The 57,671-nt window shown below is 38.9% G+C and carries 37 protein-coding genes and 3 pseudogenes; 16 read left to right on the top strand and 24 right to left on the bottom strand.

Annotation, left to right across the window (positions count from 1 at the left end; genetic code table 11):
• Nucleotides 1-244: 244 nt before the first annotated feature.
• Entirely contained in the window at nt 245-424 is a 180-nt protein-coding gene (rpmF, locus tag ACFIMG_RS07180; RefSeq protein WP_005774555.1) for a 50S ribosomal protein L32, read from the bottom strand.
• 424 nt (nt 425-848) lie between these two features.
• Between rpmF and ACFIMG_RS07175 the strand changes: the two genes are divergently transcribed.
• Nucleotides 849-1,751 carry a polyprenyl synthetase family protein gene (locus ACFIMG_RS07175; protein ID WP_375678368.1) on the top strand — a complete coding sequence of 301 codons (903 nt, stop codon included), beginning with the start codon at nt 849-851 and terminating at the stop codon, nt 1,749-1,751.
• 1,676 nt (nt 1,752-3,427) lie between these two features.
• Here ACFIMG_RS07175 and ACFIMG_RS07170 read toward each other — a convergent pair.
• The 3 genes from ACFIMG_RS07170 to ispG form a co-directional block, all read right to left on the bottom strand.
• Nucleotides 3,428-4,027 (bottom strand): hypothetical protein, encoded by a 600-nt coding sequence (locus ACFIMG_RS07170; RefSeq protein WP_375678367.1) that lies wholly within the window; start codon nt 4,025-4,027, stop codon nt 3,428-3,430.
• A 799-nt stretch (nt 4,028-4,826) separates the two neighbouring features.
• Nucleotides 4,827-5,978: an MFS transporter gene (locus tag ACFIMG_RS07165; RefSeq protein WP_375678366.1), complete on the bottom strand. Its 1,152-nt coding sequence runs from the start codon at nt 5,976-5,978 to the stop codon at nt 4,827-4,829.
• Nucleotides 5,979-6,482: 504 nt separating this feature from the next.
• Nucleotides 6,483-7,724 carry a flavodoxin-dependent (E)-4-hydroxy-3-methylbut-2-enyl-diphosphate synthase gene (gene ispG / locus ACFIMG_RS07160; RefSeq protein WP_375678365.1) on the bottom strand — a complete coding sequence of 414 codons (1,242 nt, stop codon included), beginning with the start codon at nt 7,722-7,724 and terminating at the stop codon, nt 6,483-6,485.
• An 849-nt stretch (nt 7,725-8,573) separates the two neighbouring features.
• On the opposite strand from ispG, the gene ACFIMG_RS07155 reads away from it, so the two are divergent.
• Nucleotides 8,574-8,858, top strand: a complete 285-nt coding sequence (locus ACFIMG_RS07155; protein ID WP_375611728.1) for a hypothetical protein — start codon at nt 8,574-8,576, stop codon at nt 8,856-8,858.
• 469 nt (nt 8,859-9,327) lie between these two features.
• Here ACFIMG_RS07155 and ACFIMG_RS07150 read toward each other — a convergent pair whose 3' ends face one another.
• The 8 genes from ACFIMG_RS07150 to ACFIMG_RS07115 all read right to left on the bottom strand — a co-directional run bounded on the left by ACFIMG_RS07150 (nt 9,328) and on the right by ACFIMG_RS07115 (nt 20,463).
• Nucleotides 9,328-10,335, bottom strand: a complete 1,008-nt coding sequence (locus ACFIMG_RS07150) for an HlyD family secretion protein (protein ID WP_375611727.1) — start codon at nt 10,333-10,335, stop codon at nt 9,328-9,330.
• Between the two features lie 32 nt (nt 10,336-10,367).
• Nucleotides 10,368-11,996, bottom strand: coding sequence for an MFS transporter (locus ACFIMG_RS07145; RefSeq protein WP_375613177.1), 1,629 nt, complete (start codon nt 11,994-11,996; stop codon nt 10,368-10,370).
• A 23-nt stretch (nt 11,997-12,019) separates the two neighbouring features.
• Nucleotides 12,020-12,436, bottom strand: a complete 417-nt coding sequence (atpC, locus tag ACFIMG_RS07140) for an ATP synthase F1 subunit epsilon (RefSeq protein ID WP_375678364.1) — start codon at nt 12,434-12,436, stop codon at nt 12,020-12,022.
• Between the two features lie 109 nt (nt 12,437-12,545).
• Nucleotides 12,546-14,171, bottom strand: a complete 1,626-nt coding sequence (gene atpD / locus ACFIMG_RS07135) for a F0F1 ATP synthase subunit beta (RefSeq protein ID WP_375613176.1) — start codon at nt 14,169-14,171, stop codon at nt 12,546-12,548.
• Nucleotides 14,172-14,190: 19 nt separating this feature from the next.
• Entirely contained in the window at nt 14,191-15,102 is a 912-nt protein-coding gene (locus ACFIMG_RS07130; RefSeq protein ID WP_375628700.1) for a F0F1 ATP synthase subunit gamma, read from the bottom strand.
• A gap of 20 nt (nt 15,103-15,122) precedes the next feature.
• Nucleotides 15,123-16,658, bottom strand: coding sequence for a F0F1 ATP synthase subunit alpha (atpA, locus tag ACFIMG_RS07125; RefSeq protein ID WP_273790513.1), 1,536 nt, complete (start codon nt 16,656-16,658; stop codon nt 15,123-15,125).
• Nucleotides 16,658-17,239, bottom strand: a complete 582-nt coding sequence (gene atpH, locus ACFIMG_RS07120; protein WP_375678363.1) for an ATP synthase F1 subunit delta — start codon at nt 17,237-17,239, stop codon at nt 16,658-16,660. Before atpH ends, atpA begins: the two co-directional genes overlap by 1 nt.
• 1,028 nt (nt 17,240-18,267) lie before the next feature.
• Nucleotides 18,268-20,463, bottom strand: coding sequence for a primosomal protein N' (locus ACFIMG_RS07115; RefSeq protein ID WP_375678362.1), 2,196 nt, complete (start codon nt 20,461-20,463; stop codon nt 18,268-18,270).
• Between the two features lie 1,148 nt (nt 20,464-21,611).
• Between ACFIMG_RS07115 and fsa the strand changes: the two genes are divergently transcribed.
• Complete coding sequence (gene fsa, locus ACFIMG_RS07110) at nt 21,612-22,265, top strand: fructose-6-phosphate aldolase (RefSeq protein ID WP_375678361.1); 654 nt, start codon at nt 21,612-21,614, stop codon at nt 22,263-22,265.
• Here the strand turns inward: fsa and lptE are convergent.
• Together lptE and leuS are read right to left on the bottom strand one after the other, a co-directional pair.
• The gene (gene lptE / locus ACFIMG_RS07105; RefSeq protein ID WP_375678360.1) at nt 22,262-22,870 is read right to left on the bottom strand and encodes an LPS assembly lipoprotein LptE; all 609 of its coding nucleotides are present in this window, start codon (nt 22,868-22,870) and stop codon (nt 22,262-22,264) included. The genes fsa and lptE overlap by 4 nt on opposite strands.
• A complete protein-coding gene (leuS, locus tag ACFIMG_RS07100; RefSeq protein WP_375678381.1) occupies nt 22,857-25,499 on the bottom strand; it encodes a leucine--tRNA ligase in 2,643 nt (880 codons plus the stop codon). The genes lptE and leuS overlap by 14 nt, the downstream gene beginning before the upstream one ends.
• 165 nt (nt 25,500-25,664) lie before the next feature.
• On the opposite strand from leuS, the gene ACFIMG_RS07095 reads away from it, so the two are divergent.
• From ACFIMG_RS07095 to ACFIMG_RS07075, 5 genes are all read left to right on the top strand, one after another.
• The gene (locus ACFIMG_RS07095; RefSeq protein WP_375628711.1) at nt 25,665-26,354 is read left to right on the top strand and encodes a YggS family pyridoxal phosphate-dependent enzyme; all 690 of its coding nucleotides are present in this window, start codon (nt 25,665-25,667) and stop codon (nt 26,352-26,354) included.
• Nucleotides 26,355-28,075: 1,721 nt separating this feature from the next.
• Nucleotides 28,076-30,019 carry an acetate--CoA ligase gene (acs, locus tag ACFIMG_RS07090; RefSeq protein ID WP_375678359.1) on the top strand — a complete coding sequence of 648 codons (1,944 nt, stop codon included), beginning with the start codon at nt 28,076-28,078 and terminating at the stop codon, nt 30,017-30,019.
• A gap of 532 nt (nt 30,020-30,551) precedes the next feature.
• Nucleotides 30,552-31,211 (top strand): cell division ATP-binding protein FtsE, encoded by a 660-nt coding sequence (gene ftsE, locus ACFIMG_RS07085; RefSeq protein WP_273723097.1) that lies wholly within the window; start codon nt 30,552-30,554, stop codon nt 31,209-31,211.
• Nucleotides 31,204-32,157 (top strand): cell division protein FtsX, encoded by a 954-nt coding sequence (locus tag ACFIMG_RS07080; protein WP_375628714.1) that lies wholly within the window; start codon nt 31,204-31,206, stop codon nt 32,155-32,157. The genes ftsE and ACFIMG_RS07080 overlap by 8 nt, the downstream gene beginning before the upstream one ends.
• Before the next feature lie 4 nt (nt 32,158-32,161).
• Complete coding sequence (locus tag ACFIMG_RS07075; RefSeq protein ID WP_375678357.1) at nt 32,162-32,830, top strand: YdcF family protein; 669 nt, start codon at nt 32,162-32,164, stop codon at nt 32,828-32,830.
• A gap of 60 nt (nt 32,831-32,890) precedes the next feature.
• Here ACFIMG_RS07075 and ACFIMG_RS07070 read toward each other — a convergent pair whose 3' ends face one another.
• Both ACFIMG_RS07070 and ACFIMG_RS07065 read right to left on the bottom strand, forming a co-directional pair.
• Nucleotides 32,891-33,094, bottom strand: coding sequence for a hypothetical protein (locus ACFIMG_RS07070; RefSeq protein ID WP_375679899.1), 204 nt, complete (start codon nt 33,092-33,094; stop codon nt 32,891-32,893).
• Nucleotides 33,095-34,171: 1,077 nt separating this feature from the next.
• Nucleotides 34,172-39,127 carry a DEAD/DEAH box helicase gene (locus tag ACFIMG_RS07065; protein ID WP_375678355.1) on the bottom strand — a complete coding sequence of 1,652 codons (4,956 nt, stop codon included), beginning with the start codon at nt 39,125-39,127 and terminating at the stop codon, nt 34,172-34,174.
• A gap of 730 nt (nt 39,128-39,857) precedes the next feature.
• Here ACFIMG_RS07065 and ACFIMG_RS07060 point away from each other — a divergent pair.
• Nucleotides 39,858-40,044, top strand: a pseudogene (locus tag ACFIMG_RS07060) (integrase); the annotation flags it as partial.
• Between the two features lie 1,177 nt (nt 40,045-41,221).
• Here ACFIMG_RS07060 and ACFIMG_RS07055 read toward each other — a convergent pair.
• The 7 genes and pseudogenes from ACFIMG_RS07055 to ACFIMG_RS07025 all read right to left on the bottom strand — a co-directional run bounded on the left by ACFIMG_RS07055 (nt 41,222) and on the right by ACFIMG_RS07025 (nt 50,983).
• The gene (locus tag ACFIMG_RS07055; RefSeq protein WP_375678354.1) at nt 41,222-43,210 is read right to left on the bottom strand and encodes a MacB family efflux pump subunit; all 1,989 of its coding nucleotides are present in this window, start codon (nt 43,208-43,210) and stop codon (nt 41,222-41,224) included.
• A 3-nt stretch (nt 43,211-43,213) separates the two neighbouring features.
• Nucleotides 43,214-44,440 (bottom strand): efflux RND transporter periplasmic adaptor subunit, encoded by a 1,227-nt coding sequence (locus tag ACFIMG_RS07050; RefSeq protein WP_375678353.1) that lies wholly within the window; start codon nt 44,438-44,440, stop codon nt 43,214-43,216.
• Nucleotides 44,437-45,918, bottom strand: coding sequence for an efflux transporter outer membrane subunit (locus ACFIMG_RS07045; RefSeq protein WP_375613163.1), 1,482 nt, complete (start codon nt 45,916-45,918; stop codon nt 44,437-44,439). Before ACFIMG_RS07045 ends, ACFIMG_RS07050 begins: the two co-directional genes overlap by 4 nt.
• A gap of 61 nt (nt 45,919-45,979) precedes the next feature.
• Nucleotides 45,980-46,795, bottom strand: a complete 816-nt coding sequence (locus tag ACFIMG_RS07040; RefSeq protein ID WP_375628723.1) for an exodeoxyribonuclease III — start codon at nt 46,793-46,795, stop codon at nt 45,980-45,982.
• Between the two features lie 33 nt (nt 46,796-46,828).
• Nucleotides 46,829-47,437, bottom strand: a complete 609-nt coding sequence (locus ACFIMG_RS07035) for an outer membrane lipoprotein carrier protein LolA (protein WP_375617820.1) — start codon at nt 47,435-47,437, stop codon at nt 46,829-46,831.
• Between the two features lie 122 nt (nt 47,438-47,559).
• Nucleotides 47,560-47,823: pseudogene (locus tag ACFIMG_RS07030) on the bottom strand (DNA translocase FtsK); the annotation flags it as partial.
• Between the two features lie 718 nt (nt 47,824-48,541).
• Complete coding sequence (locus ACFIMG_RS07025) at nt 48,542-50,983, bottom strand: DNA translocase FtsK 4TM domain-containing protein (protein ID WP_375678351.1); 2,442 nt, start codon at nt 50,981-50,983, stop codon at nt 48,542-48,544.
• 743 nt (nt 50,984-51,726) lie between these two features.
• Here ACFIMG_RS07025 and ACFIMG_RS07020 point away from each other — a divergent pair.
• Complete coding sequence (locus ACFIMG_RS07020) at nt 51,727-53,004, top strand: ubiquinone biosynthesis hydroxylase (protein WP_375678350.1); 1,278 nt, start codon at nt 51,727-51,729, stop codon at nt 53,002-53,004.
• 1,582 nt (nt 53,005-54,586) lie between these two features.
• On the opposite strand, the gene ACFIMG_RS07015 is transcribed toward ACFIMG_RS07020, so the two are convergent.
• The gene (locus ACFIMG_RS07015) at nt 54,587-54,874 is read right to left on the bottom strand and encodes an H-NS family nucleoid-associated regulatory protein (RefSeq protein WP_015857007.1); all 288 of its coding nucleotides are present in this window, start codon (nt 54,872-54,874) and stop codon (nt 54,587-54,589) included.
• 128 nt (nt 54,875-55,002) lie between these two features.
• On the opposite strand from ACFIMG_RS07015, the gene ACFIMG_RS07010 reads away from it, so the two are divergent.
• From ACFIMG_RS07010 to ACFIMG_RS06985, 6 genes and pseudogenes are all read left to right on the top strand, one after another.
• Entirely contained in the window at nt 55,003-55,617 is a 615-nt protein-coding gene (locus ACFIMG_RS07010) for a hypothetical protein (RefSeq protein ID WP_375678349.1), read from the top strand.
• A complete protein-coding gene (locus ACFIMG_RS07005; RefSeq protein ID WP_375678348.1) occupies nt 55,617-56,246 on the top strand; it encodes a TrwN protein in 630 nt (209 codons plus the stop codon). Before ACFIMG_RS07010 ends, ACFIMG_RS07005 begins: the two co-directional genes overlap by 1 nt.
• 117 nt (nt 56,247-56,363) lie before the next feature.
• Nucleotides 56,364-56,663: a KorA family transcriptional regulator gene (korA, locus tag ACFIMG_RS07000; RefSeq protein ID WP_375613158.1), complete on the top strand. Its 300-nt coding sequence runs from the start codon at nt 56,364-56,366 to the stop codon at nt 56,661-56,663.
• A complete protein-coding gene (gene trwL, locus ACFIMG_RS06995) occupies nt 56,626-56,949 on the top strand; it encodes a VirB2 family type IV secretion system major pilin TrwL (protein WP_375678347.1) in 324 nt (107 codons plus the stop codon). The genes korA and trwL overlap by 38 nt, the downstream gene beginning before the upstream one ends.
• A gap of 82 nt (nt 56,950-57,031) precedes the next feature.
• A pseudogene (locus ACFIMG_RS06990) lies at nt 57,032-57,384 on the top strand (TrbC/VirB2 family protein).
• Between the two features lie 78 nt (nt 57,385-57,462).
• Nucleotides 57,463-57,671: TrbC/VirB2 family protein (locus tag ACFIMG_RS06985; RefSeq protein ID WP_375678339.1), on the top strand; the 209-nt coding region annotated here is incomplete at its 3' end.

Below are 57,671 nucleotides of genomic sequence, written 5' to 3'. Positions count from 1 at the left end.
GCAAAAAACGCATCTTACCCAATGCATTCACTAATGAATCAAGAGAAGCTTACTACTTGAAAAGAGATAAAATGCTAAAGTTTAATCCCTAAAACGGAACACCCGCGACATATTCCCTTTCCCACATCAATAGAAGGCGACGCAAGGGAATCTCAATACTCATCTTAAAGCGAAAATGCACGCCCCAAACGTGCATTCACTAATGAATCAAAGGAAGCTTACTACTGGAAAAGAAATAAAACGCTCAGTCTTTAACCACTAAAACGGAACGTCCGCGATACATTCCCGTTTTCAAATCAATGTGATGAGGACGACGTAATTCACCAGAATTTTTATCTTCGATATAAGTCGGCGCCTTCAGAGCATCAGCCGAACGGCGCATGCCCCTCTTCGCTGGAGAGGTTTTTCGTTTAGGTACAGCCATAAAAAGACACTCCAAATCCATTAAAACAGAAAAAGCAATGTCAAAAATGACAATGCTTCATTTAAAACACCATAAAATTTGAGGATATTATACACTGATAAAAAAGAAGAGGCAATGTCAAAATGATCCTCCTCTTACTAAAAATGACCTTCTTGTTATCAAAAATGGTGTCACAATAATCAAATGAATATCAAAAACATTGCAAAATTTGACAATTTTATACACCAATGAAAGCTTTTTTATAAGACCTTCATTCAATTTTTATTTGGTTTAAAAAGGGATTTGCGCATACAGTAGAGATACAGATAAAAAGAGAAGTTGATTTTTAATAAAAAACGACGCCAATTTATGAAAACAAGAAAAAGCGACAACCTTTCTCTTTAAACTTCATAATTTCATTTTTGTAAAAACAAAGGAAGCAAGAATGCACGAATTTACCACCCTTCTTGCAAAATATGGAAACACCGTTGAAAAGCGGCTTGATACGCTGTTAAGTGATCAAATCCAAAATGGTGAAATTTCACGCCCTAAAAACTTAATCAAAGCCATGCGCTATGGTGTGCTGAACGGTGGAAAACGCTTGCGTCCTTTTCTTGTGATTCAAAGTGCTGCACTTTTTGATATCCCCATAGAACATTCTCTTGATGTTGCATGTGCCTTAGAATGTATCCATTGTTATTCGCTCATTCATGATGATCTTCCCGCTATGGATAACGATATACTCCGGCGTGGAAAACCCACCGTCCATATAGCATTTGACGAAGCAACAGCAATTCTAGCAGGCAATGCTCTCTTAACATTTGCCTTTGAAATCATTGCCCATAAAGCTAGTACTTTATCTACAGATATTAGAATCAAGCTGATCACGTCTCTTGCACAATCGGCAGGACTTGGCGGTATGTTAGGTGGACAAATGCTGGACCTTGAAGCTGAAAAAAGACCGCAAGGAAGTACTGACATCATCACTCTACAACACATGAAAACAGCAGCCCTGATAAGTTTTGCTTGCCAAGCAGGCGCCATCATTGGCAATGCGTCCAAAGAATTAACCGAAAAGCTTACTGATTTTGGTACATATCTTGGTTTAGCCTTTCAATTAACCGATGACCTTCTTGACGTCACCGCCAACACGCAAACCCTAGGAAAAACGGCAGGGAAAGATGAAACGGCACAAAAAGCCACTTTTGTTCACCTTTATGGCATTGAAGAAACCCAAAAAAAGCGAGATACACTCATCAGTAAAGCAGAAGCATTCTTACATCCTTTTGGCGCTAAAGCTCTCCCCCTCCAACAAGCTGCACACTTTAGTGCAATACGCAAAAATTAAACTTCATCCGCCCTATTGCACATAGTGTAAACCATCATCTTTGTTAAATGCATAATAGACTTTTCAAAGAAACATTACCATTAATCCCCATTATAATCCTTATCATGAAATGGATGCGACAAATCTTGAGAGGAATTTCATTAAAACAAGCGCCGTGAATTTATAACACAAGTGCATTCTGGATATCCTATTTTGCATGAAAAATGCCTTCCATTAAAGACTAAAAGAAACAAAATGTAAAACAATGCGTAATCACCATGTTTTAAAAGATATTACAGTGGGTAGTGGGTGCTTTAAAGCCGAATAAAAAACAACCGGAAAGAGGAAAACTCGTTTTCTCCTTTATGTCTTTAATCTTCTAACGATAAGGCAAAAATAAACAGAATAAGTATACAACAAGGCATTTTATAAACCCGCAAAAAACAATAAAAGAAGTACGATGCCCTCAATAGAGAGTCGTAATTTTTATGCCTTTCCACGCTATCTTGTTGTAAAAGATCAAATATGGTCACATTCTGTAAATTCACTCGTGTATTGCTTGCTCTCTAAAAACACTTTTACAAAAGTGCTCGTTGTTTAGTTTAAGCATTATTTTTTTGAAGCTCGTATTTAAAATATCAGAAAAAATGAACATAATGGCTATTTTGATTTTTATGCCACCCTCAAAGAACAAAGTCTTTTAATACAATCTGCTCTGTAAACAGTCTAGTGTCCTACCGAGTAGGTTTCTCTCGCTTTCCACACATGCGATTCACTTAAACTAAAGACGCGATAAGCAAGACTTAAGAATATTCACCATGTACTTCTTAAAATACTTAATGTATCAAACAAGATACCTTCACCACCCCTCAAATGACAGTATGTTACGGCATAACAGGATAAATAAAACCACTAATTTCAATAGAACGAAAGACCAAAGCAGTATTATTACTGATCTCTCTTTTCTTAAGCTGGAAAGATATAACACATTGATTTATAATGATAATTCGCGGTTATTCAACTTGAATAAGAACCCTGAATACCGTAAGATTCTTTCATTTCAAATCTGTGTATATTGAATCAATAAAAATCACTTGCTTGCACCTCAAAAACAGAGAGAGCCGCGTAGGGCAAAACATCAAAGAAAAGACTAAAAAAATGCCTCTTATGAACCGTCTTAAAAGCCAAGGGCTGTCGCAACATTAGGGGCTAGCAAAGTGAATGATTGTGTCGGCATGCTCCTTCAAAAGCAGAAACATTTTTATTTACAAAAGTGTGTAAAACTTCAATTTAATAATAATCATGATCACTGTACAACTTTAATTCATCACGCCCTTTATCTCGTTTATTCAATTATCACATAAAAAGAGAATTGATAAGATTAAACAGAGAATGATCTTTGCAACAGAAAGATAAAAAAGTCCTTATTATTATATATAATAGCGCAATCTAATTTGTGATAAGTCGTTTTTTCAATCCAAGTGCAAATTTCCTCCTTTAAGTGCAATTTTCTTATTAAGATGAAAAGCATCATTGTAAGTGAACCTATGCCCGTTGTAAAAGCTGGAAAATATGTCCACCTTTTGATGACCATAATAAAAAAATATGCAACATGGATAAGAAAATGCCGCAATTATCAAGAGTATTATAGCCATTGAATATCCTTCGAGAGAATTTTTCTCATTATCCATTCAATGTCATTTGTAAATTCTTCTTGGTTTCATCATGTCATATATCGTGTTTAGCTCTATGCAAAAACGCGCTATCTGTTTAACATTTTCATCATCACCGGTCCTCATACTCGACACGAGATCAATCATTTGTGTTTCGAAACTCATGCCATTTTCACTTGAAGAATTAAGAAACTTTTTCGCGTAATCAATCATGGGGTCGGTAGAATTCATAGACATATTATAGGCCCAAATAAAATCGCTTTCTCTCCAGTTATAGTCATTACGCAAACTGCTTATGACATTGAGTAACATATCTGCTGATATCCATTCATTATAATCACCACGCAATAAATTAACAAAACGTCCACATAAAACAATCAGTATGTGACGATGCCGTATAATGTCAAACTTTGGTACGATATTCTGATAGCCATGGCTGTATACAAATTTTTTTGCTTGTTCATGCTTTTGAAAATGTTCAAAAGCGCCGTAATTTTCACTGATATATTTTTCGTAAAGTCTATCGTACTGTTCTAGACTATCCACGCGCGTACATCCCACCAATACAAATACAGAAAAAAGAGTTATCAATGTTACAACACGCGTTATGGATAACGATTTCATTGCTTTACCTTTTAATGACCATAATTTGTACGGCTTAACAGATTCCTATCAAATATATTAATATATGCTGTTTTCTTGTGGCTTATTTGTAGCAAATTGTACTCAACAATATTTCTGTACTTGGTTTTATTCCCTCTCAAAGAGGGGGGATGTCATTCAAAGTTTCCATAGATAAGTTTATTATCTGGATCAGAAATTTTCTAACATCAGAAAATACAGAGCTAACGCCACAATCAAAGAGAAAATACTCAAAAATGAGAATGTACAACGTAAAAAATTATCTCAACAAGATAATTGATATTTTAAAGAAAACAGCAATAAAACGCGTTAAATATATCAACAATAAAATCAGTCATGAGGAAAGCCTATTTGAACAGGCTATAAATTGTCCGACTGCTTAAATTAGCTCTAATGAGATAAAGTGTTACCAGTAAGGAACCAATGAAAATGAGAAAACTGCTCCATCACCATTCCTTAATAAGTATATAATCCGGCACAATCATGTTCTTTATCAGCATCCAATCTTGTCAGCAACCCTTTGTGTAATATTCATGAGCAGCATTTTTATTTCTTTTGTAATGATTGTTATGCCATTTTAATGATTATTATGCCAAGCCCACTTATAACGTACAAGCAGATGACTTTGATTGCTTCAACATACATAGATTTTAAATAAGAATAACTGAGACTATTCAGTCTTTCTCATTCAACATGCAAAAACAACGATGCGCCTTAATAAATCAAAGCCTTGCCCCACTATGAAATCCTATAAAACACGTATCGTAATAAGTTAATATTCTCACTGAACTTTTTTGAGAGTTCCTTCTAAAAAAAATACTGCTAACAAGTAAATCAATAAATAAATAGCAAAAATATAAACGAGTGAGAAAAAGCCAAATATATTGACCATATACGCACTCATGTAAAAAAATACCAATAAGCTAAATCTCCCAACAGTTGACAAGAAAGATTCATATGTAGCCCTGAAATAATCACTAATACTATCATGCAAAACAACTTCTACACGAAGATATGTATACTTAATGAGATAAAAAATCATACAGACTAAAATGACAGCCATTTCTTTTCTTGGTTCAAAGAAAGCAACGGTAAAAATCAGTGAAGCCGAAAGAAACAACAGTAAAATAAAATTCACTCTTTCACTTAGTTTTGTAAAGAGAAGACTAGCCAAGAGCTGAGAGAACAATATAAGTGAAAATGTCACACCAAGATCAAAATAAGTGACATTAATATTATGATCTTTAAATATCCACTGCCAATACTGCGAGAATATATTGAAAAAGATCAATGAAAAATAAAAGCATAAAGAGATATAAGGAACTTTAATAAAAATAGATAACATCTCCTTAGCTTCACAAATGAGAGAATTCGCTTTATTTGGTTTTTTCTCCCCCTTCAAGTCATCAAGAAAAAACAAACCAAATAGTGTTGTCATCAACATTAAAAACGCCGCGATATACCATATATATTGGCTAGAATAATCAGCAAAATATGCCCCGATTAAACTGAATATAAACATGCCGATGTAATTATATTGAGAGCTGGAACCAAGCACTTTTTTAGTCGATGTCAATTTTTCTTTTGCATATTGAACAAGTAAAGCATTATAGGCTCCAGCAATTAATGTCAGCGATAAGGCATTAAAAGTTTCTGCCAAAAGAAAACCATAAAAGCTTGTAGAAAATCCCATGAGAAAGAGCCATGTAGCAGCAAAAGCCGCTGCCAAAACGATCGATATTTTATAACTTTTTCGATCAGCAAAATATCCCAGAGGAATATCGGTAACCATCATAATAAAAGCCTGAAACGACTTAATGATCCCAATATCAATAAGCGTTAAGCCTTTTTCAAGCATATAAAAGACAATAAAGGCGCCGGTTAAAATCCTTATACCGTTAAATAAAAAGCCAAACGCTAATATACTTGTCATGCACTCCCCCCAATAACGCCAAAAAAGGCACCCGTATACATCATTTTATATCAATATAAAAGCTTACATTTTACGACAAATAGGACTATAATCGCTATAAGGATTTCTAATCCTATCAATTTGATACCCCAAAAAATGCTGGGAAAATGCCTGAAAAATCAATAAACAATGTTCTTTCTATAATTTGATATTTGAAGAATCCGTTAAATATTTTACTGTCTCAAGAGCAGCCAAAAACCAGCAACAACATTTACGGATCTATTTAAAGTATTCATATCGTTTTGCTTAATAGTCTTAACACACTCAAACTCATTAATATCCTTCATAAGCTTCTGATTCTAAAACAGGCATATCATCTGGTTTTACCTAAAATAATAAGCAACCAACAACAGTATTGACCATAGCTAAAGCAGCAGCATACAACAGCACCATCTTCACATTGAAGACAGCTTGTTTTAAAAAAACGACACACCCTTTTTACTTCAACCTTATGCGATTTTTACCTCAACCTTGCCCAAAGCGTGTATGAATATAATCACTCAAAAGCGCTTCAAATTCTTCAGCAATGTGATCACCCCGCAAAGTTTTTACCTTTTGTCCCTCAATAAAAACAGGTGCCGCAGGACTTTCCCCCACTCCAGGCAAAGAGATTCCAATATCCGCATGCTTTGACTCCCCCGGTCCATTGACGATACATCCCATCACAGCAACCTTCAAGCTTTCAACGCCAGGGTATTTTTCACGCCAAACAGGCATATTTTTGTATAAATCTGCTTCAATTTTTTGTGCCAATTGTTGAAAGACCGTTGAGGTTGTGCGCCCACAACCAGGACAAGCCGCAACAACAGGCAAAAATTGCCGAAACCCCATCACTTGCAAAAGTTCTTGCCCCACCTTTACTTCTCGTGTCCGATCACCACCAGGTTTTGGTGTTAAGGAAATTCGTATCGTATCACCAATCCCTTGCTGTAATAAAATACCCAAAGCCACCGAAGAAGCAACAATGCCCTTTGTTCCCATCCCAGCTTCCGTTAATCCCAAATGAAGAGCATAATCACAACGCACCGCCAAGGTGGTATAAACAGCAATAAGATCTTGGACATCACTCACTTTAGCAGAAAGAATAATTTTATCACGTCCCAATCCCATCTCTTCAGCCCAAAGAGCCGATTGCAGAGCAGACTGCACAACAGTTTCCCGCATCACTTCAGCAACCGATAAAGGATTTTCTTGCTGTGCATTTTCATTCATAAGCCGTGTTAACAACGCATTATCAAGAGAGCCCCAATTCACGCCAATGCGAATAGGTTTATGATACCGACAAGCAATCTCAATAATTTCTGCAAATTGACGATCTTTTTTTGCGCCAAAACCAACATTTCCAGGATTGATGCGATATTTTGTAAGCGCCTCAGCACACGCAGGATGCTCAGATAAAAGCTTATGTCCAATATAATGAAAATCCCCAACCAATGGTACAAAAAATCCTAACCTCTCCAATCGCTCCCGTATTTTTGGTACAGCCGCCGCCGCTTCATCGCGATCAACAGTAATCCGAACCAATTGTGAACCAGCTTGCCAAAGAGCAGCTACTTGAGAAACAGTTGCATCAACATCAGCGGTATCTGTATTAGTCATTGACTGTACAACTATCGGGCTCTGCCCCCCAATAATCACATCACCAACAGCAACACCAACAGATCGACGACGCTCAAGTGGTTTAGATAAAAAATAGGTCGTACTCATCAAGTCCTCAAATTTTTAAAACCTGCGCTATCAATCATTATTTACATTGACTTCCTCCGCGCTTCAAAGGACGAAAATTACACCGCCCACCAATCTTAACAGATTGCTCTCAAAAGGTTCTACCTACTAACACTGATGCAATACAATTCATAGGTGGATTCATTCTATAGACGCACCGGATAAGTTCTACTACTTCTGTTCAAGTTTATACTTCTACACTTGGTTGCTTCAAAAAGAAACTGAAACAAAACAGAGACAATACTGTATTTTTAAGTTGCATGCCGATACCTTAATCAACGTCACCACAAAACAGTGTTTACAACACAACAGATAACGCCTAACAAAGCGCAATTTTTAAAAATGCATGAAAGACATCGCCAAATTAATCCAACATATTGATTTATAATAATCTATTTTTTACAAATTTGAATAGCAACCCCAAATATCGTAAGATTTCCTCATTTTAAATCTTCTTAATTGAATCAATCAATACCACTCCCTACAGCCACAAGAGAATAGGTAGATAAAAATTCCTTATAAACTATTTCAAGTGCCAAAAGCTATCCCAACACTTTAAACAAACAAAAAAATGAAGACATCGCACACCATCTTTATGAATGAATCTTACACCATTTTGTAAAAATTTTTACCTTACATCCTTAACAAACACCATCACGAAATGAACTCAAGCACATTAAGAAATGCCTCATTAAACCCAAACTCTTAACTCTCATCTCACCCACGCGCGGCATTATCAATGCAACCTTTCAATTTTCAAGCCGTTATAGCAAAACCCCAAACACCATCCCAACTGTCACACAACAATTTAACACATGAAGGAGTCAATAAATGTGTCTATTTTCACCCCATAGAAAAAATGCTAAAATTAAAAAACGTATAGCACAATTAAAAAGAGAGCTGGTCCCCGTAAATCATTGGAGTTTTCAAAATGATAGCTTTGAAAATATTTCTGAGCTGTTTAACACATGGAAACAAAAAGGCCGTCACGCACTTTATCACCTCAACGAACATGCTACAGAATTAAAGAAAAAAGCGAAAGAAAATCCTAAAAAAACCCTCGCATTAGCAGCAGGAGTCGTTTTAGTAAGCTTCTTACTGATCCGTAAAAATTAATAACACAACCAATAACCTTCCCTTTTAATGCCCGCCTCAAAACGGGCATTTTTATGGTTTACAAAATATAAACTTTACGTCTTTCTCCTAACTTTACGCCCTCACCCAAAAGGATAAGTTTCCCATCCGACCCAGTCTATAATCCAATTTTTTATCTGGCTTCCCCCTACCCCCATCTTCCAAACATGCGGTGACACCACACCTCAAAGGACAGTGTTGTGCAAAACCACAAGCAAAGCTTCCAATACTCCACCCCCCCTACTGAGTTAGTTCAAAAGAAATGGAAGTGAGTAAAGATGCATGCGCTTTAATATTCTAAGGAACATTATTTTACATCATGACATAAAAGTATAAGAAGCCTAAGAGCTTTAAAACATGTAGTATAGCAAACCAAACGAAATCTTCCAATGTAAACAACCACTTGCTATAAGTAAATGACGCAAAAATTAAACTGAAAAAACCCAAAATTTCATCCTCCAGAATCGACTCGCTGCGAAGTATCTACATAGGTAACCACGGACATGCCAGGAATGAGTTTTTCAATCCCTTCCTGCCCAGGATCTAAAGCAATCCGTACTGAAATACGTTGCGCAATTTTGATAAAATTACCAATTGTCGTATCCGTTTTTAACAATGAAAATTCTGAGCCTGTAGCAGGTGCAAAACGAACCACACGCCCTGTTAACTTTTTGTTGTTCAATGCATCAACAGAAAAAACAACCGGTTGTCCCACACGCATCTGAGAAAGTTGCGTTTCCTTATAATTAGCAATAATCCAAATATCATCAGAAATAACAGAGACCAATTGTGTCCCTGGCATAACATATTGCCCTACCCGCGCTCCAACTAATCCAATATAGCCTGTTCGAGGAGATAAAATCTTTGTGTGATCGAGATTAAGTTTTGCCAACTCAACACTCACCTTCGCTCCCGCAATTTCTGACTGTAAACTTTGCCGTTCAAGATCCAATTGTTTTTGCAATTGGCGTTTTGTTTCGAGAGCTGTCAAGAGTTGTGAAAGAGGACGAGAAACAGAACTTGCCGCATCACCAAAACCTAACTTTTTACTATCTGGAACAACATTGGAAAATGCTCGTGAACGCGCCAATTCCACCTCTGCTGTATTAATTTCGCCCTGCAAAAGCTGTGCTTGTAATTCAATACTTGCCAGTTTTGCATTTTTTGAATCGAGAACAGCCTGTGCCCGTGCAAGCTGCTGCCGAAAAAGAGAATCATCGAGCTCAAAAAGCAGCATTCCCTTTTCAACGCGTTGATAATCTTGCACATAAATCCGTGCGATTACCCCAGAGATCTGTGAACTAACCAGAGTAACATTGCCCTTAATAGAAGCATTATCCGTTATTTGAATGTTACTCACAAAAGGAGGAAGTCTCCAAGCCCACAAAATCAGCAAAACACCCGTAATGCCCGATAGGAATGCAACAATCGTAGCTTTTGACCGTAATTTTTTTATCATTTTTTTTGCACCCCTCTTTTTATGACATTACTCTACTTTTCTAATGCACGCAAAGAGCATGACTTAACAATCATTGTGGCAAGAAAAATAACGAATACAACCATTGAAATATAAAAATAAAGCCGAAAAACGTCATCATAAGCAAAAATATTTGCTGTTAACTTAAATTTCTCTATCAACATAGAAGTACCCTGCTCACTTCTCAAGCCATTGGGAACAGAAACACCATAAGAAGGCGAAAATAAAGTATTCATCTCACCAGAAATAAGCGGATCAGTAATAATAATATTTTGTGTTAAGGACTCAAAGTTCTTATGGGCAAAATAAAACTGAAGGCTGCCAAAAAAAGCCGACCCCATCAATCCCCCTGTCACTTGCGTTAGCAAAAAAACAGCAATAAAACTTAAAACGTAACGCGGTCCTCGCTCACCAGCGATCACAAACCCTTTGAAAAGAGCAGGAGGCAAAAAAAGTGCATAACTAAAACTCACCAACCCTTGGCTCAACATCATATCTTGTGGGCGCGTTAAATGGTTTACATGACTATCTAAATAAGCTCCTAACGCCAAACAACCCAAAGACAACAAATAAAAATAATCCTCACGCCCCGCCCGTAAAAAAAAGACACAAACAGCCCCCCCTAACAGAATCCCTAATGTCACCGCAAGATACATGGGCGCCATCTCACGATTGAGCAAACCAAAAAGATTAAAAAACCCTACGGGCAAATTTGACCGCTCCAATAAAAAAACATGAAAAATAAATAAAATAAAAACAGATTGGACCATTTCTTTACTGAAAATCCAACGGAGATCAATCAACGGTTTTTCTCTATTAAGCTCAATAATAATAGCAATAGCCAACGAGAAAATAGCAAGTGCGAGCCCCCAACCAATCCATGGTGCTTCATACCACCAATACAATATGCCAACAGACATGATCACAGCATTTAATCCAAGACCAAGAGCAATCAAACCATAGCTTATCCAATCTAATTTTTGAATAACCTTACTACGCACAACAGGAGTAAGAGGCAAAGTATAGATACAGACCAAGCTGATAAGAACCAACCCCATTTCCAGAGCGGAAAGACTGGAAAAACCACCATTTTCCAGCAAATCAGGAGAAATCAAACGTGATAAAGGTGCCGCTAAAGCCGCATTCATATAATTCAAACTAAGACCAACAGTAAACTTCTTTGCTGGAGCAAAAGCCTCCATCATATAAAGCAGCGCAAGCGAAGCCAAAGGAGCAGCAGCAATCCCAGCAAAAAAGCGAATAATCAATGCAGAACGCAAATCCGTAACAAAGAGCTGCAACACGCAAACCAAAACAAAGCCAAGAATTGATAATTCAGCAAAAGCGCGCAGCCCAAATTGATAGCGGATTTTGATCAACATAATCGCTACACTCACATTTGGCGCCATATAAGCCGCTACCAGCCATGTCGTCTCGGCCAAAGTTGCATGAAAATCACCCGTAAGATGGACAATGTTAGACTGAACAATATTAGCCCCTAAACCATAAGCCCATTGCAAAATAAGAGAAGCAAAAATATAAACAAAGCACTTTGGCAAAGGTCCCGCAAAGACACGACCAGGATGAGGAAAAGGTTTTGCACTCCTTTTAGCAGACACAACCGTACTCTTTTTTCCGCTCATGTCATCTTTTCCTGTATACTCTGCTACGCTTCTATCAACACAGCACCATCAGCTGACAACTGCTGGAAAAAAGCCTCTATTTTATGATTGTCCTCATCACTTGTCCCTCCTTCTAACGTCGCTTGAATCTGCAAAATCTGCTGTTCTAATACATCAAAAGAAAGATTCTCTACAGCCACAACGTGCTCTACCAATAAAGAGCAGCCTGAAAAGGTAATATTTGCAACACCCCCGCATACAACAAATAATTTTTCACCCACAGAGGTGCGAACACGAACACTGCCCAACACAATACTTGCCACCAATGGCGCATGATGCGCCATAACTGTCAAATAACCTGAGGCTGAAGGAAGAACAACAGACACTACCTGCTCTGAAAACACAATTTTTTCAGGCGATACAAGCTCAAATAAAAAACGCTCTTCTCTATTGTTTTCCACAAAAGTCTCCACAATACCCGATATAAGGACTCTCCGTTTTCTCCAACGACTCGTCCTTTGTTAACGAAAAATACCCATGACAGTTTTCTCTTGAATAAGAAGCTTCCTACTAAGAAGCCTCTGCCATGAGACGCTTTCCTTTTTCAAGTGCTTCATCAATCGAACCAACCATATAAAAAGCAGCTTCTGGTAAATCATCGTAATCGCCAGCACAAAGCCCCTTAAAGCCTTTGATTGTCTCTTCCAAAGGAACGAGTTTCCCCGGCGAACCAGTAAAGGCTTCCGCAACATGGAAAGGTTGCGAAAGGAAACGTTCAATTTTACGTGCCCGCCCCACCAGCAATTTGTCATCTTCAGAAAGTTCATCCATTCCAAGAATAGCAATAATATCCTGAAGCGCTCTATAACGTTGTAAAATGGTTTGCACTTGACAAGCAACAGTGTAATGCTCTTCCCCCACAATCAATGGATCCAACATACGCGAGAAAGAATCAAGCGGATCAACCGCTGGATAAATCCCCTTTTCCGCAATAGAGCGCGAAAGAACAGTTGTTGCATCCAAATGAGCAAAAGACGCTGCCGGCGCCGGATCCGTCAAGTCATCTGCCGGAACATAAATTGCCTGAACGGAAGTAATAGAGCCTGTTTTTGTACTGGTAATACGTTCTTGCAACGCCCCCATATCCGTTGCCAAAGTCGGCTGATACCCAACAGCAGAAGGAATACGCCCTAAAAGAGCAGATACCTCAGCTCCTGCTTGCGTGAAACGGAAAATATTATCCACAAAGAAGAGAACATCTTGTCCTTCATCACGGAAACTTTCTGCAATTGTCAATCCTGAAAGAGCCACACGCGCACGCGCTCCTGGTGGTTCATTCATTTGCCCGTAAACAAGGGCACACTTTGACCCTTCCGTTGAACCATTATTCTCTTTTGGATTCACATTCACGCGGCTTTCGATCATTTCATAATAAAGATCATTTCCTTCACGTGTACGTTCTCCCACACCAGCAAATACAGAATAGCCACCATGTGCCTTTGCAATATTGTTTATAAGCTCCATAATGAGAACGGTTTTTCCAACACCAGCACCACCAAACAAGCCAATTTTACCCCCTTTAGAATAAGGGGCTAACAAATCCACGACTTTAATACCGGTTACGAGAATTTCCGAAACAGTCGATTGTTCAACATATTCAGGTGCCTCTTGGTGAATAGAACGTGTTTTGGTTGAAGCGATTGGTCCCACATTATCCACCGGTTCCCCAATCACATTCATAATACGTCCCAACGTTGCTTCTCCTACAGGAACGCTAATTTGTGTGCCTGTATCCACAACCTTTTGGCCCCGCATCAAACCATCAGTCGTATCCATAGCAATCGTACGTACGGTATTTTCACCCAAATGCTGCGCAACTTCTAATACCAAGCGATTGCCTAAATTCTCTGTTTCCAAAGCGTTGAGAATTTTTGGCAATTCACCTTCAAATTGCACATCAACGACAGCACCAATAATCTGCTTGATTTCACCAACAGCGCCTTTTGCATGCTCTTCTTTTTTTGCGGATGTATCTTTTTTTACAGGTGTATCTTTAGCTGCATCACGCGCAGGTACAGAGGAAGCCTTTACATCCACTTGAGATTTCGAAGCGGCTTTTTTCACGCTGGAACGAGCAGCTGGTTTCTTTTTTTCACCTTTTTCTGTTCCTTTGCTTGAGGTTACTGCTTTTACCATCAATCCTTACCTTCTCCATTTAAAGCGCCTCAGCGCCCGCAATAATTTCGATCAATTCTGTCGTAATCTGTGCTTGACGTTGACGATTATAAGCCACCGTCAATTTACTAATCATTTCACCCGCATTGCGCGATGCATTATCCATAGCTGTCATCTTGGCGCCCATTTCACCAGCAACATTTTCTAGCAAAGCCCGAAAGATTTGCACCGAAAGATTACGTGGTACAAGGGCCTCTAAAAGAGACGCAGCATCAGGTTCATATTCATAAACAATCGATTGTGAACCTTTGTTATGATCGGTTTGCTCCACAATATCTATTGCCCCAACAGCTGCTTTTGGAGCAACCATTGGAATCAAATCCAAAGCTGTTGGACGCTGATTAATTACGGAAACAAATTCAGAATAAAACAGCGTACAAACATCGAAAGCGCCTTCATTGAATAAATCAACAATCCGTTGACTAATCATCACTGCTTCTGCAAAACCAATTCGCTTTACAGCATGCAAATCGATATGATCAATTATCAAGCCTTTGTAATCACGCGATAAAATATCCGCGCCTTTTTTACCCACAGTGATAATTTTTACTATTTTATCAGCCGCCAACAATGCCTTAATCTGTTCACGTGCACGACGAGCAATTTGCACGTTAAAAGCACCACACAAACCGCGCTCAGCAGTACACACCACCAAAAGATGTACATCATCGCGCCCCGTACCACGCATAAGAGTAGGCGCATCAACACCATCTACATCAGCAGCAACACTGGTCAAAATATCAGCCATTCTCTTCGCATAAGGGCGTGCAGACTGCGCTGCCTCTTGAGCACGATGCAACCTTGCCGCTGCAACCATTTGCATAGCTTTGGTAATCTTTTGTGTTGCTTTAACCGAAGCGATACGGTCTCTAAGATCTTTTAGTGAAGCCATTCAAGCATTCCATCAATTCATCACGAGAAATTTTTCGCATAAGTATCAAGAACAGTTATCAACTTATCTTTCAGCTCATCTGTTATTTGCTTTTGCTCAGCAATTGCCTTTAAGAGATCTTGATAATCACTACGCAAAAGCACTAAAAGCCCCTGCTCAAACCGCGCAACATCAGAAACCGCCAAAGCATCAAGATAGCCATTCACACCCGCGAAAATAACCACCACCTGTTCTTCTGTTTTGAGCGGAGAAAATTGCGGCTGCTTCAACAGCTCTGTCAAACGCGCACCCCGATTTAACAGACGCTGGGTTGACGCATCCAAATCAGAGCCAAACTGCGCAAAAGCTGCCATTTCACGATATTGCGCCAATTCACCTTTAATCGAGCCAGCAACTTGCTTCATTGCCTTAATTTGTGCAGCAGAACCAACACGCGATACAGAAAGACCAACATTTACAGCAGGACGAATTCCTTGATAAAACAAATTAGTCTCTAGAAAAATTTGCCCATCAGTAATCGAAATCACATTTGTAGGAATATAGGCAGAAACATCATTTGCTTGCGTTTCAATAACCGGCAAAGCTGTCAACGACCCAGATCCATTTTCCGCATTCAACTTCGCAGCCCGCTCTAAAAGACGCGAATGCAGATAGAAAACATCTCCCGGATAAGCTTCACGACCTGGAGGACGACGCAATAAAAGAGACATTTGACGATACGCCACCGCCTGTTTTGATAAGTCATCATAACCAATCAAAGCATGTTGCCCATTATCACGGAAATACTCACCCATAGCACACCCAGCAAGAGGTGCAATAAATTGCAGTGGTGCTGGATCAGAAGCAGTCGCTGCAACAATAATAGAATATTCCAGCGCTCCACGTTCTTCTAAAACTTTAACGAACTGTGCCACCGTCGAACGCTTTTGACCGATAGCCACATAAATACAATAAACTTTATCTTGCTCTCGTCCAGCCCCTTTTTCATGAAAAGGTTTTTGGTTTAAAAATGTATCGAGCAAAATTGCTGTTTTTCCTGTTTGGCGATCACCAATCACCAATTCACGCTGCCCCCGTCCAATAGGGATGAGTGCGTCAATCGCTTTCAAGCCGGTCGACATCGGTTCATGGACAGACTGACGCGGAATAATTCCAGGAGCCTTAACATCGACACGACGACGCTCTGTTGCTTTAATGGGCCCCTTACCATCGATAGGGTTTCCCAACGCATCAACCACACGCCCAAGCAAAGCGGGACCCACAGGAACATCGACGATAGCGCCTAGCCGCTTTACACAATCACCTTCACGAATATCACGATCTGAGCCAAAAATGACCACACCAACATTATCAACTTCCAAATTGAGTGCCATACCACGCACACCATTTGGAAAGGCGACCATTTCCCCTGCTTGGACATTATCCAAACCATAAACGCGAGCAATACCATCCCCTACAGAGAGAACCCAACCAATTTCTGAAACCTCAGCCTTTTGGTCAAAGTTTTTGATTTGCTCTTTTAGAATTTTTGAAATTTCAGATGGTCTAATATCCATCAGCTGACCTCTTTTTTCAATGCAAGCTTAAGTGAAGACAATTTTGTGAGAAGAGACGTATCAATTTGAGACGACCCCACACGAACGATTAATCCACCAAGAATTGTTGGATCCACAATGATGTGCAGCAAGACTTTTCCTCCAACAACACCTTCCAAAGCCTCACACAACTCTTGTCTTTGTTGAGAATTTAAGGGGCACGCAGAAACAATTTGCGCAGTAACCTGCCTACGAGCGCGTGCAACACAATGCTGAAAAGCACGTAAAATACCAAATACGGCACTAAGCCTACGGTTTATTGCAATAACGCGTAAAAAATTACCAATGACCTGCCCTGCGTTTTTATCAGCAAATTTGATGTTTGCACAAACAGATTGCATCACCTTAATTTGCTCTTTAACTGAAAAGAATGGACTAAGCACAAAGCGTTTTAAATCCTTATGCTCCAAAACAAGCAAAAGATCCTCTACTGCCTTTTCAACCTTTTCAACGTTTCCGGCTTCTTGAACGCAATCAAAAAGCGCTTGCGCATAGCGTTGATCTACCAACGGCAGCGGTATGAGAGAAAATGAATCCGACACGAAATACCGCCTCTTTCCCTTGAGCGACTCTCTGATAGTTATCAGATGAAATGAAACAGACATTCTCAATCTTAAGAATCTTTATTCTTAAAACCTAGAACAAAAACCACTTGGTTTCTAGCATAGACATAGCCGACTCGCAACACCACAAATCGCTGCTTTTTAAAAATTTTAATAAAATATTCAAAATATTTTTGAAAAGCATTTTTTTTAGATATACAGGATGGCATCACAGTTTTTTATGCCTCTTTTTGACATTCTCTGAGCGATTTTTGCACTCTCTTTGATTTTTCTTCAAATGCCCTTGCCACCATAACAAAACACTTCTTCTCTAAAAAACACTCCCTTTATCACCACAAGACCTTTAATGAGATGCAGCTGCGATTGAAAAAGTCTATTATTTCAAACTGATAAGAAAGAAAAAAACAATGAATATCCTCCTAAAAATTAAAGAAAACATTGCTCTTTTTTCTTCAAATACCCACTCCTTTTAAAAAATTTCACCAAGTAATATTTTCTTGTAAGCACACTCTTTAAATATACAAAACTTTGATTTATAATGATAATATATCATTTTTCATCCGGATAAGCTTCAAATATCGACAAATTCTCTCTTTTCAAATTTTTTTATCAAAATCACGCCCTTCATTAAGCCCGCGTAGCTTCACTTTATATGGCACTATATTGCACTGATTTTAGAAGAAGCATAGATCAATATCAATTTGAACTCGAATAGAATTGGGTATTTTGGGTGTATAGCTAAGCATTTTCAGCCCTTATAAAAAGAATCCGCCTATCAAAAGAATACTGTCCATCATACAAAAAAGAAGTAAAAGCCGAAATGATAGCGCCCTTGAAAGAAGAGAAGCGCTTCTGCTGGTTCTATCACAAAGATATTTTTTCCCGTGGCTCTACTTAATGCAATGGACATGTATCATATTTTGCTGCTTGGATGCTTGTTCTGAATAATATAAGAGTTCAAGTAAAGCACCTTAAGCAAAGAGATCTTCACTTATGCGATACTGGTTTTAGAAAAAACTTTGCGGATCAATATCAATTTGAACCCGAACGGAACTGGGCATTTTAGGTGTACCGCTAAGCATTGCACGTATAAACCCTTGTATATCAAAAGAACGCTGTCCTTGCAGCAAAAGCCGAAAACGATAACGCCCCCGAACCAAAGCCAAAGGCGCTTCTGCTGGTCCCATAACCGAGATATTTTTTTCCCGTGGCGCTGCCTGACGCAATGCGCGCGCATAATGTTCTGCTGCTTGGCGCTGTTGTGCAGACACGATCAAAGAGGCAAGCCGCCCATAGGGGGGCAAATGATAATGCTGACGTGCTGCAATCTCACGTGTGTAAAAATCTTCTGGCTGGCATGCAAGTAAGGCTTTGATGACCGGATGATCTGGTTGATAAGTTTGCAATAATCCTAAACTTTTCAATCCCACACGCCCTGCTCTTCCGGTAACTTGAGAAAGTAGCTGATAGGTACGTTCACTTGCGCGTAAATCGCCATTGGCAAGACCAAGATCAGCATCAATAACACCAACCAGAGAGAGCTTGGGAAAATGATGTCCTTTAGCGACCAGCTGTGTTCCAATAATAATGTCCACATCGCCATTGGCAATGGCTTGTAATTCGCTTCGCAACTGCCCAATCCCTCCTTTGAGATCTGTTGAAAGGATCAATGATCGCGCTTGAGGAAAAAGCATTTGTGTTTCTTCGGCAATCCTTTCCACACCTGGTCCGCAAGCCACAAGATGATCTAAGGTTCCGCATTCAGGACAGGCTTCAGGAAGTGGTTCATGATATCCACAATGATGACATTTCAGTTGCCCTTGCGCACGATGTTCGACCAACCAACTTGAACAATCGGTACAATGAAAACGATGTCCGCAAATTCGGCATAAAGTCAAAGGTGCATAACCACGACGATTAAGAAAAAGAAGAGCTTGTTCGCCCTTATCAAGCGTTTGTTTTAAAGCCCTTTCAAGAGCACAGGAAATAAAGCGCCCCTTTTGCACCCCCCCTTGGCGCATATCAACCACCCGCAACTGTGGAAGTGCAACTTCTTTAAAACGGGAAGGTAAATGCACCTTTTGATAACGCCCTTTTAAAACATTGGCTTGGCTTTCAATCGACGGTGTGGCTGAAGATAAAATAACAGGAAAACGCTCAAAAGAGCCTCGTGCAACAGCCATATCACGCGCATGATAAAAAATGCGCTCTTCTTGTTTATAAGCGCTATCATGTTCTTCATCGACAACAATCAAGCCAAGCTTAGGAAAGGGAAGAAAAAGCGCCGAACGAGCCCCAGCCACAACACGCACCCGCCCTTCTGCGACTTGCCGCCAGACGCGTTCTCTACGACGTGGCGTCAAATCAGAATGCCATTCTGCTGCAGCAGCGCCAAAGCGCGCATAAAAACGATCTAAAAACTGCTGAGTTAAAGCAATTTCCGGCAACAAAATTAAAACCTGCTTGCCTCCTTTGAAGGCTTGAGCAACCGCTTCAAAATAAACCTCTGTCTTTCCAGACCCAGTCACACCATCAAGCAAAAAAACTTGAAACTGAGAAGATAAAACACCTTCCCGCAACATTGTTGCTGCTTCATTTTGCGCTCCCTGCAACTGAGGGGGACAAAAATCAGGATCAGGCATGCCCACAAGATCAGGAGCAGGAACCTTAACATCTTCAAAAATTCCTAGCGCTTTTAAACCTTCAACAACAGAAGCCGAAGTTCCAGCCGCATGTGCCAGACCAGAACGTGTCCATATCTTCTCACTGCGCACCAATTCCAAAACCCGTGACCGCGCTGGTGTGAGACGTTCTACATTTCCACCACAATATCGCAAACCCAGCATCTGCGCTTCCGGCTCTAAAGCAGCCGGTACAGACAAAACCAATCGTGCAACAAGACCAAAAGGCGCCATTGTATAGCGACTAACAAAACGCAAAAATGTGATCATTTCTGCCTTTAATGGGGGACAATCAAAAACATGAAGCAGAGAGCGTAATTTTTCACGCGCCACCGAAGCAGACTTTTGCCCATCGGCTGTCTGCTCTCCAACATCCACAACAAAACCGCAAAGCTCACGCCCCATCACCGGAACCCGAACAAAGGAACCAACGTTCACCTCCATAAAAGATGGAACTTTATAACTATAAGCATGAGCAACAGGAAGAGGAACCAATACGGATACAATCTTTTCCTCTATCATGTTTGAATTCATCTTTTAAACCAATCTACGACCTATTGAGCACCAACAAGTCTAAACCTTAATCTTTAAACACTCTTATAAAATTCATTGCAGGATTCAATCCCCCCGATCACAACACTTTTCTAACAAAAATTCTTTTTAACACGCATTCCATCACCAAAGTGCCAATAAAAGGACCAATCTCATCGTCTATAACAAAAAACTCTATAGCAAAAAAAAACAGCACCATTCTTCTGTGCAAATAAAGCGCATCACTATTAAGCATTCAACATGATATCGTAAGTGCGTCCTTTAACAAAGCGATCCCATAGTATGACTTTTTTCCAATGCACACTTTTATTTTTTTACCGCCTCATATCTCAATTTATCTTCAACAAACTGATTTATAAAGATATAATCATTATTCTACCTATTGTAATAAAAACCCTCAATACGATAATTTTTTTCATTTCAAACCCATTGAGGAACATTTGTAAATCCTTATTGATGAAAAAGTATCCATGATTTTAATTATAGGGAGAATAATATTGCAAATGGAGCCGTTACAATATTCACCTTGGCTTTGTGCCAAAACGTGAAAACACGTGTATACATCTTTCAGCTTGATTGAGAATCAAGCAACAATACAAGCAGCACAAAAGCGTATTTTTGAAGAATGGGGAAAACAGAATAAATCAATGTAATTGACCATAAAAAAACCCTTCATGCGTAAAATTTTACAGGCGTTCTTCAACAGTGTTTTACGACAAAATAAATCCATCCGCTTTCATCAAAAACAAAGTTAAACATACCCCCTAAAAAAGGAAGGTATCTTATGATGCACTCTCAAATATCAAGAGCAATGGCAAATAGGAAATAAACAAAGTGTTTGATAATGCTAGCTTATTTCCATAAATATAAAAACACCGCTACGCAAAGATTCCAATACGCAAAAATGTTGGTACGCAATGAATTCTATGCCTTATCACGAGTAACACTATAAAATGGGTGTGGAAACGATAAATCATATTTCTTTACCGAAAACGGGTACATGATTAACACCATAGCATTCTTGTTCTTTACACAGATATTAATTCTTTCTCTTGCTTTTGCAGTCAACAATAGCGCATAACAAAAAATAGGATAAAGCTAAAAAAAAGAGGTTAGAGATGAAATTTTTTGTGGATAGCGCCAATATTGAAGAAATTCAAGAGTTACAGAATTTAAGCCTTGTTGATGGTGTTACCACCAATCCCTCTCTTATCCTAAAATCAGGACGCAATATTCTTGATGTTACAAAAGAAATTTGTGCTCTCGTTAGCGGACCTGTTTCTGCTGAAGTTGCAGCAACGGAATTTGAAAGCATCATGAAAGAAGCAACTGTTTTAGCAAAGATTGCCGACAATATTTGTATCAAGCTTCCTTTAACACTCGATGGATTAAAAGCCTGTAAAGCCCTCACAGCAGCAGGACTAAAAACAAATCTCACACTTTGTTTTTCTGCCAATCAAGCCTTATTAGCCGCCAAAGCAGGCGCAACATTCGTTTCACCTTTTATTGGTAGACTTGATGATTGTGGAAATGATGGAAGTGAACTGCTTCATGAAATTCGCACAATTTATGATAACTATAACTTTGAAACACAAATCTTGGCCGCTTCAATCCGCACCGTTAATCATGTCAAAGAAGCAGCACTCAGTGGTGCTGACATTGCAACAGTTCCACCAGCAATCTTAAAAGCACTGGTCAAACACCCTCTCACCGACAAAGGGTTGCAAATATTCCTCGACGACTGGAAAAAAACAGGACAAAATATTGCTTAATATCTAGAATTTTTATTGGAAAGATCTTTTGAAAGTAACAAAAAGATCTGTTCAGCCAACTCTTCCGCAACACGTTTTTTTGCATCTTCTTCTGCTTGCAGCGTTGCATATTCTTGACGAAGTCGCTCAAAAGATGCATTCATCATTGCTGTTCCTTTTGCAACAAGAGTATTTTTCATATCCTGCAAAGTGTAAGAAGCTCTGCTCATAACAGTTCCAACAGAAGGTCGTCCCTTTCTCTTTTTCTCGAAATCAACCTCTATCTGCATAGATTCTCTTGTAAAGACGGATATCTGTAATGCCAATTGATAAGCAGGTAGAGAAGGTTTAGCACCATTTCCATACAAAAGAAAAAGCAGATGGTTGCGCACCATTTGACCAAAACGATCCGAAGGTTCTTCCACAACAATAGAAGCAAGCTTTTGCGCTAATCCCAAAGAAGCTTGTCCAGAAGGGTATCCAGAAGAAGGATTCCCATAAGAAGCAGAATCCATTGTCATTGCACTCTGCAACTCTTGACGGTAAAGCGGTTCAACTTTGCATCCACACAACAGTGTGAATACACCAGCTAAAATGACAAGAATAGAACTTCTAAAGAACGACATTCACAATCCTTTTTGGAACAACAATGATTTTTTTCACGGGCTTTTCAATCAGCTGCGCCTTTACAAAATCTAACGCCAAAACCGCTTCTTTAATCATCACCTCATCAGCAGTTGCTGCAACGCTCACCTCACCGCGTTTTTTACCATTAATTTGTACTGGCAAAGTATAGCATTCCGCAACGGTTAACGTACGATCATAAACAGGCCAAGAAAGCGCAGATATTAAACTTTTTCCCCCTAAAGCAGCATGACATTCTTCTGCTAAATGGGGCATCATTGGTGCAATCATAGCAAGAAAAAAATCCATAGCTTGACGTAAAGAAGCTTTCATTTCATCGTCAACACTTTCTATCCTATTTAACAACGGCGCCATAATATTCAAGAATTCATAAAGGCGTGCAATAGCCCGATTAAAAGCGAATTTTTCCAAATCATCTTCTACAGCGCAAAGCGTGCGATGTGCGACCTTTGAGAGTTCCAAAGCCGCCCCCTGATGCCCTGCACAAGGCGCCACATCCTTTAAAATAGAAGCACTCACAGCCACATGGCGCCAAACACGCTGTACAAAGCGATGTGCACCTTCAACACCAGATTCTGTCCAAATGACATCTCGCTCGGGAGGAGAATCTGACAACACAAACCAACGCACAGTATCAGCGCCATAAGATGCAATAATATCATCAGGATCAACGACATTCTTTTTTGATTTTGACATTTTCTCAATCAAACCAATCGTCACTTCACTTTGATCGGTTAATTTATAAGCACACCGCTTTCCATCTTTTTCAACAATCGAAATTTCTGCTGGAGAAACCCACCCTTGATCATCTCGATAGGTTTCATGCACCACCATCCCTTGGGTAAAAAGCCCCTTAAAAGGCTCATCTACCGTCACATGACCGACCAATTTCATGGCACGCATAAAAAAGCGTGCATAAAGAAGATGCAAAATGGCATGCTCAATTCCACCAATATATTGTTGCACAGGCAACCATTCAGCGGTTGCTTGTTTGTCAACCGGTTCTGATGCAAAAGGAGCCGTAAAGCGTGCATAATACCAAGAAGAGTCAACAAATGTGTCCATGGTATCGGTTTCGCGTTTGGCAAGTTGACCACAGGAAGGACAAGTAACATTTTGCCATGTTTCATGTCGTGCAAGAGGATTTCCTGGTTGATCAAAAGTAACATCATCAGGCAACACAACCGGTAAATTGGCACGTGGAACAGGAACAACCCCACAAGTTGTACAATGGATCATCGGAATAGGACACCCCCAATAACGTTGACGTGAAATCCCCCAATCACGCAAACGAAATTGCACTGTTTTCTTCCCTTGCGGTTGCCCATTGAGCATTTGTTTTTCAAGCTTTTTAGCAGCTTCTTCAAAAGCTTGTCGGGGTGTCAAACCATCCAAAAAACTGGAATTGATCATCACCCCATCACCCGTATAAGGTGTTTCAGTAATAACAAAATCTTCTGCTTGCTCTCCTTTTGGTAAAACCACCGGTTTTATTGGAAGATCATATTTACGCGCAAAATCGAAATCTCTCTGATCATGAGCTGGACAACCAAAAACAACCCCTGTTCCATAGTCCATAAGCACAAAATTCGCGATATAAACGGGAATATGTACTGTTGAATCGAAAGGATGAACAGCCAAAAGGGGCGTGAAAAACCCTTGTTTTTCAGCTGTTTCAAGTGCTGCCGTTGTCGTTCCACCACACCGACAATTTTCAATAAAAGCACTCAACGCTTTGTCTTTTTTTGCCAAAGCTTGTGCAATAGGATGATCAACAGACAGAGCCAAAAAGGAGGCACCAAACAGTGTATCAGGACGCGTTGAATAACAAACAACCTCATCAAATTTCTCACAAACATCACCAGCATCACCCGCCGACTTTAAAGCCCAACGAATCAGCAAACCTTGTGATTTTCCAATCCAATTTTTTTGCATGGTGCGAACTTTTTCCGGCCATTGGTTCAGCTCTTCAAGCCCTGCCAAGAGATCTTCACTAAAGTCGCTAATTTTGAAAAACCACTGCGTCAACTCACGTTGTTCCACCAACGCACCAGAACGCCATCCCCGCCCATCAACAACCTGTTCATTGGCCAAAACAGTATGATCAACAGGGTCCCAATTCACCTTAGCCACTTTACGTGCTACCAACCCCTTTTGATAGAAATCAAGGAACAACATTTGTTGTCGGTGGTAATATTCCTCATCACAAGTCGCAAATTCCCGAGTCCAATCTATCGAGAGCCCTAATTGCTTTAATTGCCCACGCATCACCGCAATATTTTGATAGGTCCAAGTTTTAGGGTGCACTTTATTTTGCATAGCGGCATTTTCAGCCGGCATCCCAAAAGCATCCCACCCCATGGGATGAAGCACATTAAACCCCTTGGCGCGTTTATAGCGTGCAACCACATCCCCCATGGCATAATTGCGCACATGCCCCATGTGAATACGGCCAGAAGGATAAGGAAACATTTCTAAAACATAATATTTTTCACGAGCATCTTCTTGAAGAGTCTGAAAAATTTTCTTTTCATCCCAAATTTCTTGCCATTTTTTTTCTCTCGCACGTGGATTATAGCGTTCGCCTATCTTATAATGCTCAATTGTCATTCCCATTATACTCTTTTAATAAAACAGAACCAAAAACTTGTTTTATTATGCTTGACCATGGATTAACCTCATCGTCAACATTTTCGTGAAATATTTCCCTAAGTATTTTATAAAACTTTAAAAAAAACGACCAACTCTTGAACAAAAAAGGTAAAGCACAAAAACATGAATACACAAACGCCCCTCGATGCCCCTTCCATTGAAGCATGGCAAAACCTTCGAAAAGACATTGCTGAAACATGTCAAGAGTTACAACGCCCTGTAGAAGAAATTGAACTTATCGCTGTTTCAAAAACTGTTTCTGCCGCTGATATACGCCCCATTTTACAAGCAGGCCAATCTTTGTTTGCAGAAAACCGCGTACAAGAAGCAGCACAAAAATGGCCTGCTTTACGTCAACAATTTGAAAATATTAAACTCCATCTCATCGGTCCCCTACAATCAAATAAAACGGCAGAGGCAGTAAAACTTTTTGATGTCATCCAAACGGTTGACCGTGAAAAAATAGCCAAAAGCTTAGCTGAAGAAATGGAAAAGCAAAAAAGGCATCTCCCCTGCTACGTTCAGGTTAACATTGGATTAGAACCGCAAAAAAGTGGTGTTGCACCGCAAGAAGTGATCCCTTTTGTTTCTCAATGCAAAAACAACTATGGACTCGATATCATCGGTCTTATGAGCATCCCCCCTGTCGATGAAAACCCCGGACCCTATTTCGCGCTCTTAGCAAAATTAACAAAACAAGCAGGTCTTTCAAAGCTTTCCATGGGTATGTCCAGTGACTTCAAAACCGCTCTACAGTTTGGCTCTAATGTCCTTCGCATTGGCTCCGCTTTATTTGGAAAACGCCCTGTGTAAAGCAATTCCCCCTTATATAAATTCCCATTGAAGATTCTACGAACAAGCCAAAAACAGCAGAAATGAGAAAAACATTCCCTTCAATCTCAATAAAGGAGCAATTCTAGCAAAAAAGCTAGTCTTCTCAAATTTCTCACCGGCACATCCACAACCCGTACAATAGCTTCAAAATAGTATTGAAATTTGGCTCTCATATTCTCGCACATTGGTTCTACTTCACCTCCCCTCTGACCGCCTCTCCACCAAAAGCACGCAAAAAAGAAATCCTGAATGTAAAAGCAAAATAACAAAAATAGAGGCGTTGCACATGAATGAAAAAACTGTCGCGAAATAAATAATTGCAAAAAAATATTGACTACGATTATCGCAATGATTTCCATTAAAAACAACGAATTCTCTTAACTTCTCCAACACGCGTAAACAATTTCCCCACATGCCAATGGCGTAAAGCAGGCAAAAAGAGGCTTATGGCTGCATAATACAGTAACAAAACTCTTTCATGTAAGTCACTTGAGCAAAATAAACATCTCAAATGCCCAATAGAGCACCAAGAGCCGCGTTAAACAACATGAATAGCAATCTATAAGGTCCAACAATAGCAAAAGGCTTTCTATGCTCTACAAAGCATAAAATACGGTCAATATTCGCCTGAAAAATAAAAGAACTAATCCCAAGCATATGCGCATAATACATGCAGGCAAAACAATGGCAATGAGATCGATCCCAATAACGATATTTCTTTATCGTTCTCGTAAACAAAGAGAAAAACTTCAACTTTTCATATACGCAATTTTTCTAAATTTAAACTTTAATTAAGAAAAAATATGGTGTAATTTCTTATATTTTAAATATTATAAGTAATATTATTATCTATTTAAGAAAAAATTTCATATATACATAATATATATTATTCATACAGTGTTTTTATTGTTATTTTTAAAGTTTATCTTTGACATTTTTCTAAAAATACATGATAGCCATTTGAAATGTATCATTATGATACTACTTTTAATGTAGATAATTAAGGAGAATTAATATTTTTGGTTCATGCAGCACATTCGGTCATATAGCGACAAAGATATCTCTGAAGATAAATAATTCTGTAAATATATTCGAAAGAATATACCAAAATTAAATATCTACATCTGTGGATAAAATAGTTTTCGGAGATATCTATTGTGAATCACATCTTATAATCAGGATTTTTTTATAATGAATATTTGTTATGAAATCGTAAAAATGTTTTGTATTCTCATTGTCTTTATCCCTATATATGCTATTGGTTTTTAAAAGTGGTAGTTACAGTTGGAAAGTAACTATAAAATAAAATTTATATACAGTAATTCTTTTCATTATTTTTGATATTTTGGTTTAATTAATTATTAATAAACTTATTCTTTTTTAAATAAGGGAATACAAAATAAAAAACATTTAAAGTGATAATCAATAAAGCACCTTTATCTCCCTTTTTATATGATATTTTTTAGTGCCTTTGTGCGTTTATAAAAGGCTCTATACCGCAATAGTCTTTGCCATATTTGAATATCCTAAAAGCATAAAATACCTTTTTAAGAAAAACGTATCAGATTTAAAAATTGACTATTCTAATCTTTGTCATTTAGTCTAACCTCACAATGAAAAGCTTTTGGGAAAACTCTGCCACAAATATAACCATACAAAATACAGAGGCTGATTTTTCTAAAAAATAAAAAGAGGGAAGCATGACTGAAAAAATCTATCCAGTATCAGAAGAGATCAAAAAAAATACTTTGCTCGATGAGGAAACTTATCAACAATGGTATCGAGAAAGCATTAATGATCCAGAAAGCTTCTGGGCAAAACATGGTCAACGCATTGAATGGTTTAAACCTTTTACAAAAGTAAAAAATACTTCTTTTAACGGAGATGTCTCCATTCAATGGTACGAAGATGGGATAACAAATGTTACCTATAATTGCATTGATCGCCACCTGAAAACCCATGGAGACAAAATCGCGCTCATTTGGGAAGGAGATAATCCTTATCATGATAAAAAAATAACCTATAACGAGCTTTATGAACATGTTTGTCGTTTTGCCAATCTTTTGAAAAGTCGTGGCATTAAGAAAGGCGATAAAGTAACCATTTATCTCCCCATGATTCCCGAAGCAGCCTATGCTATGCTCGCGTGTGCCCGCATTGGTGCTGTTCATTCGGTTATTTTTGCAGGCTTTTCTGCTGAAGCAATAGCAGGACGCCTTGTTGACTGTGAATCAACCTTTATGATTACCGCTGATCACGGCTTGCGTGGCGGCAAACGGATTAACTTAAAAGACAACGTTGACCATGCTATTGAGATAGCAGCGCGCCAAAACGTGCAGGTGGACAAAGTCATGGTTATACGGCGGACTTGTGGACCCATTCAATGGGTAGAGGGGCGTGATTTTTGGTACCACGAAGAGATAGCTCATACCAAAACAGCTTGTCCACCAGAACCAATGAATGCTGAAGATCCACTTTTTATTCTTTATACTTCAGGCTCCACCGGCAAACCTAAAGGTGTTTTGCATACCACAGCAGGCTATCTTGTTTTTGCCTCGATGACTCACCAATATGTTTTTGATTACCACCCCAATGAAGTTTACTGGTGCACAGCTGATATTGGGTGGATTACCGGTCATTCTTACTTGGTTTATGGACCTTTATGCAATGGTGCGACCACTTTAATGTTTGAAGGCACACCAACCTTTCCTGACAAAGGCAGATTCTGGGAAATTGTCGACAAGCATCAAGTCAATACACTCTATACCGCACCAACAGCTATCCGCGCCTTAATGGGAGCAGGAAATTCATTTGTTGAACACTCAAACAGGACGTCGTTGCGTCTTTTAGGAACGGTAGGAGAACCTATTAACCCAGAAGCATGGGAATGGTTTTATCATATAATTGGAAATGACCGTTGTCCGATTCTCGATACATGGTGGCAAACGGAAACAGGAGGGCATATGATCACGCCCTTGCCCGGTGCAACACCCCTTAAAGCAGGATCAGCCACACGTCCTTTTTTTGGTGTTCAACCCCAAATTGTTGATGCCCAAGGCAATATTTTAGAAGGTGAAGCAGAAGGCAATCTTTGTATCAGTGATTCATGGCCAGGACAAATGCGCACGCTTTATAAAGATCATGAGCGCTTTATTCAAACTTATTTTTCCTCCTATAAAGGAAGATATTTTACAGGCGATGGTTGTAGGCGCGATAGTGACGGCTATTACTGGATTACAGGGCGGGTTGATGACATTCTCAATGTCTCGGGACACAGGTTAGGAACTGCTGAAATTGAATCAGCCCTTGTTTCTCATCCCGCTGTATCAGAAGCAGCCATTGTGGGTTACCCGCATCCCATTAAAGGACAAGGAATTTATAGTTTTATCACCTTAATGGAAGGGACAGCGCCGAGTGAAGAGTTACAAAAAGAGCTTATTAAACATGTAAGACAAGAAATAGGTTCTATTGCCATATTGGATAAAATTCAATTTGCCCCACAGCTTCCCAAAACGCGATCAGGAAAAATTATGAGACGTATTTTACGAAAAATCGCTGAAAACGATTTTGATACTCTCGGAGATATTTCAACCCTTGCCGAACCGCAAGTTGTTGAAGATCTGATTGCCAACCGACAAAACTAAAAAACACGACGCAATACAACATACGGTGGTTTTTGTTTTTTTGCTAAAATTATCTCAGCATTATTACGAAAACCACTGAGGAGAATAAAAAACAAAACAATTCATGAGAAGCTCAATCATTCTAACAACAAACGCTTTTCTTCATGAGAGGTAAGAAATAATTTAAGCAAAAACCTCAGAATTGGGATACGAACAAGAATAAGAAAGTACGATAAAAAGAGCAACATAGCTTTTTAAAATCACCTAATGTCCACTCAATGCAAAAAAGCCTCTGAGTAAGAAGGAAAAATAGTTCTGATGTTTATGCTAGAATCCCTTTGAAATTCCTGCTAAAATCATAAACAAAGCTAAAAAAGAAAGTATAAGTGATAATATTCTTGAGCAAAAATATTTATCTATAACGAGGGTGTATAAAAAATATTGAAAACCATGAAATCTAAAATAAACAAGCTTACAACAAAAATCTAAAGCAATGAAAGTAAGAGTTTTTAGAATAAATGATGCAATATAAAATCAGGAGTAATAATAAAAAGTGATTCATTTTGAAAATGTCGGCCTACGCTATGGAATGGGCCCTGAGGTCCTTCGTGATATTAGCTTTCATATTCCTCCTGGATCATTTCAATTTCTCACAGGTGCCTCTGGAGCAGGGAAAACGTCGCTGATGCGTCTTATGTTTTTGGCACTCAAACCCACCCGCGGTCATATTGATCTCTTTGGAACAGACACAGCATTACTCAAACGACAAGAACTCCCTGCGCTGCGACAACGTATCGGGGTGGTTTTTCAAGATTTTCGTTTACTCGACCACATGACCACTTATGAAAATGTCTCCTTACCTTTACGCATTAAAGGACAAGAAGAAGCAACCTATCGCAGTGAAGTGGAAGATCTTCTCTGTTGGGTAGGTCTTGGAGATCATATTCATGTTTTACCACCGGTTCTTTCCGGTGGGGAAAAACAAAGGGTAGCCATTGCACGCGCACTCATTGATCAACCTGAAATTCTACTTGCTGATGAACCCACCGGAAATGTCGATCCGCCCTTGGCAAAACGCCTCCTCCGTTTGTTTATTGAATTAAACCGTTTTGGAACGGCTGTTATCATTGCCACCCATGATATTGCCTTAATGGAACAAGTTGCAGCACGGCGTATGCTTCTCCATAACGGACGGATGACGATTCATGAATAAATTTTTCTCCGTTTTTACCAGCAATAAAAAAAATACAACAGCGATTATTCCCAGTGGTAATATTTCTGGAAAAGCATTGGTTGCCGTGATTGCTATTATGACATTTCTTTCAAGCCTCACCTTAATCGGAGTTGATTTGGTCCAACGTGCCGCCCAAAATTGGAGTAATCAGATTAGCTATGAAGCAACAATACAGATACGCCCCATTGACAATGTTGATATCAACAAAGCACTCCGTGATGCCGTACAATTAGTTAAAACATTTTCTGGTGTACAAGATGCAAAAATTGTTGACCAAAAAGCTACAGAAAAGTTACTGGAGCCATGGCTTGGAACAGGCTTCAATGTCAATGAACTACCCCTTCCCCGCCTCATCATTGTGACCCTGAAGAGAGATGAAAAAATCAATTTTGCAGCCATTAATCACGCCATTAAAACCCAAATTCCAGGAGGTCAATTTGATGATCACCGTGTTTGGGTTCATCGTTTTGCGACCATGGCACACACCACTGTTTTCATTGGTTTTTCAATTTTAGCATTGGTTTTAGGCTCTCTTATCCTCACCATCATTTTTGCCACCCGCAATGCATTGGCAGAAAATACACATATTATCAATGTCTTATATTTCCTTGGTACTGAAACTCTTTTCATTGCTCGCCAATTTGACTGGCATTTTTTTAAAACTGCGCTGCGTGGTGCTTTATATGGTGGTCTCACAAGCATATTTCTATTTTCAGCCTTTTGTCTCTGGACGAATTATAACTTGGGAAGAGTAGAAGCTAGCCAAGTAACAGCTTTGTTTGGACATCTTTCCATAAGTTCCATCCCCTACGGAAAAATCATTTTTCTTATTATTTTCGTTTCTTTTCTTACCACCCTTACAAACCGCATGACTATTTTAGCGCAACTGAAAAAAATTGATCAATGTGAAAACGGTTTATTTTAATTTTATGACTCACAACACTTTCAACTCATTGACGCAAAACAATTTAGAACGTCCTCTTCCAAAACGGACCCACTATAATAGTTGGTCTCCCTGCTTTTTATTTCGCTATTTTCCACCGACAACCCTTACTCTTTCAATCATTGTTTTAATTTTCTGGGGCGGTTTTATTATTTTTTCTGAAAAAACTGAACGACTTTCTCCCCCAACACCTCTCCCCAAAGCGGATGCCATTATCGTGCTTACAGGCGGAGAAAACCGAATAGAGACAGGACTTAATCTCTTACAAAAGGGGCTTGGTTCACGTCTCCTCATCAGTGGCGTAAATACCACAACCAATCTGAAAAGTCTCATGCACAACATGCATATTACCCCACGGCTTATCTCCTGTTGTATTGACATCGGGCATCAAGCGATTAACACCAGAGGAAATGCTAAAGAAAGCGCCGATTGGATCAAAAAACACCACTATAAAACCCTTTATATCGTCACCCATGATTACCATGTGTGGCGCTCAATGCGAGAACTTAAATATTTAATGCCTGATATCCATTTCATTGCCTATCCTGTTAAAAAGAACAATGCTGAAAGCGCAATACAACAGATCAATCAAATCCGCATTCTTATATTCCAATATATTAAAACGCTCCAAGTCTATATCAGAACCGCATTCTAATCTTTATCCTTCTGACTTTTTAAAAACCTTGCCACCCACGAACCGCTTCATACCTTTCTCTCATACTCTTCCACAAGAAGTTGCCTCTATAAAAACTCGACAGAGCTTACCCTCATACAACGCAGAACATCCCAATGCACGTGTCACTGTATTTGCACGTTCACCCAAAACATCTCTTACATCCCAAACATATCTCACAGCGCGGATCTGTACATGCCATCCCAATATTATAAGCTCTTGTAAATAGAGCCCCCAGACAGCCATAAGATCTCCAGACTTGTCATAAAAATCTATTTATACCACTGTCTTACCCTTCATAAAAAATGCAAACCGCCTCACCCTATACTTTGCCACCCCCCCAAGTATTACGATAGCTCTTAAACCTCTTGGGATGATTGGTAAGAGGTATGCATTACGCCTTTCTTAAACACGAACATACCAACCTCGTATGACATGCAAAGAAGTAATTTTAATAGATTTAAAATGAGAAAATTTATAATACTTAGATTTCTCATTCAACAGAGAGAATGTTAAACTATCATTATAAGTCAATATATTAGTAACTATTTCTTCATTCTACAAAGCATCTCCATAAGAGCATTTTAGATCACAGATAGAAATAAGCTCAAAACGCACACCGCTACAAATACCCCACGTTTTTTATCGCAATCTTTTTTGAAATCATTTCGCTCTCTAAGATCACCTTTTGTCTGGTTTCCTCTCCCAAAAAGAACGAAAATTTTTAAACTCTAGTAATCTGTAAACAATAATAACTCAGCTTCTTGTCTAACGCGTTCCACCTGCTCACTTCAATATCAGAACACCTCAAAGGACAGATTTCATGAGAATTGTCATGTCCTCTCAACATCTCAAAGGACGATGATTCCTATCAGCAACGATTTGTAAACAGTTCACTTTCTCTGGACAGGCTCCACTCAGCTTCGCCATTTATATGGTTTACTCACATAAAGCTCGACAAGAAAACCCTGCCTGAGAATATTCATCACTGCCGCTAAAGCTCATGCGTCATAATTTTAGCGACCTCACTGCCTAAGGTGCTTTATCACATACAATATATTGATTTATAATGGAACTTTATTACGCTTTAACTTGAATGAGAGCTCTCAATATCATCAGATTCTCTCATTTCAAATCTGCTCTCTATTGAATCAATCAAAACCATTTTCTTGCACATCACAAAGGAAGAGAGCCTGCGCAGCGTAAAACTGTACAAGAAAGACATGCCTCTTATGGACTTGTCTCAAGTGCCAAGGGCTGTCGCAATACCCACGAGCTGGCAAGGTGTATGATAGTGCCAGTTTGTTACGACTCAACACTTTTTTACCACACAATGGATAATTTAACCTTTTCAGTTTCTCTCACTTCCAATTTTGGCAGGTTGCGCACAATTTTCATTGTTTCCAAGCTTACAGTAATAACCCGCTGAAACAATTCCAATGGATAAGCTGGATTACCCACCGTTTCAACAGCATAGCGATTGGCATCATTAACAAGTCCGCTCGCTTTATCCGTTTTGACAACCTGCCGCTCCATAACCCATTCAAGAGCACTCCTGCCACTCACCACATACTCATAAGCTTCAAGAGGAATATTCTGCATCGTGATATGCGCATTATAAATCACTGTGCTCTTATTAATAGCACCGCGCTTACCAGCAAATTTCATCGCTTCAACACGGTAGAAACTCTTCTCATCAGAAATCACCCAAGTTCTTGGATCACCCTGTTTATAGGTAACGGGATAGGGTTCAACCTCTTCATAATTCATATGCAAATCACCAAGCTTGCGCCCTGCTGTAACAAAAGCCCAAAAATCCTCTACCTTTTTAACTGTTGGAATACGCGGCAATTGTTTAGATAAATTATGCGCATAGCGAGCACGATAATCTTCAGAATGCAAAATCCCGTAAACATAATAAAACAAATCATCCTTTGTTATCATTTCACCAGGATAAGCTGCCTTAAAATAAGCCAACCCTTCATCCGTAAGAGCATCACGCCGCTCTAAACCAGTTTCTTTGCTTTCCTCTGCAAAATTTGCAAACAAATGAACCTGATCCCCCTCCTTATTTTTCAAGGACACAGCATCTTCATAAACATACCGTGGAAAACATTGACCAGTATCCATTGCATGAAGATTAGATAAATTCTTAGTCATCAGAACAGAAAAGCCACTGCTTGCTCCAATTCCCGTAACTTGTATCACCTTATTTTCAGCCGCTTGTTCCAGAGGAAAAATATGTGGCATTTGTAAAACTCTATGGTTAAAAACACGATTGTAATAGAGCCACTGTTGTGTAAAAGGACGATAAAGGCTCTGGGTAATATACGTATCTTTAAATTTAAAAGCTTTCCCCCTTATTAATTCTTCTTTAAGGCTACTACTCCAACTAATCTTTCTAGAATCTGTATTGACAAAATCGTTCACAGCATTTGCACGTGCTTTGCGATCAGAATGTAGATACGCAGCATTAAAACGCTCTACTTCACTGTTATAAAAAGCAATCATATTGCTCATATTCTTTGCTAAAGCTTCACGACTTGAGTTATATGTCCAAGCATCACGACTAGTTTGTATACCGCCAGAAAAATTTTCAAAGAGCCTTTTATCACTGCCTTTCTTGTCACCTAAGGCTAGAAATTTTTCAAAATCATTATTGCGCTGATTCAGCCAATCGCCATGCTCATCAGGTGTAATCATCTGCCAGCTGTGTTCACGTGTGATACCACCAATACTCCCCAACCTCTGAAGTTCACGGAGCTTTTCTTTTGCTGTGAGATAATCTCCAATATCACGAAAATATATTTTCCCATGCTGTTGTGCATCCGGATTTTTAACCAAAATGGAAATCGCAATAGGTGCGCGAGACCCAGAACCAAAAATCTTTCCCCCCTCCTTTCGAGAGAGTTCTCCAGAAGTTCGTTGATTCCCCCGCAAATGGAAAATATAAAGGCTGCTAAATTCCTCGATTAAACATTTTCGTAAACCATCCGTAGAGTAACTACTGATAAAACCTGCATTTGTCACAAAACCAATAACACCACAGTCTTTTATACGGTCACTTGCCCAACGAATGGCACGAATATAACTGTCATAAAGTCCATTAACATTGCTTGCTTTAGATTGAGCGGCATAGGTTTCACGAATGCGACGATCCAATTTAGGATAGCCAATATTCTGCGCATTGTCGTTTTCACTTTTTTGTCCAGAAGAATAAGGGGGGTTGCCAACAATAACACGAATATCCAGTTCCTTCTGGTGCGCCCGACGTGTACTGTTATCCACCAGCAAATCACTGATCAGGTCTTTTTCTTGCTCATAAAGCTGGAATGTATCGGTCAAACAAATTCCCTCAAACGGAACATAACCTCCCCCCATCAGACCATGATAGGTTGTCTCAATATTAATAGCTGCAATATAATAGGCTAAAAGCATGATCTCATTGGCATGGATTTCATGACAAAATTTGTGTTTCATCTCCTCTGGTTTTATCAAACCCGATTGTAAAAGCCGCGTGATAAAAGTCCCCGTTCCAGTAAAGGGATCAATAATGTGAATACCCGATGAGCCAAGCGTTTGCCCAAATTCATTTTGCAAGACATCATTGACAGAGTTCAGAATAAAATCCACCACCTCAACGGGCGTATAAACAATCCCTAATTTTTCTACAGTGCGTGGAAAAGCATAACGGAAAAATTTATCGTAAAGATCTACAATTAATCTCTGCTTGGCTTTTGGATCCGTAATGCCACTGGCGCGTAATTTTACACTTGCGTAAAATTTTTCCAGATCTTTGGATTCCTTATCAAGATTTGCCTCATCAAGCACATCAAGCATACGTTGCATAGCACACGAGACAGGGTTCTCACGTGTGAACTGATAGCCTTCAAACAACACCTGAAAGACAGGACGCGTGATAATATGCTGTGCCAACATCTCAATCGCATCAGCTTCTGTAACAGCATCATTTAAATCATCACGCAGTTCTGCCACAAACCTGTCAAAGGCTTGACGCGCCTCAGTATTTGGCTCTGCCAGAATGCCTGTTAAGCGCGTGATATGATTCTTAGCAATTTCAGCAATATTGCTCGCCCAATCCTCCCAATAATCACGTGTCCCACATTTCTTAACGATCTTTGCCAAAATCGCACGAGAAAGTTCATCTACGCAGAAAGAAAGCTCCTCGTTTACCTGCTCTGTAAGAAAGCAATCATGCTCCAGACTTCCAATTCCCGCTCGTGCAGGCTGTGAGCGAACCGGAAGATTGTCTACAACAGCCGTAACAGCCTCTAACTCAGTGCTCTGCGTGACACCAATAATCTCAATCACATTGCTGATATCTTGCCCGAGGGATGCCTTATTAATCGTCGCATCAAAACGATCATCATGCGCACGCAAAGCATTTAAAATTTGCCAGATAACCCGATATTTATCATTGTTGTTCAAAGCCTGTTCCGCTGGAGTATCAGGAGGAATACCAATTGGCAAAATGACATATCCCATCTTTTTACCCTCAGAGCGACGCATCACCCGCCCAACCGCTTGCACAACATCAATCTGGCTCTTGCGTGGATTTAAAAACATGATCGCATCAAGAGCCGGAACATCCACCCCCTCAGACAAACACCTTGCATTGGTTAAAATACGACAAATATCATCCCCACTATCAGCTTTCAGCCAATCAAGTAATGCACCACGATCCTTTGCATTGAAAGTGCCATCAACATGCTCAATTTCACACTTCAGAAAATGCTCATTTTCTGTATCCTCTTTCGTATAATCAAGATATTCTCTAACAACCGTAGAAAACTCATCACGCACAAGTTCAGAACTTTTAATAGTTTTACAAAATGCTAAAGCACGATGCATAGGATATGAATCCGTACCAACATCAGCCTTCATATTTTGTTTTGTCAAAGCCTTATAACAGCCAATAATCTTTGTTGCATCATCAAGAATAAGCTCAGAATCGCTATCACTAAGGCGCTTCTGAACAGCGGAACTGACCAATTTTTCGTCCATTGCTAAGACAATAACCTTATAATCTGTTAAAAGATCATTTTGTACTGCCCATGAAAAACCCCGATAAAAAAGTGTTTTACCAAAAAGCTTTTCATCATCCATAGAAGCAAGAACAGCATTAACTTCATTCGCGCGACTTTTTGCGTTATCACCAAAAATGCGTGGTGTCGCTGTCATATAAAGGCGTTTCTTGGCGCAAATAACATCATTAGAATGCACCTTAACAAAATTGGATTCACCCTCGCCCACCAGCGTTGCCCCTGTTGTACGGTGCGCTTCATCACAAATGATAAGATCAAATGTTGGCAAACCATAGTTTTTCTGAGCATCAGCAATCACCTGAATAGATTGATAGGTTGCAAACACCACGGTCATCTTATCTGCAACACTCTTCGCCACCTGTTCTGCAAGTTTAGCAGCATCGGTTGTCGCCGGAAAAGCAAGATCAAACACATCAATTTCAGCAACATCATCACTATTTTTACGACGCTTTCCCACTTGTGTATCGGAACATACAGCAAAAGATCTCAATCCGATTCCTGCATCCGTTGTCCATTCACGGACCGTCTGTGACATCAGTGCCAAGGAAGGAACAAGAAACAAAACAAACTTGCCTTCACCCGCCAAATCCTCAGCAATTTTAAGACTGGTAAATGTCTTACCAGTCCCACAAGCCATAATAAGCTTCCCCCGATCTGCTTGAGCAAGCCCAGCACGCACATCAAGCAATGCTTCCAATTGATGTGGACGCAACTTCTTTTTATCCTCCAAAACAACTTTGCCCTGGGCTGCAAAAATTTCCCAACAGACCGGACTTTGTTGCATATCGGAAAGATTAATTCGTATAACAGGAATATCCTGCCCCCGTATCATTGTTTCAGCGTTATCACTCCAAGCACTTTCAGTACTATCTATAATAACACGCCGCTTGAATGGAGCTTTCCCTGATGCCGAAATAAAACTATCAATATCTGCTTTTTTAATTCGATAGGCTGCATCATAAAATTTACATTGGATTGCTGCAAACCCCTCTTCATCACGAAGCTTTGCCACAAGATCAATACCGGTATCCCGACCATCCCAACCATTTTCATGAGCCCAATCTTTAAAGGTTTGAACCTTTTCATAACACCCAGACTGAAGAGGATCATATATTAGATAAGCAAGAGCAAAACGCTCAAAATATGTACCTTTATCTCGTTCGGTACGCGCTTCATCACGATATGTCTGTAAAAGCGATTGCAGCGTCGTCATGCTTCCCCCCAATGAAAAATACCTTCAATTATCGAATCTAAACCAATTCGTCAATGCCTCTTGTTCTACCCAAAAAACTTAAAAAAGCTTAAAATTGCTTGATTTTAAGACATTTCTTCTATGCTTAATTAAATCAACAATAGAGAATCTTTTGATCCTTTTGAGTATCCCCCAAATCATATGATGCATTTATTGATGTCTATATCCCTATGGAAATAAACGGTAAGGCGTGATGATTTTGAAAATATTTTTTGCCTTTTGTTAAGAATACAAAATAAAGTGCGCAATAATTTTAGGATTTAGCTTAAGAATGAGAGGAGGAAATGGATACGACACCTGCGAACACACAAGACACCAAGGAAGAAACTCCACACACAAAACAGCGCATTTTACGAACGATCATGCATATAATTTCACTATAAATACGCAAAATATTAATCGTGATATTCAAAATATTGATTTTTGAAATATTTCTTTATCTTTTGTTCTTTCGTAGACTAATTATTCGCTTCTTATACTTTATAGCGGGTGGTTTTAGAATTCTTTTTTATATGTACAATATTTTGATTTATAATGATAATATAGCGTCATTCATATTAAATTAGAACTCTGAATAACGTAAGATTTTCTCATTTCAAATCTGTTTATCTTGAATCAATCAAAACCACCCGCTTGCACATCACAAGCGGGATGAGTGTGTGGAGAAAAACTGTACAAGAAATGACTAAAAATGGCTCTTATGAACCGCCGCCTTAATGCAAGGTCTATCGCAACACCCAAGAGCTGGCAAATATAATGATGGTGCCGGCTTATTACTTCATAAGCGTAAAGATGGAGGTGCTCAATAGATTTACCATGAACAGCGTCGCAAAATAGGCTTAGATACCTTGAGAAATGTTTCTTTAAAACAAGAGTGTTAATGTGCAACACAATGGCGCTCTGTATCGAACTTGTAGCAGGAGGAAGAATACCATACCAACTAGACATACCATTGCTCATCACTAGCGCCATTATGTTCTTTAGCAGCATAACTGCAGCTTGGTATTACGATGCTCTTACTTCATCTCACATCTGCTGAATATGAGCTTATTCTTTTTCAATAAATGAAAGCCCCTTTCATTCATACATCATTCAAAATAAGAAGCTATCCGCCTCTCAAACTTTTTGTTGTCCTCACCAAACTCATGAAATCAAACCCGCATCTCACGGTATTAGTTCTTAAGATCACGCCCCCTACCGAGTATCTGACGGCATCCTTACCCTAGAAACTCAAATGGCTTGTTTATCCTTCAGCTCCAAAATCATGAGATAAGGCAGAAAAAAGCGATGCCTTAAACAAAATATTCTAAAGAAAGCTAAGTTACTCGCATAAAGGAACAGAAAATGGCTGTGTCTTAGGTCACATTTTAAAACTTGAGCACGATCATAATTTATTTGCATAAACCTAAACACCTATAATTTGCACCACCTTCTGCAAAACTAAAAGTGAGAAATCCTCATAACCTCTTTTCCGAAAATCTTAAAAAGACTAAACGAAACCTCTTAAACTGCTCAACTATCTCGATACCAGTTCATTTTTTTGGAAGAACGGAGGTTTAAGCTGTTTTTGGCATCAACCTTCTTTTTTGTTCTTTTGTTTGTTAGCAGATATACTATTCACTTCCCCCGCCTCTTTTTAGGTTAAATCTTAAGAATCGTCGCGCAGTATATTTTATTTGTCCTCCTCTTCACATCTCAGAAGACGAGAATTTTTAACAAAATTCAGTCTGCAAGCAATCTCATTCTAACGGGTTCTATTTAATTTCTCCTTAATAGGATTTACTTCCATAAGACTCGACAAGAAAGATTTAAAATATTCATCATGCATTCTCAAAACATTTAATGCCTCAAGAAGGCTTATATGCCTACCATATCTCACATGATGGGGTGCCCTATAAAACATTCACCTCTAGTGGTACGCTCCACTTAATGAACAAAGCGTTTTCTAAAATAGAGCAGCAAATAATGCTAAACTTTTTCCATTCATGTTTCGCTTCATAAATGCTTCATCCAAGTGGAAAGCATCACGAACAAACATGCCCCAATTGATAAAGCTTAATCGCGTGAAAGAGCGACAACAGGGTCAAGCCGTGAAGCTTGCCGCGCTGGAGAAAAGCCAAAACATATTCCTATGAGGGTTGAAAAAGTAAGAGACATAATGATCGATTCAATAGTATAAACCAAATGAATAGGTGCCTTAAACAGAAGAAACAAGCCACCGATAGAAAGTCCAAGCAAGATCCCCAAACCACCACCAATCACACAAACCAAAATCGCTTCAATGAGAAATTGCTGTAAAATATCACTTTGCCGTGCACCAACTGCCATACGCACGCCGATTTCATTGATCCGCTCAGAAACAGTGACCAACATAATATTCATCACCCCAATACCCCCCACAACCAGGGAAATAGCTGCAATTGAAGAAATTAAAAGTGTTAAAATATTTGTACTCTCCATAACACGTTCACGGAAAAATTCAGAATTTCTAATGAAAAAATCCTCCCCGCCATGCCGCATAATGAGAAAACGTTTTATCATGGTCTCCGCTAAATATGAATCAACATCATCAGCAATCCTAACGGTAATCGCACGAACTTCTGTTGTACCAAGAAAACGCGTCTGCACTGTTGTATAGGGTAAATAAAGCTGTAAAGTATTTGATGTATCTCCACTTGCATTATTTTGCGAATCAACAACACCAATAATACGCGCAGGAACATTACCCACATTCACCACCTTTCCAAGGGGGCTTTCATGGCTATGGGGGAAAAGAACAGACAATGCTTCTTTCTCGATCACGAGATCAACCGCCCGATCATGAACACTTTTTTGATCAAAAAACTGTCCTTTGAAAACTTTGAGCCCCTGTGTCTGAAAAAATTGTTCTCCCACCCCCGCAATAATGGCATTGACTTCAACTGCACCAAAACGCACTTTCGAGCTTGCTGAAATCTGTGGTGTTACACCAGAAACATAAGGTAATCCAGACAAGGCTTCTGCATCAGCTTCAACCAAACTGGTTATTTTTTCTGCTTGTGGATCAGAAAAACTTTTACCAGGAAAAATGGTTAATGTATTAGTACCCAAACTTTTAAAATTTTCCAGAATTTTCTCTCGTGTACCATTCCCTAAAGCCACCATAGCAATAATCGCCCCAATACCGATAATCACCCCAAGCATTGTTAGAAAAGTCCGCATGCGATGTGCATTCATTGCCAACAGAGCCATCACAAACGCCTCACGGAATCGCTCAACAAAAGAACGAAAAAAGCCCAGTTTTTGTTGGCCTTTTAGATTTTGTTGTTCCTGAAGAGATTTTCCACCAACTTTTGTTTTTGCAACCTTTGACCGCTTATCAGCAATAATTTCCCCATCACTGATTTCGATAATACGCTCTGCTCTTTCAGCCACCTGCATATCATGGGTTACAATGATAATGGTACGCCCCTCTTGATGAAGTTCATCCAAAATATGCAATACTTCTTGCCCACTCTTTTTATCCAATGCACCAGTTGGCTCATCCGCAAGAATGACCTCCGCATTATTCATGAGCGCCCGAGCAATAGAAACACGTTGTTGCTGACCACCAGAAAGCTGATTTGGACGATGATTTATCCGATCCCCCATGCCCAAACGCGTTAAAAGATCCTGTGCCCGCTGTTTCCTTGCTTCCACGGCACATCCCGCATAAATAGCCGGAATTTCAACATTACCAAGAGCTGTCAATTCATTCAACAAATGGTAACGCTGAAAAATAAAACCAAAATGATTACGTCGCAAAGCCGACAATTCATCCGCAGAAAGGGAAGCTGTTTCTTTACCAGAGATCCAATAACGACCAGAAGTTGGACGATCAAGACAGCCTAAAATATTCATCAAGGTCGATTTACCTGAACCGGAAGCACCTACAATTGCCACCATTTCACCACGTTTAATGGTAAGATTGATGTTTTTCAAAACGGTAACAAACGCTTCGCCCGCAGGAAATTTGCGCACAATATTTTCCAAGACGAAGACAGCATCTGCTTGATTTGTGCTCATGCTTTAACTCTCGTCTTCGCTATGCATGTGAGAAGACTCTGGCATCACTCCATCAGACGAACTGGTGACGACGACATCACCCTCGTTAAGTCCTGAAATAATCTCTGCCATAACCTTATTATTCAACCCAACGCTCACCTGTTTAGTAACCACCTTATTTTCCCCCACCAAAACAGAAACCCATGCTTTACGCTCTCTTGTCTCATCGCGTAAAGCATCACTTGGAACCAACAAGACATTCTGCGCGCGCCCTAAGATAATATGAACTTGAGCAGTCATATAGGTTCGCAAAAAATTGTCCGCATTATCAACATGTAGAATTCCATTGTAATAGATAGCCGATGATATTAAAGCACTAGAACCACTCACCATACCAGGATTAATACTCACATCAGCACGAATTGCTTCAGGAGCCGGCTCTACTTTTTCTAAAACGCCTTCATAACGACGCTGTGAATTACCTAGAACTGTAAAATAAAGTGGTTGTCCAGCTCGGACTTTAAGAACATCTGCTTCTGAGATTTGCGCCTTGATCGTCATCTTTGATAAATCACCCAAAATAACAATCGTTGGCGCCGACTGAACCGCATTCACATTCTGCCCTTCTTCCACAACTGTTGCCAAAACCGTTCCCGCTGAAGGGGCAGTGATGCGTGTATAACCTAAATTAACCTCTGCACTCTCCACATCAATTTGTGCTTGCACAATCTGCTGACGAAGTTGTTCAATTTGCGCCTCGCGTATTTTCACCTGTGTCGTAGCCTCATCGAGGTTCGCACGTGAAACCGCACGTGTTTCAATCATTTTTTTCTGACGCTCTAAATTTTTCTGTGCAAGAGAAAGATAGGCTTCTTGTTCTACCAAACTCGCATAATAATGCGATAATGCTGCTTTTTTTCTTTTTAAATCATTTTCCTGATCTGTAGGATCAATTTCTGCCAAGAGATCGCCTTCTTTCACAACACTCCCAGGGGAAACATGCATTGACACCACACGCCCTGTTGCTCGCGCACCAACAGCCACCAACCGGTAAGGACGTACAAGACCAGAAGCTAAAACACTTTCCTCAATATCCCCACGTTTCACCACCGCTGTTATATAAGTTGGAGTAGATGTTCCAAAAAAAACAGAACGTAACCATAACAACAAGAGAATGAGAAATATAGCAGTTAAAAAGAAGGAAAGTTTTTTGTGTTTTGTAATGAAATTTTTGAGTAAGTTTTTTTTCATTTCCCTACCTTTGCACGCGAACGAGGTGCATTATCAACGACTTCTGGACGCGATACATCAACAACGCCATCCCAGCCCCCCCCCAATGCTTTCATCAACGTGATATATTGCGTAACCAAAGAAACACGGCTATCTTTAAGCGCCATTTGTGCAGAATAATAAGAGCGATCAGCATTTAACAATTCAAGAAAACTAGTATTTCCATTCTCAAAAAGGTTCCGTGAAAGTTTTAAGGAATGAAGAGAAGCTTTATTCGCAACGATTAGCTTTTCTAAGCGTTGATGTTCCTTCGTTAATCTTACAAGCGCATTTTCTACATCTTCTAAAGCTTCCAACACAGCAGCCCGATAAGTAATAAAAGCTTGATCACGCTGCGCGCGCGCTACCGCAATAGAAGCCTCGACCTGACCTCCATTAAAAAGAGGAAAACGAAGACCAGGTCCAAAAGACCAGCCAATCGTTGAATTTTTCCATAATTGATCAATTGCCGTTGCTGCTGTCGAAATATTACCTGTTAAAGTAAGTGATGGATAACGATCTGCTTCACGTTGACCAATCCGTGCTGTCGCTTGCGCATATTGACGCTCTGCCCGTCGTAAATCCGGACGTGTTAACAAAATATCGGCTGGAATTCCTGCTGGTATCGGCCAGCGTGGTTGTGGAATCTTTGCATGCTTAGCATTTTTTTGTAAAAGATCCTTCAATGCCGTAGGCACACGACCAGTTAAGACAGAAAGGCGATGAACGCTCATTGCTAAATTCGCTTCCATCTGTGATATATCTGCTTCTGTATTTGCCATTTGTGCTTGCGCATTTGAAACATCAAGCTCAGAAACATCACCAGCTGTTAATCTAGCACGCATCAGTTCATAAGTTTTACGTTGTGATACAGCAATTTGCCGCACAATAAACAACTTTTGTTGCCAACCACGCATTTGCACATAATTTGTTGCCACATCTCCTAGTAATGTCACCATGGTAGCGCGCATATCTTCCACAGCCGCATCAAGGCCATAACGCGCTGCTTCAACCGCACGTTTATGCCCACCAAAAAAATCCAGCTCCCAGCTTGCATCAAAACCACTACTATACTGGTTGAACAATGCATCAGACTGTCCAGAACGACTACGGGTTCCTGAAATTGAATTGGACACATTTGGCAAAAGAGTTCCCACAACCTGTCCTAAACCCGCACGCGCCTCACGTACCCGAGCTTTGGCAACAGCAACATTATTATTTCCAGAAATCGCGTAATCCATTAACGCATCTAGAACAGGATCATTCAAATGCCGCCACCATCCGGCAAGCGCAACGGGCTGCCCTGCAGTCTGTGCAGATTTTTCTCCCCAAACTGCTGGAACACGAAAAGATGTTTTCTGGTAATTAGGACCAACCATACATCCTGACAAAAGCAAACACAACAAGACACTAAAAAATAATCCACGAGAAGCGCCCCATTTGAGATTTCTGATATACATCCAGTCTCCCGCATTCTTTCAGAATCATTATTTAATATTAATACTTTATTTACCTCTTATTTCAAACTTGACGTGAAAAATCAAATACAGTTTGCACAGGAATATGATCTGAAGGGCGTTCCCATCCGCGCGCATCACGAAAAATCGAAAGATCTACAACAAAAGGAGCTAAATCTTGAGAAGACCAAATATGATCAAGCCGCCGCCCATAATCGGTAAATGCCCAATCGCGAGCACGATAACTCCACCATGTGTAAAGCTTGGTAGGAACAGGAATATGCAACCGCATCAGATCAACCCATCCACCTTGACAACACAAATCCTGCAAACGCTCGGTTTCAATGGGAGTATGGCTTACAACCTTCAACAATTGCTGATGAGACCAAACATCCTCTGCCAAAGGAGCAATATTTAAATCTCCCACCAAAAGAGAAGAAAGACCATCGCCTTGATCCGCACGAATGGAGGACATTTCTTCTAAAAAATCAAGCTTATGACGAAACTTTTCATTCACATCAGCATCAGGGATATCTCCCCCAGCAGGAACATAAAAATTATGAATCCGCAAGCTTCTCCCATGGGCTTCCACAATAACTGAGATATAACGGCAATCTTGGTTTTGACAAAAAAAACGCTTTTCTACCTTTTTAAAAGGCAAACGAGAAACAATAGCCACCCCGTTATAAGATTTTTGTCCACTCAATGCGATATGCTTATAACCCGCGGCTTCAAAAGCCTCCACTGGAAATAAAGCATCTGGACATTTTGTTTCCTGTAGACACAAAACATCTGCGGAAAAGAGATTCAAATACTGAAAAACCTGTGCAAGACGCAAACGAATAGAATTAATATTCCAAGTCGCAATACGAAAGAACATTTGTTTTAATCCCAATGACGTAACACTCTTTCTTCATTTCTTCGAAGGAAGTGTGAACATCCCATTAGCGAACCGGACGTCTGTCCGCACATTCATAATCTGCACAGTAGTTTCCAAATTTTGTTGGTCAACAATTGTCCACTGTCGCAAAGCAGAGCCTTTAGAATCAAAAACCATCCTTATTTGCCCTGCCCCAATCGTTTTATCACGCAGAACAATCGTTACAGCCCCTGGATCTTCGCGAAATGCGAACAAGCGCCCAGAAGATACATCAATTTTATCATCCAACAAAAATTTCATTGGCGTTTGCGAAAGTTGTGAAAAGTTCCAAGTATTCAAAGCCCGATTGTTAATACCTACAAATTGGCCATCTGAAATAATCTGTAAAGGCATTTTTTTGTAAATGAAACGAATTTTCCCTGGGCGCTCTAAATAAAATGTCCCCTGAGACATTTTTCCCTTTGGACTAAACTGAATAAAATCACCTGTCATTGTTTTGATTGCCGCAAAGTGATTCACAACATTTTGCGCCTTTATCACTTTATTAGATGCTTGCGAAAAAACAGGAACAGTTAAACACCAAAAGATAATAATTCCCACCAACCCAAAGACTCTTCTTTGCGGTAAAAAAGACGTTTTCATAAAAAATGCTCCCAAGCAATACTTAATTGACTTTATAATTCATAACTTAAGTGATCAACGACGAATAAATACCCTTCTTTATAAGATATAAGATATTGTTTGAAAAAAATATCAAAAGATTTTTAAAAGTATTCTTCTTCGACAGTCTCCAAAATTTTTCGCTTACCCATATCATTAGCTGGACTAATGATGCCTTCTTCTTCTATCCTTTCGATCAATGTGGCGGCACAGTTATAACCAATGCCTAAACGACATTGAATATAAGAAGTTGAAGCCTTACGATCACGAAGCATAATAGCAACAGCTTGACAATAGGAATCATCTGCTAAAGAAAAAGCTAAAGAAACATCCTTTTTTATTTCTTGCGGTATCGTTTCCAAATAATCAGTCTGCGTTTAAGTTTCCGAAATCATCAAATTTTCCTGCTTTTCTGCTGATTTTCTAAACGCATAATATATTCTTTCCCACCCCTAATCTATGAAGCAACATAAATTATAGTCAATACATAATGGATTAAGGACTAAACATATTACTCGCGAACCTAAAAGCTCTTTTAAGTGGCAAAAATGCTTTTTTGACTTCCTTCTCACCCAAAAGAATAAAAATTTTCACCAGAACCGTTCTGTAAACAATTTGGAGTTTAGCAAATTTCACTTAGCTTACCACCCCATATAATTCATTTATATTAAGACTCGACAGATCAGCCTTGCCCTAAATATTTAGAGCGCACTTAAAAAGACACTTAAATATCAAGTCTTACATGCTTTTACACCCCTACACTCGCAATAACATTATTTTATACCAAGATATTGATTTATAATAATTTATCTTTTTAACTTAAATCATAACGCCAAATACAATAAGATTCTTTCATCATATACTCTCTCATATTGAATCAATTCAAATCATTTGCTTGCACGTTACAAGCAAGATTGGTGTATGGATAAAAGTTATATAAGATAAAGAATCCCCTTATAAGGAGTCTCAAGTACCAAGGAGCTATCGCAAATTGAGAGCTGGTATATGAAAATGCAGACTTTCTACGATACAATAGGATAAACACTTGTTTTACAAGGTATTATAAAAAACAACTATAAAGATTTTTCAAAAGCGCTCTTCTTCAGCAGGCACTAAAATTTCTCGTTTCCCTGCGTGATTTGCTGGACTAATAATACCTTCTTCTTCCATCCTCTCAATCAATGTCGCAGCGCGGTTATAACCAATGCCTAAACGGCGTTGAATATAAGAGGTCGAAGCCTTACGATCACGAAGCACAATAGCAACAGCTTGACTATAGGGATCATCTTCTGAAGGAGAAGACAAAGAAACATCAGCACCATCCTCTTCAACTTCTTGCGTAATTGTTTCTAAATAATCCGGTCGTGCTTGCGCTTTGAGATGCGCAACAACCTGCTCCACTTCATCATCCGCAACAAAAGGCCCATGCACACGCTGAATACGTCCTCCTCCCATCATAAAGAGCATATCTCCTTGTCCCAATAATTGCTCGGCCCCCTGTTCGCCTAAAATTGTTCGGCTATCAATTTTTGAACTCACAGAAAAAGAAATACGTGTAGGAAAATTGGCTTTGATCGTCCCAGTAATAACATCGACGGAAGGACGCTGTGTCGCCATAATTACATGGATACCGGCAGCACGTGCCATTTGTGCTAAACGTTGAACCGCTCCTTCAATATCTTTACCAGCAACCATCATCAAATCAGCCATTTCATCAATAATGACAACAATATAGGGCATAGGACTAAAATCAAGTGTTTCCGTTTCATAAAGAGGCTCACCAGTCTCACGATCAAATCCAACTTGAATTGTCCGCACCATTGTCTCTCCCTGACTTGCAGCTTCCCTAAGACGTGCATTAAACCCATCAATATTACGAACGCCTAGTTTTGACATTTTACTATAGCGTTCTTCCATTTCACGAACAGCCCACTTTAAAGCAATCACGGCTTTTTTAGGATCTGTCACCACGGGTGTTAATAAATGGGGAATGCCATCATAAACCGAAAGCTCAAGCATTTTCGGGTCCACCATAATGAGACGACATTGTTCAGGTGTCATACGATAAAGCAATGATAAAATCATTGTATTGATAGCAACAGACTTTCCCGATCCTGTTGTACCAGCAACCAAAAGATGGGGCATTTTTGCTAAATCTGCAACAACAGCTTCCCCCCCGATTGTCTTACCCAAAGCAAGTCCTAGCTTTGCTTTGCTGTCAATAAATTCTTGCGCCTGCAACATTTCTCGTAAATAAACCATCTCACGCTTTGCATTGGGCAATTCTATTCCAATAACATTACGTCCTGGAACCACCGCAACACGCGCCGAAATTGCACGCATCGAGCGTGCAATATCATCTGCCAAACCAATGATACGGGAAGACTTAATGCCTGCAGCCGGTTCAAATTCATACAAAGTTACCACCGGTCCAGGACAAGCATCTATAATTTTGCCTTTGACCCCAAAATCTAACAAAACCCCTTCAAGCTCCTGAGAATTTGCTCTTAAAACAGCAGGAGAAAGTTTTGCATCCTTAACAGACGGTGGTGGAACCGAAAGATAATCTACAAGAGGAAGAACAAAACCACCCTTTGAAGAAGCTGTTAAAGACTTTCGATTTTTAACAGGAGAAACATAGGCTTTATTTTGATTTTCCTCACACTTTACTTTTTCACCTAAAAAAGTTGGCTCAATCCGATCAAATGGCTTTCCTTGCCCTTTACTCTGAAAACGCTTTTTGAAACAGAATAAACGAAAAAAACGCGCTTGTAAAAAATAAAAAAGATGCAAAAGAGCGCCACAAGTTGTCGCAAAAAAACCATGATTTTCACGATCCTCCTCTGCGGCATATTCCGTATCTTCTTCCAACTCAAAGACTGGATTAACGATTTCGTCTTTTGGAATGCTTTTTTCTTTTCTTTTCTTTGTTCGATGCCGCCATATCACATTACCAGCAAAAGCAGCGGTGAAAAAACCTAAAAGAATAAAAACAACACTGAAAAACACCGTGTAAGGAGGAGAAAGAAAAAGAGGAAAGACTGAAGAAGCAACACTTAAAACTTTATCCCCTAAAACCCCTCCCAACCCCATTGGCAATGGCCAATAAGTAAAAGAAGCAACAGGTGACATAAGGGCAAAAGCAATTAAAAAACAAATCGTTGATAGCACCCATAAAAAAAAGCGCAAAGTCAAATTGTAGATATTCTTTTGCGCCAACAAGAGAAAAGACCAAAATAACGGTGGCAACAAAACAGAAAGACTTGCCAAGCCAAAAAACTGCATAATAAAATCTGAAAAAATTGCCCCCATCCACCCCATAAGGTTTGTAACCTCATTTGTACTTGCATGGGTTAAAGATGGGTCCGCAACATTCCACGTCGCCAAAGCAAACACACAAAAAATAATAAAGCCCAAAAGCCCGAGCCCAATAAATACTCCTATCTGACGTAAAAACATCTCAATAAGACGCGAACCTTGAGAGTTTCGCACTTCTAATGAATCATAAGGAGAAGAACTTCGGTGCATCTATCAATTCCAAATACAAAACTTTCATATTTTAAAGAGTTATAACTCCCTCTCTCTCTTAAAAAAGAATGAAGCTTAAACTCTGTGCCGATTTGTAAACAAATCGCCTGTAAACAATCCGACTTCTTATCTAGCGCGTTCTACCTTCTAACCACTTCATATCATTCATATACCCACCACCCTAAGAGACAATCGTTCATAAGGCGCACAAAAAGCTCTCCCTGAATATTTATCACACGATCAACCAAAAACACCTCATGTGTAAAGTGTTACATGGGTGCTATAGGCACCTTCCTAAACAAATAATATTTTTTACGCTACATCATGATAACGGCAAAATATGAATACTGTTTTAACCATCACGAATGACCACAATTTTTTATCTATTTTTATCTATCATACTAACGAAATGGCTCCCTTCAGGACAAGCATACTGAAGTAACTCACACAACTTAAAAAATACACGACCATCTTTGTTTATTTTTAGTTTTCTTTTTTATCAACCAAGTGTAAAAAGAATTGAAGAAGATATTTAAAAAAGCTTATCCGATAAATCTGTAAGATGAATCACATAAATGATTAAGCAGAAAAACTCTGAAAAACCAATCTGTCATCAGATTGGCGCTAAAAAGAAACCTCGTTTTTGTAAAGCAGAGAGAAAAGTAAAAGTTAAGATATTTTAGGCAATGTAAAAAGATATTCTTTTTAAAAGAAAGCAAACTATAAACAATGGAAGAAGTATTGTGTGTTCTAATCGCAATAAAAACGTACAACCCAATAAAAAAATTAAATCTCATAAAACTAAACAATGTGATCTGCTCATTGCAGGGGGGGCAGCTGTCGGTTTAACCCTAGCGATAGCACTCAAGCAAACAGCCCCTAATCTGAAAATAAAAATCGTTGATGCTGCGCCACAAGGAGATACCCCTGCTTCTAACATACGAACCATTGCCCTTGCTGCTGCTTCTATTCGTATGTTAAAACAATTACAATGTTGGGAATCTATAAAACCCTATGCGCAACCCATTCATTCAATGATCATCACAGATACAAGCACAAATGATCCTGTCAAACCCACTCTTTTAACCTTTGAAGGCGACATTAATCCCGGTGAGCCCTTTGCTGCTATGGTAGAGCATAGAGAACTCATCAACACTTTAAAAAAACGTGTCAAAGGTCTCAATATCCCTGTTATTACAAACACCCGTGTCATTGATTTTCATCAAGAAGATCAACATACAACCGTCACTTTAAATAATGAAGAGGTTTGGCAAACAAAATTGCTTATTGCAGCTGACGGAGCCCATTCGAAATTACGCCAAAAAGCAGATCTTAAAAACTTTTCTCATCCCTATAAACAAACAGCAATCATCTGCACAGTTGAACATGAAAAACCCCATAATGGTCAAGCAATTCAACATTTTTTACCTGCCGGTCCTTTTGCTCTTCTCCCTCTCAAAGGCAACCGATCCGCCATTGTGTGGAATGAAGATCATAAAACTGCGCAATATTATCTCAAAGCTGATGCACTTATTTTTGAAACAGAACTCGAAAGACGCATTGGCCATCGATTAGGCAAACTCTCTTGGGATGGCGAACGTCAAGCTTTTCCTTTGAGTCTTTCTTTAACACGTCAATGCGTTAAACCACGTTTTGCTCTCGTTGGCGATGCCGCCCATACCATCCACCCCATTGCAGGACAAGGACTCAATTTAGGATTACGCGATAGCGCTGCGCTGGCTGAAGTGATTATTGAAACAGCACGACTAGGTCTTGACATTGGCTCCCTCACGGCTTTAGAGCGCTATCAAAGCTGGAGACGTTTTGAAATTGTCCGTATGGCTTTAAGCAATGATTGGCTTAATAAACTCTTTTCTAATGATAGCCTTCTTTTACGGATGCTCCGCGATACCGGACTTGGAATCATTAATCAAGCACCAAAAATAAAAAAATACTTCATTCAAGAAGCTGCCGGACTCACTCCAAATGCCCCACGTCTTCTACACGGCTTCCCACTTTAAGAAAAAATTCATACTATTTCACTTTTTTTACAACCTTTCCCTTCCTCCTTCAAAGAACAAAAAATTCCTATCTCATCCAATCTGTTTACAAACCGGATTCCTGTCGAGTAATTTTTCTTGACTTCCTCCTCCCATATTTCACTTAACATAAAACTCGACAAGCAAGCTACATTATGAGAGTATTCACTACGCACTGAAAAAAACGTTTAATATCTCAAAGAGGTTGCTTTATATCACCACACCTTAAAAGAAGCCATTTCACGGCATAATAAAATAAACAAGACTTTTTAGCACACAACACTTTTATTTATAATAATAAGTTCATTGTTCTCATATTGAGTGAGAAATCTAAAGATCATAAAATACCCTTATTTCAAATCTCTCTCATGTTGAAGCAATCAAAATCATTCGCTTGCACATCACAAGTGAAAGTGTCGTATAAATAAAACAATTAAACAAAGCGACAAAAGCCTCCCTCTCTCAAGAACTAAGGACTTTAGCAATATTGGAGGCGAGTAAAGTATATAATGGCACCGGCTTATACTTTTTATTGAAGTAAAAATGGTGGTGTACAATGGATTTTATATGCTCATAGGGGCTTTTACGTTATACTATTCACGAGAAGCGCCATAAAATAAGCTTCGTTGCATTGAAAAACTTTTCTTTTAAAAAAGCGCGTAAATTGGAAACACAAATGCATTCCGTTTGGGGCATTCTGTTTCTCAGACAAACTCTTTAACTTATTGTGGAATACCACACAATTTTAGAAAAAATACTCCGATATATAACAAAGTGTTCCGCACTCTATACCATCACACACAATTGTAAAACCGCATATCATTCCCCTATTTCACACCATAAAAGAAGATAAACTGCAATAGAAATAATCCAATCCTTTTATTTTCAAATACGCTCTTTATTCATTATTCATAAACGCTCATAAATGAATTTTAATCACAAACGCTCAGAAATATGTCATAAATTCTATAAAACCCATAACAGCCATAGAAATTTTCCATTTTTCTACATACTCACTCATCTCAACTAAACGAACGATAAATAAAGTAAATGCCTCATATATAATCTCACAGAAAAAAGACCAAACAAAATCTATAACATCAGGCTTGTTCTACAGAACAGTATTTCAAAAATATAAGTATGCTAATTTATTAACATATTAATTGATAAAATTATCATTTTACATATTGAGTTAAAATCCCTATGCAATAAATTATTCTCATTTCGACCATTTTTGTAAATAATCAATAAAACTATTTATTTACATAGACTAAAAAGAGCAACGTTAATGAAACGATAAAAAGAAGTAAAATATCCCCCCTCTCTCACATGCCAAAAGCAATTACAATATTCCAATCTGGCATCATCATTATGCTTGCCAGATTATGACAACAAGACCTTTTGCATTTAAATAAATTGTTCACGCTCCCTATCATTGTATTTGGTAACTCAATACTTTAATATATTCGTTCAGTATGTTTATACAATTAAATTACCCAAAAGAGCATACTTCTTGCATTTACATTCCTTGGTATTCCCTTATCTTGTAAAGATCGCACACGTGTTACGTTACTTCGAGTTCATCAAGTGTATACCCATTCTCCAACCACTCTTTAATCCACTTAGGTCTACGTCCACGCCCATTCCATAATTCCCATTGGTTATTAGGATTTCTATAATGGCGCTCTTTGCTCACAAGATCAGCGATATCAATTCCATGGGCATTAGCAATTTCAAGAATTTTTCGTCGCGCATTTTGCTTTTCCTTTGCTTGCCGTTTTTTTAATTCCACATCGATTTGTGTACGCATCTCTTGTAGTTCATCAAAATTCATATTTTTGAGATCATTCACCTTAATTACTCCCCTTGCAAAAAAGAATCTTTTCTTGCCATATTTTAAACACAATTATAGACAATTTCTGTCTATTTATTATCGAAATTAAAATTACGATACATATATCACTTTGACGGAGATGTGCTTTGAGCCACAAAGAACTGTTTATTGGTATATCAACTACCACCACTGCATCTTTTTTCAGTTCAATTACTGGAACTACTAAATGCAGTGCTCAAACACCATCACACCTCTCTGACTCTCATGAATCAGTAGTCAAAAGTAAATATAAATCGTCACTCTATAAGTTATGGCAATACGCAACAAAGAACAAGCCCTCTCTATATAATGATAGTGTAGTTCATTATGACAAGAAAACCTCCCCTCATACACAACGGCTTTTTACTTCGTATAAATTTTTTTTAAAAAGATTTTTGCAACTAGAGAATTATATAAAACAAGCAGCTTCAATACAGTATCAAAGATTATTATTTTTTAAAAGCAGCGCCTTTCTTCGTGATTCCAATAATATTGGTTGGCGTAATGTGCTCTATTTTATTCCACACTTTTATCTTGTTGGTTGGATATTCGCATATATTAGAAATACTCTTAGAAGAGAACAAAGCAATAATCACAAGGAATATTCTAAACTAAACAATCTCATTCTGCAAATTTATAAAGTCAAAAGACAACGAGAAAAAGCACAACACAGAATTAGCATTTGTATTAATAAAATTCTTCATAATAAGGTGTATTGCTAATGATTGTTCCAGATTTCACATTTTTTGCTGCTGCATACATATCCAATACGCCCTCCATGACATTTTCAGTTGTTGCCGAACAAGAAGCGCGGGACAATGTCTATGTAACAGATGATAAAGATAACTTCTTCTATCAATCATCTCAGCTTAAGGAAACAATCGCAACAGCTGAACAGAGTGAACATAATTTTAACATAATTTTAGGGCAAATTGGTGTTGGAAATGTGAAATTGTTTTCTCTATTTGATGCATTTGATTTTTGCAGAAATCTTACAGCTGCACAAAGCGCTTTAACTTACTGCTATGAACAAACAACATCAAAGTGCGTCTTTGAAAAAGCGACTTTGCAGTTTGTGCTGGATTTTTACAATACAGAAAACTCAAGCCACACCCGTATGCAAAAAGTTACTTCATATATTGGAGTAAAAGCTGCTGTACGAGGAAATGAAGACTTGCAGGAGCCTGTAAAGCTTAAAAAAGAAGAACCAGAACAGACAACTAAAGTAGATTCTCTTTCTCTCTCTTCAAAAGGAGAAGAAGATGCATTTACACATAAAGAAAGTAGCGCCCACGATGCTTTCTCAGCTGAAGATTTTTCTTCATCGAGAAGATCACTGAGTGATGACTGATATTTTCACGAAAACCTAGAATTTTGATAGGATATTATAATGAAAGGTAGATAAGAAAATGTTAAAGCTCTAATTAGTAAGATTGAACAAAATCTCTTCTAATTGAGGGCAAAGATAATGAAAATGATAGAACAAAACAGCGTTGATATGGCATTTAGTCAAAAAGCAGCACGTGAGATTACAGTCGTGATGCTTTCAGAAAGAGAATGGTATTTCACATTTATTTCTGATGATCCAATTACCGGAAAGCCAAATAAATATACATTACTTACACAAAGAGGAAAACTAAGAACTTGGGCTGATCCAAAATATCTCTTTAAGTTTCTTCATGAAAGAGGGGTCATTTGTGGGAGTTTTAATCTTAATCAGGATAAAGAACATGAAACAATTAAATATTCTTCACACAACAGCTCGTAATAAAATTGCTGCGTTTTCTGCAGCTTTAACTGTGTTTTTTATGGGTAGTTCAGCTCATGCACAAGCCCAAGCAAAAACTTTAAAAAATGCGGAGACAGCTCTAAAGGGTTTACAAGGCGATATTGAAAAAATTATACCTATTGCTGCTGCTATTATACTATTATGCTTAGCAATTGGTTATGCAGGACGCTACATCGGAAAAGACACATTTGTACGGTGGGCAATCGGGGTCGTTATCGCAGGTTCAGCAGCCCAACTTGTTTCACTGCTATTTAAAACAACATAATAATGGCATTAATTATAAATTGTAAAATACAATATGTTTATTTATATAAAAATATTATTTAGAATTTTAATAAGAGTGAGATATGCAAAATTTAATTAATCTCAAATCGGAAAGTAACAACAAAATCATCGCATTTTCTGCTGCTATGACTGCGTTCTTTATGAATAATTCTGCTTATGCCCAACCATCCGTTCTAAAAAATGCATCGAACGCTCTAACAGATTTACAGAAAGACTTGAAAGCAATTATCCCTATTGCTGCTGCTGTTATACTTTTATGTTTAGCAATTGGCNTGCTGCTGCTGTTATACTTTTATGTTTAGCAATTGGCTATGCAGGACGCTACATCGGAAAAGACACATTTGTACGGTGGGCAATCGGTGTTGTCATCGCAGGTTCTGCAACCCAACTTGTTACACTGCTATTTACAAAATAGTAACAATAGCATTAGTTATAAATACAATATGTTTATTTATATAAAAAATATTATCTAGAATTTTAATAAGAGTGAGATATGCAAAGTTTAATTAATCTGAAACCGAAAAGTAACAACAAAATCATCGCATTTTCTGCTGCTGTGACTGCGTTCTTTATGAATAATTCTGCTTATGCCCAACCATCCGTTCTAAAAAATGCATCGAAAGCTCTAACAGATTTACAGACAGATTTAAAAGTGATTATCCCTATCGCTGCTGCCGTTATACTGTTGTGCTTAGCAATTGG

Source organism: Bartonella sp. AP11XZML (genome assembly GCF_042196445.1).
GTDB lineage: Bacteria > Pseudomonadota > Alphaproteobacteria > Rhizobiales > Rhizobiaceae > Bartonella.
This window is presented reverse-complemented; position numbering and strand designations above follow the sequence as displayed.

Excerpts from the sequence above, each read along its gene's own strand:
- rpmF (WP_005774555.1), bottom strand. The coding sequence starts at position 424 with ATGGCTGTACCTAAACGAAAAACCTCTCCAGCGAAGAGGGGCATGCGC.
- ACFIMG_RS07175 (WP_375678368.1), top strand. The coding sequence starts at position 849 with ATGCACGAATTTACCACCCTTCTTGCAAAATATGGAAACACCGTTGAA.
- ACFIMG_RS07170 (WP_375678367.1), bottom strand. The coding sequence starts at position 4,027 with ATGAAATCGTTATCCATAACGCGTGTTGTAACATTGATAACTCTTTTT.
- ACFIMG_RS07165 (WP_375678366.1), bottom strand. The coding sequence starts at position 5,978 with ATGACAAGTATATTAGCGTTTGGCTTTTTATTTAACGGTATAAGGATT.
- ispG (WP_375678365.1), bottom strand. The coding sequence starts at position 7,724 with ATGAGTACGACCTATTTTTTATCTAAACCACTTGAGCGTCGTCGATCT.
- ACFIMG_RS07155 (WP_375611728.1), top strand. The coding sequence starts at position 8,574 with ATGTGTCTATTTTCACCCCATAGAAAAAATGCTAAAATTAAAAAACGT.
- ACFIMG_RS07150 (WP_375611727.1), bottom strand. The coding sequence starts at position 10,335 with ATGATAAAAAAATTACGGTCAAAAGCTACGATTGTTGCATTCCTATCG.
- ACFIMG_RS07145 (WP_375613177.1), bottom strand. The coding sequence starts at position 11,996 with ATGAGCGGAAAAAAGAGTACGGTTGTGTCTGCTAAAAGGAGTGCAAAA.
- atpD (WP_375613176.1), bottom strand. The coding sequence starts at position 14,171 with ATGGTAAAAGCAGTAACCTCAAGCAAAGGAACAGAAAAAGGTGAAAAA.
- ACFIMG_RS07130 (WP_375628700.1), bottom strand. The coding sequence starts at position 15,102 with ATGGCTTCACTAAAAGATCTTAGAGACCGTATCGCTTCGGTTAAAGCA.
- atpA (WP_273790513.1), bottom strand. The coding sequence starts at position 16,658 with ATGGATATTAGACCATCTGAAATTTCAAAAATTCTAAAAGAGCAAATC.
- ACFIMG_RS07115 (WP_375678362.1), bottom strand. The coding sequence starts at position 20,463 with ATGATAGAGGAAAAGATTGTATCCGTATTGGTTCCTCTTCCTGTTGCT.
- fsa (WP_375678361.1), top strand. The coding sequence starts at position 21,612 with ATGAAATTTTTTGTGGATAGCGCCAATATTGAAGAAATTCAAGAGTTA.
- lptE (WP_375678360.1), bottom strand. The coding sequence starts at position 22,870 with ATGTCGTTCTTTAGAAGTTCTATTCTTGTCATTTTAGCTGGTGTATTC.
- leuS (WP_375678381.1), bottom strand. The coding sequence starts at position 25,499 with ATGACAATTGAGCATTATAAGATAGGCGAACGCTATAATCCACGTGCG.
- ACFIMG_RS07095 (WP_375628711.1), top strand. The coding sequence starts at position 25,665 with ATGAATACACAAACGCCCCTCGATGCCCCTTCCATTGAAGCATGGCAA.
- acs (WP_375678359.1), top strand. The coding sequence starts at position 28,076 with ATGACTGAAAAAATCTATCCAGTATCAGAAGAGATCAAAAAAAATACT.
- ACFIMG_RS07080 (WP_375628714.1), top strand. The coding sequence starts at position 31,204 with ATGAATAAATTTTTCTCCGTTTTTACCAGCAATAAAAAAAATACAACA.
- ACFIMG_RS07075 (WP_375678357.1), top strand. The coding sequence starts at position 32,162 with ATGACTCACAACACTTTCAACTCATTGACGCAAAACAATTTAGAACGT.
- ACFIMG_RS07070 (WP_375679899.1), bottom strand. The coding sequence starts at position 33,094 with ATGGCTGTCTGGGGGCTCTATTTACAAGAGCTTATAATATTGGGATGG.
- ACFIMG_RS07065 (WP_375678355.1), bottom strand. The coding sequence starts at position 39,127 with ATGACGACGCTGCAATCGCTTTTACAGACATATCGTGATGAAGCGCGT.
- ACFIMG_RS07055 (WP_375678354.1), bottom strand. The coding sequence starts at position 43,210 with ATGAGCACAAATCAAGCAGATGCTGTCTTCGTCTTGGAAAATATTGTG.
- ACFIMG_RS07050 (WP_375678353.1), bottom strand. The coding sequence starts at position 44,440 with ATGAAAAAAAACTTACTCAAAAATTTCATTACAAAACACAAAAAACTT.
- ACFIMG_RS07045 (WP_375613163.1), bottom strand. The coding sequence starts at position 45,918 with ATGTATATCAGAAATCTCAAATGGGGCGCTTCTCGTGGATTATTTTTT.
- ACFIMG_RS07040 (WP_375628723.1), bottom strand. The coding sequence starts at position 46,795 with ATGTTCTTTCGTATTGCGACTTGGAATATTAATTCTATTCGTTTGCGT.
- ACFIMG_RS07035 (WP_375617820.1), bottom strand. The coding sequence starts at position 47,437 with ATGAAAACGTCTTTTTTACCGCAAAGAAGAGTCTTTGGGTTGGTGGGA.
- ACFIMG_RS07025 (WP_375678351.1), bottom strand. The coding sequence starts at position 50,983 with ATGCACCGAAGTTCTTCTCCTTATGATTCATTAGAAGTGCGAAACTCT.
- ACFIMG_RS07005 (WP_375678348.1), top strand. The coding sequence starts at position 55,617 with ATGATTGTTCCAGATTTCACATTTTTTGCTGCTGCATACATATCCAAT.
- korA (WP_375613158.1), top strand. The coding sequence starts at position 56,364 with ATGAAAATGATAGAACAAAACAGCGTTGATATGGCATTTAGTCAAAAA.
- trwL (WP_375678347.1), top strand. The coding sequence starts at position 56,626 with ATGAAACAATTAAATATTCTTCACACAACAGCTCGTAATAAAATTGCT.